The organism is Bacillus sp. MN7755 (assembly GCF_054771475.1).
Map to the genome: position 1 here is coordinate 1 of NZ_BTRL01000009.1, position 56,665 is coordinate 56,665.

The window sequence follows — 56,665 nt, forward strand, 5'->3', positions numbered from 1 at the left end:
GTAAGCTAGTAAGATCCCTGAAAGATGATCAGGTTGATAGGTTCGAGGTGGAAGCATGGTGACATGTGGAGCTGACGAATACTAATAGATCGAGGACTTAACCATATAATATGTAGCAATGTTATCTAGTTTTGAAGGAATATATATTTTCTTCTTGACATTTCGAAAGAAATGTTTACAATAATAAAAGTCTGGTAATGATGGCAGAGAGGTCACACCCGTTCCCATACCGAACACGGAAGTTAAGCTCTCTAGCGCCGATGGTAGTTGGGACCTTGTCCCTGTGAGAGTAGGACGTTGCCAGGCTAATATTGTTCCGCAGTAGCTCAGTGGTAGAGCTATCGGCTGTTAACCGATCGGTCGTAGGTTCGAGTCCTACCTGCGGAGCCATTATGCTTCCATAGCTCAGCTGGTAGAGCACTTCCATGGTAAGGAAGAGGTCACCGGTTCAAGCCCGGTTGGAAGCTTGGGAAGAGTTTTAAAAATTTTGGCCCGTTGGTCAAGTGGTTAAGACACCGCCCTTTCACGGCGGTAACACGGGTTCGAATCCCGTACGGGTCACCACTTTTGGAGGATTAGCTCAGCTGGGAGAGCACCTGCCTTACAAGCAGGGGGTCGGCGGTTCGATCCCGTCATCCTCCACCATATATATTTTAAATGTCGGAGGGGTAGCGAAGTGGCTAAACGCGGCGGACTGTAAATCCGCTCCTTCGGGTTCGGCAGTTCGAATCTGCCCCCCTCCACCATTTTCTTTAAAATAACCTGAGAGGGTTTATTTTTTTGAAAAGATAACCATACTAGTAAATATTAATGGGCTATAGCCAAGCGGTAAGGCAACGGACTTTGACTCCGTCATGCGCTGGTTCGAATCCAGCTAGCCCAGCCATTTACGAGCCATTAGCTCAGTTGGTAGAGCATCTGACTTTTAATCAGAGGGTCGAAGGTTCGAGTCCTTCATGGCTCATCATTTTTGCGGAAGTAGTTCAGTGGTAGAATACAACCTTGCCAAGGTTGGGGTCGCGGGTTCGAATCCCGTCTTCCGCTTAATTACTAAGGGGCCTTAGCTCAGCTGGGAGAGCGCCTGCCTTGCACGCAGGAGGTCAGCGGTTCGATCCCGCTAGGCTCCATCTAAATAAAAAGCTTACATCATATGATGTAAGCTTTTTTTGTGTTTGAAAAGACAACTTTCATATTTTTCATTTAAAATGGAGAAAACGTGAAAATAAAGGATGGGGATAATTGTGAAAGTTGTTATTGCATCTGATTCATATAAAGAAAGCTTAAAAGCTATAGAAGTATGTGAGGCTATTGAAAGAGGTTTTGGAGCAATTTTCCCTAAAGCAGAGTATGTAAAAATACCAATTGGAGATGGAGGTGAAGGAACGGTTGATTCACTTGTCGATGCCACAGGGGGAAGGATTACATCACTTCATGTGACAGGACCGCTTAGAGAACGTGTACAAGCCTTTTACGGTATGTCTAAAGATAAAAAGACAGCGTTTATTGAAATGGCAGCAGCATCAGGGTTACAACATGTTCCAGTTAAAAAGCGAAATCCACTTGTTACAACGACAAAAGGAACAGGAGAACTTATACTACATGCGCTAGATGAAGGAGCTGAGCACATTATTTTAGGACTTGGAGGAAGTGCTACAAATGATGGAGGAGCAGGTATGTTGTCAGCTTTAGGAGTCAGGTTTATAAATGGAAAAGGGGAAGTAATAGATCCATCTGGAGGAACGTTACATTCAATTGTCGCTATTGATTTTGCGCGAATGGACTCACGCTTAACGCATATAAAGATAGAAGCAGCATGTGATGTAGATAATCCGTTAGTTGGAATAAGGGGAGCATCTCTTGTATTTGGGCAGCAAAAGGGTGCGAATGCAGAGATGATGAAAGAGCTGGATGAGAATTTAAAGCATTATGCGCACATCCTTAAACAATACTTATCTTGCGACGTATCTAAAATACCTGGCGCAGGGGCTGCAGGAGGTATGGGAGCAGCTGTTATAGCAGTATTAAAGGGAAACTTGCGGAGAGGAATTGAAATTGTATTAGATTATACAAAATTTGATAAGTATATAGAAGGAGCAGATTTAATTATAACTGGTGAAGGTAGAATAGATGAACAAACAGCATATGGAAAGGCTCCTGTAGGTGTTGCGGAGCGTGCGAAGCATTTTCACATTCCTGTTGTTGCTATTGGAGGATCTGTGTCTCCAAATTACACTGCTGTTCATGAAAAGGGAATTGATGCAGTATTTAGTATTACAGCGAGTCCGATGACTTTAGAAGAGGCATATAAAGTAGCAGCAGAGAATATCGAAATGACAGCAAAAAATATTGCTGCAGTGTGGAAAATAGCATCAGAAAAACACTCCTAAATGTAGAAGTGTTTTTTTATTATTATCTAATAATAATGATGGTAGTTGTTTCATCAAGTTAACTTTATACATAGAATAGTCTTAACATTTAGGTTTCAAGGCCGATATAAGTGAATAATTTGTATATCCATACAAAAAAATGTCGAGTTGAGTCAGACTATATAAAAGATTTAAAATATTTAGTGAAGGCACAAAAGGGGGATACTATCTATGAAAAAAGAAATCTCAGTTATTGGAGTTCCAATGGATTTAGGACAGATGCGTCGTGGAGTTGATATGGGGCCGAGTGCAATCCGTTATGCAGGCGTAGTTGAAAGAATTGAAGAAATTGGATATGACGTTAAAGATATGGGAGATATATGTATAGAGAGAGAAAAAGAAGTAGATATAAATACAAGCTTAAGAAACCTTACACAAGTTGCAACTGTATGTAACGAATTAGCAAGTAAGGTGGATCATATTATAGAAGAGGGACGTTTTCCACTTGTATTAGGTGGTGACCATAGTATCGCTATCGGTACATTAGCTGGTGTTGCGAAACATTATAAAAATTTAGGTGTTATTTGGTATGATGCACATGGCGACTTAAATACAGAAGAAACTTCACCATCTGGAAATATTCACGGTATGTCACTTGCAGCAAGTTTAGGGTATGGACATCCTTCACTTGTAGATTTATACGGGGCATATCCAAAGGTGAAAAAAGAGAATGTTGTAATTATCGGTGCACGAGCATTAGATGAAGGAGAAAAAGACTTCATCCGCAATGAAGGTATTAAAGTATTCTCAATGCACGAGATCGATCGTATGGGTATGACGGCTGTTATGGAAGAAACAATCGCGTATTTATCTCATACTGATGGTGTCCATTTATCATTAGATTTAGATGGTCTTGATCCTCATGATGCACCAGGAGTTGGAACGCCTGTAATTGGTGGCCTATCTTATCGTGAAAGCCATTTAGCAATGGAAATGTTAGCGGAAGCTGATATTGTTACATCTGCTGAGTTTGTTGAGGTAAATACGATTTTAGATGAGCGAAATAGAACAGCAACAACAGCGGTTGCTTTAATGGGTTCTTTATTCGGTGAAAAACTAAAATAAATGTAAGAAAAGCAACTGAGAAGTTGCTTTTTTTATTTGAAAATAGGCGTATAATAATGATTTATATTATACTGTACGATAAGAATGTTTGACATCTTACCAATTTAGACTAAAGGGGGGTTGTTTGTAATTGTTGTTTGTTTCATGTATGGTATAATTAACTAGTTGTTGGAAATACATACAGATAGAGCATAAAATAATATTTCAATATATGGATAGAATTGCTCGTAAGTAGGAGGAAGGGTTAGCATGCCTTTTGAAGATACGACCATTTTGAAATATCTTAGTACGGTATTAGATATTGCCGTTGTATGGTTTATTATATATAAGCTAATTCTCATAATCCGGGGGACGAAAGCTGTTCAACTTTTAAAAGGGATTACAGTTATTATTGTCGTTCGGATGATCAGTATTTTCCTTGAATTGCATACGCTATATTGGCTAACTGAACAAGTATTAACGTGGGGATTTTTAGCCGTTATTATTATTTTCCAGCCAGAATTACGAAGAGCGCTTGAGCAGCTAGGACGCGGGAGCCTGTTTTCTCGTGTTGGGACTCAAGAGGATGATGAACCTGAAATCGTTGCAACAGCGATAGCGAAAGCAACGGAATATATGGGGAAACGTAGAATAGGTGCATTAATTACTTTGTCAAAAGAGACCGGTATGGGTGATTATGTGGAAACGGGTATTCCGCTAAATGCAAACGTATCATCGGAATTACTCATTAATATTTTCATTCCTAATACACCTCTTCACGACGGAGCAGTAATTATGCAAGGAAGTACCATTAAAGCAGCAGCATGTTATCTGCCGTTATCGGAAAGTCCATTTATCTCTAAGGAGTTAGGAACTAGGCATCGCGCTGCAATGGGAGTTAGTGAAGTTACGGATAGTATTACAGTAGTTGTGTCGGAAGAAACAGGCCAAATTTCTTTAACGAAAAATGGTAAGTTGCATCGTGATTTGAAGACAGAACAACTGAAAGATATGTTGTTAGCTGAGTTTAGTGCGAACGAAAAAACGACTTCTTCGTCTTTATGGAATTGGAGGAGAAAGCGTCATGGATAAGTTAATGGAGAATCATTGGTTTTTAAAAGGAATCTCATTACTATTGGCGTGTATGCTTTTTATGTCAGCGACTTTAACTGAAAAAAATACGACATCAGGGATACTACCTTTTGCAAATGATGCGAAAGAAACATTAACTAATTATGATATTAACCTTAAGTATGATGAAGAGAAATATATTGTAAGTGGTATTCCGGCAGAGGGCGTTAAGGTAAAGTTAGAGGGCCCAAAAGCAGCAGTTGCTACAGCAAAAGCAAAAAAACAATTTGATATACCAGTTGATTTGAGAGATAGCGAAACAGGAACTTATGAAGTTTCTTTGAAAACGAACGGGCTTCCAGATGATGTGAAAGGAACAGTTCAGCCATCGACAATTAAAATTACTCTTCATGAAAAAGCGAGAAAATATGTTCATGTAGACTTAAAATTATCAAATGAGGATCAGATGCCAGCGGGTTCTACCCTCGAAAAATCAAACATTAAACCTGATACTGTTGAGGTAGTTGGGACGAAAGAAGAAATTGAAAGTATTTCATCTGCTAAAGCGTATATTGATTTAAAAGGTGTTAATAAAACTGTTACGAAAACAGCCGAAGTTACATTATACAATAAAGAAGGAAAACGTTTAAATGTAAGAACAAGTCCATCTAAAATTAATGTAACGTTGAATGTGACGACGCAAGCAACGGCCAATAATACTGAAAAAACTGTTCCTGTAACGTATACGAAAAAGGGGAGTTTACCAGAAGGATTGGCCGTTACAAATATTAGCGTTGAGCCGAGAGAAATAACGATAGCAGGTCCAAAAGATATATTGGATAATATACAATCGATAGAGGGGGTCGAAGTAGATCTTAGTCAATTGACAGAGTCTACAACATTCGATACCTCTGTTTTATTACCAAAGGGTGTAACAAGTGCAAAACCGAATCAAGTGAAGGTTTCAGTAGGTGTGCAAAAAACAAAACAAACGAAAACAAGAACGATTGATGGTATATCAATTCAAAAAAATGGACTTTCTAAAGATGTTACGGCCCAGCTACTTTCGCCGCAAGATGGGAAGATAAGCGTTGATATTTCAGGAGAAACAAGTATAGTAGATAAAATAACAGCAGCTCAAATAACAGCAGCGATTAATCTGCAAAATGTATCTCCGGGGACGAAGGATGTTTCTATTCAAGTGAGCGGTCCTGGTAATATTTCAATAGAGCCAAAACAAAAAAGTGCTAAAGTCACAATTGTGAAGAAAGAAAATCCAGATAAAGAAGTACAGGGTAACGGTGAAAAACCAGATTCAAATAATAACCAAGATAATCAAACTGAAAAACCAAAAAATCCTGAACCTGAACCTGAGCCTAAACCTGATCCGGAAAAGGAAAAGGAAAAGGAAAAGGAAAAGGAACAAAATAAAGAAAAAGAAACTAGTCAAGAGCCAACAGTAGATAATCAAAAAGAGCCAGACAAAGGAGCGAATCATAATGGGTAAATATTTTGGTACAGATGGAGTACGCGGGGTAGCGAACCAGGAGTTAACGCCTGAATTAGCGTTCAAAATTGGACGTTTCGGTGGTTATGTATTAACAAAAGATACAGATCGTCCAAAAGTAATTATCGGCCGTGATACACGTATATCAGGACATATGCTAGAAGGAGCTTTAGTAGCAGGTCTATTATCAACTGGAGCAGAAGTAATGCGTCTTGGTGTTATTTCTACACCAGGTGTTGCTTATTTAACAAAAGCGTTAGATGCACAAGCAGGTGTTATGATTTCTGCATCTCATAATCCAGTACAGGATAACGGAATTAAATTCTTTGGTTCAGACGGTTTTAAATTAACGGATGAGCAGGAAGCAGAAATCGAAGCTTTATTAGACAAAGAAGTTGATGAATTGCCACGTCCAACAGGTACTAATCTTGGACAAGTGAGTGATTATTTTGAAGGTGGACAAAAATATTTACAATACATTAAACAAACTGTAGAGGAAGATTTCTCTGGTTTACATATCGCCTTAGATTGTGCGCATGGTGCTACGTCTTCTTTAGCTCCATATTTATTTGCGGATTTAGAAGCTGATATTTCAACAATGGGTACTTCACCAAACGGTATGAACATTAATGATGGAGTAGGCTCTACACATCCAGAAGTATTAGCTAAACTAGTAAAAGAAAAAGGTGCTGATATCGGTCTTGCTTTTGATGGTGATGGTGACCGTTTAATCGCTGTAGATGAAAAAGGAAACATCGTTGATGGCGATCAAATTATGTTTATTTGTGCAAAGTACATGAAAGAAACTGGTCAACTAAAGCACAATACAGTTGTTTCAACAGTTATGAGTAACCTAGGTTTCTATAAAGCGCTTGAAGCTAACGGTATTACAAGTGATAAAACAGCAGTTGGTGATCGCTACGTAATGGAAGAAATGAAGCGTGGTGGATATAACCTGGGAGGAGAACAATCAGGTCACATTATCTTACTTGATTACATTACAACTGGTGATGGAATGTTAAGTGCACTTCAACTTGTAAACATCATGAAAATGACGAAAAAACCATTATCTGAGCTTGCAGGAGAAATGACAAAATTCCCGCAATTACTAGTAAACGTTCGTGTAACAGATAAAAAGCTAGCATTAGAAAACGAAAAAATTAAAGAAATTATTCGTGTTGTAGAGGAAGAAATGAATGGTGATGGCCGCATTCTTGTTCGTCCATCTGGAACAGAGCCACTTATTCGTGTAATGGCAGAAGCACCAACACAAGAAGTTTGTGACGCATATGTGCATCGCATTGTAGAAGTTGTGAAAGCGGAAGTTGGCGCTGAATAATTTGATAAATTTATTGAAAAAGGAGCACAAGAAGTGCTCCTTTTTCATATGTTTTATAGACAATGAAAAAAATTTCATTGACGGTTTATCCATGTTTGTTATAAGATGGTCTTGTTCTTTTTCTCAAAGGAAATATTATAATTTATAGAAGCGCCAGAACTACAAGTAGTGTAGTTGACGAGGTGGGGTTTATCGAGATTTCGGCGGATGACTCCCGGTTGTTCATCACAACCGCAAGCTTTTACTTAAATCATTAAGGTGACTTAGTGGACAAAGGTGAAAGTGTGATGAGAGAAAAGGAACGGATGAAAACTAGCTGTATAAGTATATACGGACTTAAACCCAATCGAGAGGAAGGTGAAAGCCGTTACAAGCTTACAGGGCTAGCAATATGTAATCCGTTTTTTAGTATAAATAAAAATGGTATCGGACTATGTCGTTACATGTTCGCAGAGCAGTGTAAGCATTTGTAACGGCGACTAAACATGTGTGGAATCGTAGGATTTATTGGAGAGCAAGATGCAAAGGAAATTTTATTAAAAGGTTTAGAGAAGCTAGAATATCGTGGATATGATTCAGCAGGTATTGCAGTACAAGCAAAGAACGGCGTTGTTGTATACAAAGAAAAAGGTCGTATTGCAAAACTTCGCGAAATCGTAGATGAGAACGTAGCAGCAAGCGTGGGAATCGGTCACACACGCTGGGCTACACATGGTGTTCCAAGCAAAGTAAACGCGCATCCGCATCAAAGTACATCAAAACGCTTTACACTAGTTCATAACGGTGTAATTGAAAACTATGAGCTAGTGAAAAAGGAATATTTACAAGATGTAACGTTCGTAAGTGAAACAGATACAGAGGTTATCGTACAGCTTATGGAACAACAAGTGAGCACAGGACTAAGTGTAGAAGAAGCGTTCCGTAATACGCTATCTCTTTTACATGGCTCTTATGCAATCGGATTACTTGATGCTGAAAATCCAAACATGATTTATGTTGCTAAAAACAAAAGCCCGCTATTAGTAGGTGTTGGTGACAACTTTAATGTTGTGGCGAGCGACGCTATGGCGATGTTACAAGTTACAGATCAATTTATTGAATTAATGGATAAAGAAATCGTAATTGTAACGAAAGAAAGTATTACAATTAAAAACTTACAAGGTGAAACGATTGAACGTGCACCGTTTACAGCGGAATTAGATGCAAGTGATATTGAAAAGGGAACATATCCTCATTTCATGCTTAAAGAAATCGATGAGCAACCACTTGTAATCCGTAATATAATTCAAAAGTACCAAGATGAAAATGGCGAGATTGAATTAGATCAAGACATTCGCAATGCAATTTTAGATAGCGATCGTATTTACATCATTGCATGTGGAACAAGTTATCATGCAGGTCTTGTTGGAAAACAATTTATCGAGAAGTTTGCAAAAATGCCAGTTGAAGTGCATGTAGCAAGTGAATTCTCTTATAACATGCCATTATTAACAGAAAGACCATTCTTCATTTACATTTCACAAAGTGGTGAAACAGCTGATAGCCGTGCAGTACTTGTACAGACAAATGAAATGGGGCATAAAGCATTAACGATTACAAACGTACCTGGTTCTACGCTTTCTCGTGAAGCTGATTATACACTTCCGTTATACGCGGGACCAGAAATCGCAGTTGCATCAACGAAAGCTTATACAGCACAACTTGCAGTACTTTCAATTTTAGCTGCGGACATTGCTAGAGCGAAAGGTGAAGTTCTTGATTTCGATTTAACACACGAATTAGGACTTGTAGCAAATGCAATGATAGAACTTTGTGATCAAAAAGAGGAAATGGACGCATTAGCAAAACAATTTTTAGCAACAACGCGTAATTGTTTCTTCATCGGACGTAGCGTAGACTTCTACGTAGGTTTAGAAGGCGCGTTAAAGCTAAAAGAAATCTCTTACATCCAAGCAGAAGGATTTGCTGGAGGAGAGTTAAAACACGGTACAATCGCTTTAATTGAAAATGGTACACCAGTTATCGCACTTGCTACACAAGAGCACGTAAACCTTGGAATTCGTGGTAACGTGAAAGAAGTAGTAGCACGCGGAGCTAACCCATGTATCATCTCAATGAAGGGCTTAGAAATGGAAGGTGACAGCTTCGTATTACCAGCTGTACACGAAGCGCTAGCACCGCTAGTAGCAGTTATTCCATTACAACTTATCTCATACTACGCAGCACTTCACCGCGAGTGTGACGTTGATAAGCCACGTAACTTAGCTAAGTCTGTTACGGTTGAGTAGGAGATTGGTAGGTTAATAAATATAGTTGTAGTTTAAAAATAAATTTATGAATTTGTATCCCTTTAGATATTTTATCTAAAGGGATATTTTTGTGTTGAAAAAGAACATCTGAAATTGGTAAGTGGATAGAAGAACCCTATAGATTAAAATTTTACTTTATCGGATTCACTTTTATTTATCTGAATTTTCCGTTACTATTTTAAGTATCCGTGAACAATTTCCTTTATTATGACAAAAAGAGACGAGAGATTTATGGACATTACAAGGGGGCATATTGATGAAAGTGAGTGAAAAAACATATTTAAGTATAGAAGAGATTATTTCAGTACCAACCTTATCAAGTACAAATATAAGCGATGATGGCAAAAATGTAGCATTTGTTAAGAGAACAGCTAACTGGAAAGACAATACATATATAAATCATGTATGGATATATGAAAAAGGTAAAGGGCAGAGTTATCCACTAACAACTGGAGATATAGATAGTACACATCCATTATGGTCCCCAGATTCTAAGACTATTGCCTACCTTAGCTCAGGTGGTGATGGGGCTAATAAAAATCAGATCTTTGTTAAGTCACTAGACGACTATAGTGAGGTTAAAATTACTGATGAGAAAGAAGGAGTCAGTAATTTTAAATGGGATCCTACTGGTAAAGGTTTTTATTATATTGCACATTCAAAGGAATGTGAGGAGATAAAGAAACGTAAGGAACTATATGGAGATTTCTATCATGTAGGTAAGGAACATCAAAATAATTGTTTATACTACATTGAAATAGAAAAAGTGAAACAAAATGATAAACAGGAACGGAAGGTTAGTGGTGTTTATGAACTAACGGACGGTAAGGATTTTTATATACATAACTTTGATATTTCAAATGATGGGAAAAAGGTTGTATGTATGGCTACACCAAGCCTAAACGATTATATGAATGGTGATCTATACATATTAGATATTGAATCTAGGGAACTACAAAAGATGAATATAGATAAGTTGTTGGGAGGGAGTGTTTACTTTTCTCCTGAGGGCAGCAAAATATGTTACTCAGCAAGCATAAGAGAGAAGGATTACTATAAAAACCATATACAAGAGAGTACATTAGAGATATATGATATGAATAGTGGAAAGATAATTCAGCCTTTAACAGATTTTGATAGTACGGTTATGCCATTACAGTGGACAGCTAAAGGAATTTTAATTAGATGGCAGGATAAAACGAATTACCTCATTGGATTGCTATGTGAGGATGGTACTGTGGAAATGTTAAGCGAAAGAGTAGATGGCTTTATAATGGATGCTTCCATAACAAGGGATGGAAATCATATAACCTATAATAAGGCTATAACAAATGAAACTTTTGAAATCTATTTGGATGATAAAAAAATAACGAATGAAAATAGCTTTTTCGAAGGAAGGCTTAAAAGTAACAGGGAAATCATCTCATGGCAAAGTAGTGATGGCCTGGAAATAGAGGGTGTTTTATCAACCCCTGTAGAGTTTGACGCAAATAAAAAATATCCCTTATTAGTAGTAATTCATGGTGGTCCGGCTTGGGCATCCTTTCCGATATTTTCAGACTGTTTTAATGAGAAATATCCGATTGAACAGTTTGTTGAAAAAGGCTTTATCGTTTTAGAACCAAACTACAGGGGAAGTTCTGGTTATGGTAATGAATTTTTAAAAGCAAACTATAGAAAACAGGGAATTGCTGACTATGATGATGTTGTATCTGGAGTGGATAAACTAGTTGGAAAAGGGATTGTAGATAAAGATAGAGTAGGAGTTATGGGATGGAGTAATGGGGGATATATATCGGCTTTCTGTTCTACATTTAGTAGTAGATTTAAAGCTATTTCGGTGGGGGGTGGAATTACTAATTGGAGTACCCATTATGTACATACAGATATCCCTTACTTTATTAGAATGTATTTAGGAGATACTCCATGGAATGATCTAGATATATATAAGAAAACATCACCAATGACATATATTAAATCAGCCTGTACGCCTACCTTAATTCAACATGGGGAAAAGGATGTAAGAATTCCAATTACAAATGCATATGAGCTATATGAAGGATTAAGAGATATGGAAGTTGATACAGAATTAATTATATTTAAAGGAATGGCATATAGTTCGGATCAGCCAGGAATTCATGTAGCCATTATGAAGCAGAATTTGATGTGGTTTTCACACTATATTCTTGGAGAAAGTATGAAAGATTTTTAGTACTATATAATGGATATCGGCACAGGTGTTTTTGCTGTGCAACCGAGTCAGCTTGTTGTAAACTGCGTTTAAATCATTACTGAGAAGATTTAAATGATTATAAGATTTGGAGTAAATAAGAAAGAGCCTATAATCAGGCTCTTTTTCTTATTTATATTTTAAAATTAAACTGTTACTACGCAGTTTTACTTAATTTATATGTTTCATGGTTGTTTTTACGGAAAAGTTTAGGGAAAACATAGCCATCTAATCCAATACGTCCAGCATTCTGTCCTGCAACTAAAATGAACATAGTTAAAATAAGCAGGTTTGGATTTATACTAACAGTTCCGCTTAATAAAAATGAAAGGTTCATTATGATTCCGAAAAATGCAGCTGTTTTTGTTAATCCGCCTAAAATCAAACCTAGACCTACTAAAATTTCGCCCCATTGAACTAAAAAGCTAAATAGGTCTGCATTTGGAAGAACAAAGTGTTGAAGGAAATCTGCCCACCAACCTTGCACAGCAGGGTGATCACCTGACGCCTGAGCAATAGCGCCCTTTAGAAAACCACTTGCGTCAAAGGATTGTCCGAAAACTTTACCTATCCCAGCAGCAAGCCATGCATATCCTATGTAAAGCCGTAAAAATAATAATATGAAAGCAGCACGTTTATCAGTTCTTAAAAAATTGATAACCATTGAAATCCCTCCAATATTGTATTTACAAGTTTATTATATATCCATTGTGAGAAGATTCACAATGGATATAATGTGAACAAAAATAGTGTTTTTATAAAAATAAAGAAGGCATATAACAATCATATGTTATATGCCTTTTCTATTATATATTTAGTAATTTATTTAGGTAATGTAAATTTCGCTTTTTTACCTTGTGAAATATCTTTAGCTTCTTTATTTCTCATAGGTCCTAACTCAATCTCAAAGCTTTTGTCTTTCCAAATCTTTTCATACTGCTCTTGATCTAAAATAAATACTTGCAGTAACTCTCCAGATGTTCCCGTTTTGACTGAAGCGTTATAGTCGTAATTTAGTAGCATACCTTCGTTAATTGTATATTGTGTACCATCATTCACTCTTAATGTAGAGCTTATAGGAGATAGTGAAACGTCTTGTGTATCTTTGTTATCAAGTTTGAATTGTACTGTTAATAGAACAATACCATTTTTGAAATTTGCAAAGCGCGGAGCTTCAACTGAATTTGGTGTGAATTGAGTAAATTGGTATCCATCTAATGTAACATTAACAGCGCCTAATTCTTGGCTGTTATTAATACTTGATTTCTCTTTTAACATTTTTTTATCGCCCATGTTATTAGCTGTAGCTTTATCTTGGTAGAAAGTTTTATCTGCTGCAACTTTTTCAGAGCCTTGTTTGTTTAAACTTAATGAAAAGTTTCCAGGGCTTCCGATTGGGGCATCAAATTTCCCTTTATTAGCTTGTGCGGTCGGGACATTGACTGAGACTGTTGAGAGACTAGAAATTTTTTCTAAATCATCTTTTCCGAATGGATAAGCGATATAACCAGAAATAGTTTCTCCTGCTTTTACTAAGTAATCATTCGTTGGAGCAAGCTTAGTTGGCAGTTGATCTTCTTTTGGAATTAAATCTCTATAGTTACTATATACTTTCTGTGCACCAGTAAACGATATGTCTAATGCTGGCATATAATAGATATCTTTAGCTGAACTATTTTTTACGCTATAGTTCACAAGAATAACTCCGCCCTCTGTTTGACGGTTAAATGGAATGTTAAAGTCCGTATGTAATCCATTTAATTCAACTAATGTATAACTATTCATTAATACTGAAACATCTTCAGCTTTATAGACTTGTGGTTCCTTATTTTCAAAAAGAACTTTTGTTTTCCCGCCTGTTTCTTTTTCCATGTAGGAAATCAGTTTAGAATAATCGCTGGAGCTAGTAGCGGTATTTTCCGTCTTTTTATCTTCGGTTTTCTTGTCTTCGGATTTTTTTTCTTCAGTTTTCTTTTCTTTCGTTGTATCCGTTTTTTCTGTTTTGTTTTCTTTTTGTTCTTTATTTGTCGTATCGCTTTGACCACAGCCAGTTATTACAAAAGCTGCTACGATTACTACAGAAAATAAAGAAAGTAATTTTTTTGACATGTTTCTTCCCCCTATTTGTTTAAAACTAAATTCTCACATTAGCCCCATGTTTTATTATAAGAAGGCTAGTCAATATTTACCAGCATTTTTTCTAATTATTTCCATTATTTAAATATTATAATATAGTAAAATTGATAGGAATTTGGCATGAAATAGTGACTTTTATTTTTTTATCATTTGAAGTATTACGTCATATTGGTATGATAGAAATAGAGAGATATGGAAAGGAGACAAGGACTCAATATGTGGATGAATTTGTAATGATTAGAAATTAGATAGATGAATTTTTCTCTCATAAGTGAGGGTTTATTTAGCTATCTATAAATCATGCAAGGACTGCATATTTGGCTTGTACATCCCTTTTGTAAGGATAGATACGTATGTAGGGAAATTTATATCTCTTATATAAAATATGCATCCTTTAAAATTGGAGGAGTATATGATGAATCAATTAAAAAATAAAGTAGTGGTTGTTACAGGTGTAAGTCGTTTAGATGGTATAGGCGCAGCGATTTGTAAAGAATTAGCTGAAGCGGGATACGATATATTTTTTACATATTGGACAGCTTACGATAAAGAGATGCCTTGGGGCGTTGATCAAAGTGAACAAATACAATTAAAAGAAGAGTTGCTAAAAAACGGTGTGAAAGTATCGAGTATGGAGTTAGATTTAACTCAGAATGATGCACCGAAAGAGCTTATAAATAAAGTTACTGAACAACTAGGGTACCCTCATATATTAATTAATAATGCAGCGTATTCTACGAATAATGATTTCTCTAATTTGACTGCTGAAGATTTGGATAAGCATTACATGGTAAATGTTCGTGCTACAACATTGTTAAGTAGTCAATTTGCCCGAGGATTTGATAAGAAATCTGGTGGTAGAATTGTGAATATGACTTCGGGGCAATTTCAAGGGCCTATGGCAGGAGAACTTGCGTATGCAACAACGAAGGGAGCTATTGATGCTCTTACTAGTACGTTATCGGCGGAAGTGGCCCATTTAGGAATAACAGTGAATGCAATTAATCCAGGGCCAACTAACACAGGATGGATGAATGAAGAGATAAAGCAAGGATTAAAACCAATGTTTCCTTTTGGCAGAATTGGTGAGCCAAAGGATGCAGCAAGGCTCATTAAGTTTTTAGTAAGTGAAGAAGCAGAATGGATTACGGGGCAAGTTATTCATTCAGAAGGTGGATTCAAAAGATAAAAAGAAGGTATCTCATTTTGGTGAGATACCTTCTTTTTTAATCTTTCTTCAATCTTCGTGCGACACCATTTCCTAAAGACTGTAATCCTTGAACGAGGATAATTAAAATAAACACGGTTGCATACATTACTTCAGGTTCATAGCGTAAATGTCCGAAGCGATATGCTAAGTCCCCTAGCCCGCCAGCACCTACAAGACCAGCCATTGCTGTTGCGCCAATTAAGCCGATCGTTGCAATTGTTAATCCAAGTACAAGGGAGGGACGCGCTTCTTTCACCATGACATGCCAAATGATTTTTATAGTAGAGACTCCCATTGCTTGATATGCTTCAATAACACCACGGTCTACTTCTAATAAAGCCGTTTCCATTAAACGTGCAATATAAGGAGCTGTAAATACGACAAGTGGTACAATCACACCTTGCACACCAATAGAGGTCCCCATTAGAAACTTTGTAAAAGGTAAAATGAAGAATAATAGAATGATAAATGGAAGAGAACGAATGATGTTAATAATTGTATTTAGAATAGGGTAGATGATTTTATTTTCGCGCTGTCCACCAGGTCTTGTTAAAACAAGTGTGACGCCAAGTGGTAACGCAATAAGGATAGAAATTAACAGCGAAATAGATGTCATTTGAAATGTTTGAACGGTTGCTTCCCATATGACTTTACCCCATTCATCCAAAAAGGACTTGTTTCCCATAGTCTGTTCTACCTCCTTCTACGATGATTCCTTGTTCTTGTAAAAACGATAAAGCACAGTGAATTTCATTTTGTTCACCTTGCATATGAACGACAAGTTTCCCGTATGCCTCGTTTTTTAATTGTGTAATATTACCGGATAAAATATTCGGATATACTTGGAAACGTTTTGTGGCAACAGCTAAAGCAGGTTCCCCTGAAGTAGTGCCAATAAATGAAAGGGTTACGATTTCCCCGGTACTTTGTAGCTCTTTTTGTACCTCTTCTGGAATTTTCGCTGCAAAGGCACTATTTACAAATTTCTTTGTTGTTACATGTTGTGGGTTTGTGAAAATATCCTTCACAGTCCCGCTTTCGACTACAGCCCCTTGTTCCATAACAGCAACCTGGTCGCATATACGCTGGATAACATTCATTTCATGTGTAATGAGTAAAATCGTAATTCCGATTTCTTCGTTGATTTTTAATAACAAATCAAGAATAGAATCAGTTGTTTCTGGATCTAAAGCACTTGTCGCTTCATCACTTAATAACACTTCCGGTTCATGTGATAGTGCACGAGCGATGGCCACACGTTGTTTCTGACCACCAGAAAGCTCACTTGGATAGGCGTCTTTTCGATTAAAAAGATCGACAATACGTAAATACTTTTCCACCCTTTTTTCAATTTCTACTTTTGAAATGCCAGCAAGGCGTAAAGGTAGTGCGATATTTTCATAGACGGTAACGGTTTTAAGTAAATTGAACCCTTGAAAAATCATTCCGATTTTTTGTCGCGCTTTTGCTAGTTTTTTTGTCGACAGTGTTGTTAAGTCTTGCTCGTTTACAATGATGTTTCCTGTCGTTGGTTTTTCTAATAAATTTACACAGCGAATTAATGTGCTTTTACCAGCGCCGCTATATCCAATGATTCCAAATACCTCACCTTTTTTTACTTGAAGGGAAGTAGGTTTAAGAGCTTCCACATTCCCTTTTTTTGTTGTAAATACTTTGGATACATTTTTCAATTCAATCATTATCCTCAGCTCCTACCAAGACGGTAAAACAGAACCATCAAATTTTTTCTCGATAAATTCTTTTACTTCTTTAGATTGATAAGCCTTCTTTAATTTATTTACAATAGCATCATCTTTATTTTCAGTACGAACAACGACCCAGTTCACATATGGTGAATCTTTTCCTTCACGGAAAATAGAATCTTTCGCAGGGCTTAATTTTGCACCTAATGCAAAGTTTGTATTAATTGCAGCTGCTTTCACTTCACTTAGTTGTGTTGGCAATTGAGATGCCTCTAATTCAACGATTTTTAATTTTTTTGGATTTTCAATTACATCTTTTGCAGTCGCTTTTTCTGTAGCTTTTGGATCCACTTTTAAAACCCCTGCTTTTTCAAATAGCTTTAAAGCGCGAAGTTCATTCGTTGGGTCATTTGGTACAGCAATTGCATCGCCCTCTTTTAAGTCTTTTACATCTTTTATATCTTTAGAATATACGCCCATAGGGAATGTTACAGTTGAAAATACTTCAGTTAATTTCATATTGCGTTCAGATTTAAATACGTCTAAATATGATTTCGTTTGATAGCTATTTACATCGAGACTTTTTTCATCTAAAGATACGTTTGGTGCTACATAATCATTAAATACTTTTATATCGATTTCGAGTCCGTCTCTCGCTGCCACTTCTTTTACCTTTTCAAAAATTTGTTCATGCGGTCCACCTGTTACGCCGACAGTAATCTTTTTCTCATCTAACGCTTTTACCTCTTTATCTGAACCCCCGCTACATGCGCCTAATAATAGTACCGCCCCACTTACAATACTCAATAATACCTTTTTCATCTATAATTCCCCCTTAATATACGTTTCAAAATAAAAAGCACCTCTCAAAATAAGAGAGGTGCCGAATAGACAAAATAGGTTCCTCTCTTATCTTCCAAAACGAAAACTCGTTTTGCAGGAATTAGCACCTTAGCTTATACGTCATAAGCTCGGTTGCCGGGCATCATCGGGCCAGTCCCTCCGCCACTCTTGATAAGAGTATGTGTATGTAGTTTTTTAATATGGTACTAATAGTAAATCTTACAAAAAGAATTGTCAACGTTATTTTCTGAATATATTTTATTTTAAGATAATCGAGACATTCCCTTTTTTATGCCCTTTTTCTACATATATATGAGCTTCAGCAATTTCTTCTAATCGGTAAGTTCTATCAATAACGGGTTTTAAATTTTCTGTTTCAGTTAGTTTTTTTAGTAGAAACATATCTTCTTTACTGACCTTTGCCATCATGCCATTAACAGAGACATATACACCAGTAGGCGTTAATGCTTTTTTTCCAAGGGATCTTTTATGTTTTCCAACAGCATCAAATATAATATCATAGTATTCCCCCTGCTTAGTAAAATCTTCTTTTGTATAATCAATTACTTTATCAGCTCCTAAAGATTGCACTAGTTCAAAATTTGAATGACTACAAACAGCTGTAACGATTGCGCCGAAATATTTAGCAAGTTGTACGGCAGCTGTTCCTACTGATCCAGATGCACCATATATTAGCACTTGTTGCCCCCTTTTTATACGGGCCTTTCTTAGGAAGTGTAGTGCCGAAGTTCCGCCAAAGGGAATAACTGCTGCTTCCTCATACGTCACATTGGTAGGCTTTAATGTTATTAATCCACTTTCATGTACACATGTATATTCTGCATAACCACCGACATTAAGCTCTGTTAATGCAAAAATTTGATCTCCTTTTTTAAATTGAGTTACATCTGTTCCTATTTCTTCGATTTCACCGGATAACTCTACACCGAGTATAGGCTTTCTCGGTTTTCTAAGTCCTAATACAAGTCGCATAGGAATCCAAAATAAGAGAGGGCTATTAAATCCGCGTATTCTACAATCTCCAGTCGATACACTTGTTGCGTGAATTTTAACTAATACTTCATTCTTTTTAGGGATAGGTTTCTCTGCATCTTGAAGTTTGAGAACATTGGGTGGTCCATACTTTGTGCAAATTATTGCTTTCATAATGACCTCCTGAAATGAGTTGTTGTTATTTACATCATATTTAGCTAATTCTTTAAAAATGTTGCTATGAGAGGAATAAAGTTAAATAGGGAGATTAAAAATTATATAGATTTCAGAGGGAAACAGATGATATCCTTTTGGAAAGGAGGGGTAATTATGAAAAAACTTATTTTAACTTCTAGTTTAGTCCTTGCAATCAGTCTAGGGGTAGGGTGTAGTAATGAGAAAACAGCAAAGACGGATGAGCTGAAAAAAGAATCAGTTCAAAAAGAAAAGGAATTAACGGCGAAGGATGTTTTCAAGAAAACGAACGAAGCTTTTAAAAATGAAGAACATGTAACGATGACATATGGTGTAGGGGTAAAAGCTGAGGGAACAGAGATGGATATATTAAAGGCTAAGATGCAATTAGAGCCAAAGACAAAGAATTCTCGTTCTGAAATGAATATTTCCGGTACAGATGTTGTAGTGTATACTGTGGATGGTAAAGTTGCTGGTGAGGTAAAAAACCCTAATACAGGAGAAGTTATAACCGTACCAGAGGAGCAATTAAACGCTGGTGGAATGAAAGCGACTCAAGATATTATAGATAAGTTAGAAGTACCGGAAGTAGTTTTAGATAAAATGAAGATGGAGAAAAGCGGAGATAAATATAAACTGAAATTTACATTAAAAGGGCAAGAAACAGAAAGTATGTTAACTAGCATGGATGAAACGCAGAAGAAAATGTTACAAGCACAAAATGCGAAGATAGAAGAAGTGGATGCAGAATATATCATTACAAAAGATTTTAAATATGAATCAGCAAAGATAGACATGATTATGAGTAGTAATGGCAAGGATAAAGCACACATTATTACGAACGCAAAATATACGTCGTACGAAAAGTTTGACCCAATACAATTACCAGCAGCAAAGTAACAGTTTTGATGAGGAGGGACCTAAAATAAGGTCCCTCTTTTTTGTATTCTTTATTCATAGGAAAATAGGTACAATATAAAGAGGAAAAGATGTAGAAGAGGAGAGTGTCATTTGAAAAAAGGAAAGATAGCGGTGGTCATTGTAGCATATACAGTGTTGCTTGCAACGTCTGTACATACATATAAAAAACAACTTAATCATCCTATTATGAGTGATGTAGGCAAATTGCTTCCGACAAAAATAAAACGTGTTGAAAGTGCTACAGATGAGCACTCGTTAATACAATTATTGCGAGATGCAAATGTTTCAGGAGAGAAGATTTCTATTGCTGGTATGCAACATAGTCAAGGCGGTCAGACATATTATGCACATGGTACGATGCTTGATATGAAAGGGTATAATAAAATATTAGAATTTAACCCAGAGAAGAAGGAAATTACAGTTCAAAGCGGTGTCACGTGGAATGATATTCAGAAGAAAGTAAATCCATATGGACTGGCCGTTCAAGTAATGCAGTCTCAAAATATTTTTACAGTTGGCGGTTCATTAAGTGTGAATGTACATGGTCGTGATATTCGTCATGAAGCATTGATTGATACAGTCGAATCATTTCGATTATTAATGGCAGATGGCACCGTACGTAATGTAAGTAGAGAAGAGAATGCGGATTTATTTCCTTATGTCATTGGCGGTTATGGGTTATTTGGTGTTATTTTAGATGTGACTTTAAAGTTAACAGAAGATGAATTATATGAAATGCATACGAAAATGCTAGATTATAAAGAATACACGTCTTATTTCAAAGAGAAAGTGAAAAAAGATGAAAATGTTCGTATGCACTTAGCTCGTATTTCTGTTGCTCCAAACTCATTTTTAAAAGAGATGTATGTAACAGATTATACATTGGCACAAAATCAAAATATGAGGGAAGAGTATAGTGAGTTAAAAGAAGAAACTATTATAGCTGCGCCGAAATTTTTACTTGGATTATCACGCTATAGTGATTGGGGAAAGAATACATTTTGGGATATACAAAGAAGTTATTTTGAGCGTACAGATGGAAAGTATGAGACGCGAAATAATGTTATGAGATCCGATAGTGCCTTTATGGAATATGAAAATCCGAATAGGACAGAGGTGTTACAAGAATACTTTGTGCCTATAGATTCTTTCACGGAATACATAGATGATTTACGTAACGTATTAAATGAGGAAGAGTTTAATTTGCTCAATATTACGATTCGTTATGTGGAAAAGAACGAAAATGCAGTTTTATCTTATGCGAAAGATGATATGTTTGCACTGGTCCTTTTAATTAACCAGGGGCGTTCTGAAAATGAGATAAAGAAAACAGAGGGTGTTATTCAAAAAATGATTGATGTTACGTTAAATCATAACGGTAGTTATTATTTGCCGTATTATCCTTATCCAACGAAAGAGCAGTTAAAGAAAGCATATCCTCGTATAGAAGAATTTCTTGGAAAGAAAAAAGAAACGGATCCAAAAGAGAGATTTGTGAATTTATTTTATAGGGAGTATACGAAATGACATATAGAAGATTTGTAGCATCACAAAGCATTATTATGATGGCGGGAAGTATGGTGTTTCCCTTTTATATACTATTGCTTCGAAACGTTGGGAATAGCTTCTCACAATTTGGCTGGGCATATGGTTTGTTCGCTTTAACTTCAGCACTTGTATACCCGTTAGTAGGAAAGCTGTCTGATAGAGTAGGCGATCAAAAATTATTAATTATATATGCCTGGTCCATGGCAATATTAATGCTTTGTTTTCCTATTGCCACGGAAGTCTGGCATGTGTATATTCTTCAAATTGTAATGGGAGTTTTAGGGGCTGTGCAACGTAATACAGAGAAGACGTCGTTAGCACGAAAGGTTGTGCAGGAAAATGCCGGTTATGAGATTGGGAAATACCATGTATGGACATCGATTGGTGGAGCAGTAGCGATTATCGCAACAGGATATTTAGTAGATTTCTTTACGATTGGTACGATTTTTTACATTGCATCAATCTTATATGTAGCGAGCGGAATTGTATTAAGCAGTAAAAAAATATGACCATTCCCATTTTTACCTGAATAACCTTTATTTGTTATACTAAAGGGGAAGACAAAAGAAAAGGGGACATTGCCTTTGATAAAATTTTTAGTTTTAGCTATTCTCACTTTGTTTTTGATTCCATGGACAAGAAGCGGTAGTAGAATTCGAGCAGTGGATAAGAAAGGGGATGAGAAGGTTGTAAAGGGTAAGAAATCATCAATTTTAGTTATTCCTGTTTTATTTTGGATAGGGATTGCAATCTATGAATATCTTTGGCTAATTGATGATAGAGTAGATTCGATTCTTACTCATTATGCTGTTGCAGTAGCGATATTAATTGGGCTTGTTTTATTTTCACAAGATAAGGTAGGGAAATTGGAAGGCACGTTAAAGGGACTTCTAATGTTTATTTTACTCGCAAGTTACGGCTATTTTGGTTATGTGCATGATATAGTAATCACGCAAAAGAAATATGATTCTGTTGTGAAGGTAGAGAAAGATATTTCAGAACCATTTACTGAAAATGACCAGCCGTTTACAGTGCCGCCAAAGACAGCGGAGAATAAGATGAAAAAAGTATTTGGAGATATTCCGAAAGTAGCTTATTTTGAACTAGGGGAATTAACTCCGCAAATGGTAAATGGCGAAGCTTTATATGTAGCACCGATTGAAGTTTCAGGATTTTTTAAAGCACGTAAAGCTGAGACAATTCCAGGCTACGTAACGATGTCAGGTACAAACCCTGATGCGGAAGCGAAACTGCACCTCGGTTATAAAATGAAATACGTGCCAAGCATGTTTTTCGGAAATAATTTAGAACGTGTTGTACGAAAAGCAGAACCAAATTTAATCTTTAAAGGGAAACCGAAATTCGAAGTTGATGATAAAGGGAAACCGTATTATACAATGACGTATGGTGAATTTATTTCAGGAAGATCTGGATTTGAGGTAGAGGGCGTTGTAGTAGTAGATGCACAAACAGGTGAAGTGAAAAGATACGATAAAGGAAAGGCGCCTAAATTTGTTGATGGCGTATTAAATCACGAGACCGCATCTACATTAAATACGTATTTTGGTAAATATATTCACGGATTTTGGAATACAAAATTCTCGCAAACTGATATGAAGATCCCGACTGAGTGGGGAACGAAAGAAGGAGTTACACCAATCTTCGGTAAGGATGGAACTCTATATTACTTTACTGATTTCACCTCTCCGAAAGAAGGAGTAGATTCTGCGTTAGGTTACTCGCTTATTGATGCGCGTACAGGTAAGTTGTATTACTATAACGGAAAAGAAGTAAAGGGAATTATGGATGGTTCAGCTGCTTCGGAAGTAGTGGATAACTCCTTTAAGAGAGAAAAGTGGCATGGGACAATGCCGGTTATTTATAACGTGTATGGCAAACCTTCTTGGATTGTACCAGTTATTGATGACGGAGGATTAGTACGTGCTCATACGGTTATCTATGCTTCTAATGCGAAAATATTTGCAACAGGTTCGACGCAAAAAGAAGCGCTTGAGAATTATAAAAATGCGCTGAGCGGAAGTGGAGATTCATTTAGACCGACTTCAAGTGGTAAAGAGGCACAAAAAGAAGGCGTTGTACAACGTGTATATAAAGAAAAATCAGGTGAAAATACAATTGTTTATGTACTGTTAGAGAACGAACAAAAAGTATTTATGATACCTGCGAAAAAGTTCCCATATGCTATGTTTACAGAAGTGGGAGATCAAATTCAAATCACATATTTAGATACAGGAGAGGCGATGTCTTCAGTATCTAAATTTACAAATAGTAATTTGAACAAGTAAAGCGATAGAGATTCTATCGCTTTTTTTTTTACAGAATTAAACAGGAAAATGCACTATACTTGACGTATGTTTATGTTGTAACTATAATTGTTACGATTTAGTATGTGTAGGAAAGGGTGAATGGAAAAAGTGAATGAGGTTAATCAGGAAATATATAAGCCTGTAAAGACAAACAGGTTATGGATGATTCTTGTACTAGGGACACTTACGGCAATTGGGCCGTTATCTATTGATATGTATTTGCCTTCGTTACCGAAATTAACGGATGATTTACAAACAGGTGCATCCCTTGCACAGCTTACATTGACAGCTTGTTTGCTGGGGCTTTCAGTAGGACAATTATTTATTGGTTCAATTAGTGATATTTACGGAAGGCGCAAACCTCTTATTATTGCTCTTATTGTTTATGTTGCATCTTCATTACTTTGTGCTGTTGCGCCATCTATTTGGACTTTAGTGTTATTGCGCTTCTTACAAGGAGCTTCAGGATCAGCCGGGATTGTTATATCACGTGCAATGGTACGTGATATGTACTCAGGTTTTGAAATGACGAAGTTCTTCTCACTGCTCATGTTAGTAAATGGAGCAGCACCTATTTTGGCGCCGATTATTGGGGGGCAATTATTGCAGTTCACAACATGGCGCGGTGTATTCATCGTTCTTGGAGCAATTAGTGTATTCATGTTAATATCAGCTACTTTCGTATTACGTGAAACATTACCTCCTGAAGAAAGAGAAACAGGCGGTTTGTCAGGGACATTGGCGACATATGGGAAACTCCTAAAAGATCGTTTGTTTATGGGATATGCATTGTCACAAGGATTAGTAACAGCGGCAATGTTTGCTTACATTTCGGGATCACCATTTGTATTGCAAAATATATACGGAGCATCACCACAGCAATTTAGTTTATTCTTTGCGATTAACGGTATCGGTATTATTATTGCTAGTCAGGTAACGGGTCGTTTAGCGGGGAAAGTGAATGAGAAGACATTATTTGTTGCTGGTATTATTATTGCAGCTGTTGGTGGCTTATCTTTACTACTGACAATCGTACTGGGAATAGGTTTAATTGGTGTTTTATGTTCATTATTCCTTGTTGTATCAAGTGTCGGGGTTGTATCAACAACGGGGTTCTCGTTAGCGATGAGAAATCAGAAACAAGCTGCAGGAACAGCATCAGCTTTATTAGGTTTATTACAGTTCATTTCAGGAGCACTTGTTGCGCCGTTAGTAGGTATTGGTGGAAGCAATACTGCATTACCGATGGGGATTGTGATAGCTCTTTGTGAAATTGGTGCTGTGTTATGTTATCTCTTTATGGCCAGAAGAAGTGAGAAGCAGTTTGAACTGCAACAAAGACAAAATTTAGAGGCTTAACAAAAAAGAACTGATTCAAAGGGAATATTTGAATCAGTTCTTTTTTTCATTTCTTTGAAATACCTCATACATATTATTCATGATCGTATCATATAAAACAGCAAGTTTATCCCACACCCAGCGATTACTATCGACTTCTTTTTCACCGCAGTCGATAATATCGGTGTGATCGGTAATTTTATACGCTTTTTTAACGATAATAGGAGCAATCTTCGGTATGCGTGGGATTTCTTTTAAGATATCTGCAAAGTTTCCAATGTAGATGTGACCGATGATTTCGATTGTTAATGATTTATCCGATATATTTAGCACAGTATAAAATTGATTTGTATGTTGTTGTTTTAAATATTGGGCTAACTTAAATGGAGCATGCTTCTTTTTTAATACGCGGCGAAGGCTCTCTGTATTTTCAATATGAAGTGACTTTTCGCGAATGAGGACACGAATATCTTCTCCCATAAAAGGCATTGTTTTGTACATAGATGATTCTCCTTAAAAACTTACATATGCTTGCTTTATGCATATGTAAGTCTAGCATGGTTTGTTCTTTATGTGTGCTTACAGTTTTGTAAGGTGAGGTAGTAAAGCAGTGCAAAAGTTATTTGTATAAAGTGACGATACTGTGACAAACATGTTGGTATATATATTACGATGTCGTCTTAAGTGTAAAAAGTAGGGTGTTCTCGGTATAATAACAAGTGGAGATAAAAGAAACTATAATGAGTAGTAGCTGTAGATAAAAGGAGAATTCGAGATGAAGAAGGTTTTGGGTATTGCTGTAATGGGAAGTATGATCCTTCTAGCAGGATGTAATGGAAGTAAAGATACGAAAGAACCGAAAGAAAAGGTAGAGCAGTCTACTGAGCAAACGGAAGAGATGAAAGAATACCGTGCAGTACATGAAAAATATGATTTGAAAATGAATAAAGAAATTAATAAAGCACTGCAGTTATTTGAAGTTGCAAAAGAAAAGGGCGGTAAGGAAATAACAAATGCTGCATATAAAGAAGATGTGCAGAAGGTAACAACGAGCATGTTAGAAGATATTGATCATATACGTAAAGAAATTCGTGTTCCGAAGTCGAAAGAGCAAGAACATGAGGTATATATTGGTTTCTTGAATGAATCGGAACAAGCGATGAAAAAATTACAGAAGCTGGCTAAAGAAGAAGATTCATCGTTGATTCGTGATATAGAAATTAATTTTGCAACAGCATCGACATACTATAAACGTTTTCAAGCAGAAACGAAAAAATAACCTTGCCTGTGCAAGGTTATTTTTTCTTCTTACCATCGCCGTCTTCATCCTCGGATACTAATATCTTCTGTTCTTCGTGAAATTCGGAAATAGTTTGCCCGGTAATATTATCGAAAGGGGTATAAAAAAAGGTGATACTTTTCTTTTTGATGAAGAGTTTGTAGAAGCCGATGATGACAAGTATAACGATTGTTAATGGTAATCCTATAGTAGCTAGAAGTAAGGGGTCCATCTTATAACTCCTTTCATATCATTTTTTTTATTATAAGCGAAATAAGACATAGATAAATAAAAGTGTTAAAAACTGATTTTTCTAAATATATCCAATTTGATTGACTTTTCATTTTTTCAGAATTATAATTCGAAATATACAATTTGAACCAAATAATAATATAGTAATTTACTTATCCAGAGAGGTAGAGGGACTGGCCCTATGACACCTCAGCAGCGGGTTCTGTAATAGGAACACCGTGCTAATTCCAGCAAGCAAGTCTTGAAAGATAAGTGATGGGCCTTTGTTTATTAAGCCTTGATCTTATTTTTTAAGATCAAGGCTTTTTGTATTCTAAAAAGAGAAAAGGGAGTAATTGAAAAAGTACGTTCATAAAACAAAGTAAATATATGTGTTTAGGAGGTTATTAGAGTGTATGTAATTAAAAAATTATCGGTTATGGTGTTCACACTATGGGTTATTACGACAGTGACATTTCTAATTATGCATATTATTCCGGGAGATCCATTTTCATCAGATGCAAAAATCTTTCCTGAAGAAGTGATCCAAAACATGAGAGCGAAGTATCATCTTGATGAACCGTTATGGAATCAATATGTTGCTTATTTAGACGGTGTAGTTCATTTTGATTTTGGTGAATCCGTTCAGTCGACAGGACAAGGTGTATCAGAAATTATAACGACAGGATTTGGTCCATCAGCAATTATCGGTCTACAAGCACTTATTATTTCATTGTTAGTCGGAATTGCTGCAGGTACATTTGCTGCCCTGTATCATGGCAAAGTAATTGATTATAGTGTGAGCTTACTTGCAATTCTCGGTATTTCTATTCCAAGTTTTATTTTAGCACCACTATTCATACAAGTATTTGCTATCCAATTTGAATTATTACCAGTGGCTTCTTGGGGAACATTCGAACATACAATATTACCGTCTTTCGCATTGGCACTAGGACCAATTGCAGTGATTACAAGATTTGTTCGTTCTAATATGATTGAAGTTTTGCAGAGTGATTATATTAAGCTGGCGAGAGCGAAAGGTATACCAATTAAAAAAATCATTATAAGGCACGCTCTTCGGAATGCAATTGTTCCGGTACTTACATTTGTTGGACCATTAATGGCTGGACTGTTAACAGGGACTTTCGTTATTGAAAAAATATTTTCCATTCCTGGTTTAGGAAAATATTTCGTAGATAGTATTTTTAATCGAGATTATCCGGTAATTATGGGAACAACCATTTTCTATAGTGCGCTATTGATTGTATGTATTTTTATTACAGATATCATTCATCGTATTGTTGATCCGCGCATTCGTTCTATTACGTAAGGAGGGGGGAATATTTAAATGGGAGCTTATGAAATTAATAAACAGTTATTAACGAATGAAGAGAAAAAAGAATTAACGATAAATAAAGATCAGCAAACGATTAGCCGAAAAAAGGAAGTACTGCGTAAGTTTGTATCGAATCCAATCGCAGTTTTAGGGTCAGTGACGTTATTACTAATTATTGCATTCTCTCTTATTGGTGAAAGTTTAACGCCATTTACTGCGAGTGAGCAAGTAAAAGAGGCAACAAACTTACCGCCTAGTAGTGAACATTGGTTCGGAACAGATGATTTAGGTAGAGACATATGGGCACGTACATGGGCTGGCGGGAAAATTTCGCTAACAGTTGGATTGATAGCAGCAGTTCTTGATATAGGGCTAGGTGTACTGATCGGTGGATTTAGTGGATATGTGAGAGGGCGCAATCGCCTTGGAACGTTAATTGATGAGTGGATTATAAGAGGGATTGAAGTATTATATGGTATCCCATATTTGTTAATTGTTATTTTACTATTAATCGTTATGAAACCAGGTCTTTTTACCATCATTATCGCACTTGCATTAACAGGGTGGATTGGAATGGCTCGTCTCATTCGAGCTCAAGTCTTGTCTTTAAAACAAAGAGAGTTTGTTATTGCAGCGGAGCGACTAGGTACATCGCATATGAAAATTATATATGGACATTTAATTCCGAACTTAACAGGCATTATTATCGTGAATTTGTCATTTACAATTCCAGCAGCTATTTTCTCAGAATCATTTTTAAGTTTTATTGGCCTTGGAGTGCAATCACCAGCAGCGAGTTGGGGAACGATGACGAACGATGCACTTGGGACATTACTAAGCGGGGAATGGTGGCAGCTATTCTTCCCGGCAATCATGATTGCACTCATCATGTTCGCATTTAATGCAATTGGTGATGGTTTGCAAGATGCAATTGATCCGAAAATCGTAAAACGGAATCGAAAGGAGAAAAAACATGGGACAGCTCTTATCTTTAGAAAACGTAACGTTAGCCGTTGAAAAAGAGAACAGTAAGCAAGCAATTGTGAAGCATGTTTCCTTTACTATTAACGAGGGTGAAATAGTTGCACTTGTAGGAGAAAGTGGTTCAGGAAAAAGTGTTACAGCACAATCCATTATCGGCTTAAATCAAGAAGCAATTCACATTGATGATGGAAATGTATCTTTCCAATCAAAGGAATTAACGAATTTAAAGGAATTAGAATGGAATCAAATTCGTGGGAAAGATATTTCTTTTATCTTTCAAGACCCACTTTCATCTTTAAATCCGACGATGAAGGTGGGAAGGCAAATTACAGAGGTGATTTTGCAACACGAAAAGAAATCGAAAAAAGAGGCAAAAAAAATTGCAATTAACTTATTAAATGATTTAGGGATACATGAAGCAGAGAAACGATTTGAACAGTACCCACATCAATTAAGTGGCGGTATGAGGCAGCGTATTTGTTTAGCAATTGCGTTTGCTTGTCATCCAAAGCTTGTTATTGCAGACGAGCCAACAACAGCGTTAGATGTAACGATTCAGAAACAAATTATGGGGCTATTAAAAGAAAGAAAAGAAAAACAAAATACAAGTATTTTATTAATTACACATGATTTGGCACTTGTACGTGAAGTAGCTGACCGAGTAGTTGTCATGTACGGAGGGCGTGTCGTTGAAAAAGGAACGATACGGGAAGTAATAGGTTCTCCTAAACATCCATATACGAAAAGTTTATTACAAGCAATTCCGAATATGGATGATACCGAAAAAGTATTACGTGCAATCGAAGGAACGACACCTTCCATTGAGACGTTAAATAGCTTTGGTTGTCCTTTTGTAAATCGTTGCCCGGTAGCAATAAAAGAATGTATTTATCGTTTTCCAGAGAGAACAACATATTCTGGGGAGCATAGCTCACATTGCTGGCAGCATGTTCTTGAGCATAACGAAGCGAAATCAAAAGAGAAGGTGAATGCCTCATGACGACAGATTTAATTACCGTAAAGCAAGTAACGAAAACATATGGAAGTAAAAATAAAGAAATCGCAGCGTTAAAAGATATATCACTTTCTATTCCGAAAGGAACAACGCTTGGCATTATTGGAGAAAGTGGTTCTGGAAAAACAACACTCGGTAAGCTCATAGCTGGGATTGAGAGACCAACGTCTGGTGAAATTGAATATAACGATCAAGTTGTTCACAAGTTAAAGGCGGCTCATAAGCGTGATTTCTTACAGAAAGTACAGTTCATTTTTCAAGATTCCACAGCTGCATTAAATCCGCGCTGGAAAGTACGCGATAGCGTAACGGAAGGATATATTTCATTCGGACTCGGTGATAAAGGATTGAAAGATAAAGTCGCAGGTGATGCGCTAGAGCGTGTTGGATTAGATAGACGATATATTGATCGCTATCCACACGAATTTAGCGGAGGACAACGTCAACGTATCGCTATTGCAAGAGCGTTATTATGTGAGCCAGAAGTATTAATCCTTGATGAACCAATTTCAGCATTAGATGTTTCACTTCAAATTCAAATTGTACATTTGTTGCAAAAGATTCAAAAGGAACAAGGCTATACATATTTATTTATCGCGCATGATTTGCCGATGGTTCACTATTTATGTGAAAAAGTGGCTGTCTTATATAAAGGAGAACTTGTTGAATTTGGAAATACGGATGAAGTATTCCGTAATCCACAACATTCTTATACAAAAACATTATTAGCATCAACACCAAAAATTTCAGGTTAAAGGGGAATGTAGGATGAAGAAGTTTTTACTGTTTGTCATTATGACTGTTTTAGCAATTACTTCTGTCGCTTGTGGTAAGAAAGAAACGCAAAAGGCAAGTGCTGGTAAGGGAGAAGGCAATCGATTAGTAACGAATATTGGTAGCGATCCATATACGCTTGATTCTGCTATTGCGACAGATAGTACTTCAGGTTATGTAATTGGACATTTATTCTCAAGCTTATATACGCAAGATAGTGATGGGAAATATCAAAATGAATTAGCAGAGAAGGAAGAAGTAAATGCTGATGGAACTGAGTATACAATTCATTTAAAGAAAGATATTAAATGGTCAGATGGTTCTGCTATTACAGCAAATGATTTTGAATTTGCATGGAAGCGATTATTAAATCCGAAAACGGGTTCTATGAATGCGACAGAAATGTATTTTATTAAAGGGGCAGAGGCATACAATACCGGAAAAGGTGAAGAAGGACAAGTTGGCATTCAAGTCATTGATCCTCAAACATTAAAGGTAACACTTGAACACCCAGTGTCTTCCATTAAACAAAAATTAGCAAGCTCATTATTCATTCCATTATCTAAAAAATCAATTGATGATAATAATAAATTAAAAACAGATCCAAAAGAGTTAATTACGAACGGACCATTCACGTTAAAAGAATGGAAGCATAATCAGGCTATTACAGTACAAAAAAATAAAGAATACTATGATAAAAAGGTAACATTAAAAGAAATTGAGTTTCGTATTATTCCAGATTCTAAAACAGCGTACCAATTATACAAATCAAAAGAATTAGATTTACTAAGTGGTTTACCACAAGAAATGATTGAGAAAGAAAAAGGAAATAAAGAATATAAGCGTGTTGCGGGATTCTCATCTTATATTTATTCGTTTAACGTAGAAAAAGAGCCATTCACAAATGCGAAAGTACGTAAAGCATTCTCATTAGCTGTTGATCGTAAGTTTATCGTTGAAAAACTGTATAAAAACAATGCACAAGAAGCAAATGCATTCGTTCCAGAAGGAGCAAAAACACAAAGTGGCCGTGATTTCCGTAAAGAAAAAGGTGGTTACGTTAAATTTGATCCAGCAGAAGCGAAAAAATTACTAGAAGAAGGTATGAAAGAACAAGGCTGGTCTACATTACCTGAAGTAACATTAAAATTCACTACAGATACACAACATAAAAAAGTAGCAGAAGCAATGCAAGAAATGTTTAAGAAAAATCTTGGCGTAGATATTAAATTAGAAAATAAAGAGTGGAAGAGTTACATCGACACATATAAGCAAAGTGATTTCCAATTAGCTTATATGGGATGGGGCGGTTCTCTATTAGATCCAATTACTAAATTAGATTTATATGCAGGTGATGGTCCAAACAACTATGCAAAATGGCATAATAAAGAATTTGATGCTTTAGTGAAAGAAGCAGAAGTTGAACAAGATGAAGATAAGCGCTTTGACTTACTGCATAAAGCAGAAGATATTATGTTTACAGATTCACCATTAATTCCGGTTATATTCCCTTCTGATTCCTATTTACAAAAAGAAACAGTATCTGGACTTCAATATTATGTTGGATCTAAGCCGGATTTAAGATATGCAAAAATAAAGAAGTAGGCAACCGCCTACTTCTTTATTTTATTTCTCTTTTATATTCTTTTTTCGTTCCATCAGAGAAGACAACTTCTAACTCAAATTTTTGATAGTCTTTATCAAGTTTGAACACGTTTAAGACTTGATCGATTACTTCTTGGTCAGGAGTATCTTTATCAAATTTTAATTCTTGTAGAAGTGGGCTTAGTTTTGTGATAGCTTCGTCTCCTGTTAAATTTACATTTGCTTTATGATCTTCAATTTTTGCTTCCATTTTCTTATCAGCTGCTATATTTTTATAATCAGCTTCGTAGTCTTTCTTCGTATCTTGATAGTCTGCATCTAAACTAAATTCATTAAAGTTAAGTTTTAAGTCTACAGGAGTCTCATTTTTTGCTTCTTCAGTCGTTTTCTTATTCGAAGTTGTATCTTCTTTTGCAGGAGCCTTACATCCTGTTAATGCAGGTACTAGCATAAGAGCTAATAAAACTGATAGTAAAATTCTCATTATAAATTCCTCCTTATGTAAATTCGTTCTATACAAGTTTTTCCCAAAAACATGTAATTATGTATGTGTTGAAAATAAATTATTATCCTGTAGTCACAAGACTAATCCGCAATTTAAATCAAAAATAATTTGTATGTATATGGTAAATTGAAGTTGTGAGGGGGGACTAAAATGCATGAAGAATATAAAGAGATAATAAAAGAAGCAATTGAATATATAGAGGATCATTTACATGAGGAGCTTACAACAGAAAGAGTAGCGTCTCACAGTGCAGTATCGATGTATCATTTCCATCGTATTTTTCAAAGATATATCGGGATGAGTGTAACGGATTATATTCGAAAGAGAAGATTAACTCATGCTGCACAGGTTTTAGTGTCAACTGAGAGAGCTGTTATTGATATTGCAATGCAATATGGTTTTTCCTCACAAGAGGCATTTACGAGAGCTTTTAAAAGAATGTTTCAATTGCCACCAAATAAATATCGAAAGTACTTTCAGTCATTTTATATAGAAAGAGAGGGTGTTTCAATGCAAAAAGGTATACCGAAAGGATGGATCTTAAGTGGGAGTCATCCTGCTGAATATGAGATGGGTTTAGATTATGAAGTTGTCCATCAAGGAAAAGTATCTGCATACATAAAAGCAAAAGAGAATGTTACGCACGGAGGATTTTCAACATTAATGCAAATGTTCCGAGCGGATAAGTATGTAGGAAAGAGGTTACGTTTTACAGCATTTGTTAAGAGTGAGAATGTAAAAGATTGGGCAGGATTGTGGATGCGAGTAGACGGAAAAGATACTGAACCACTTGCTATGGATAACATGCAAAATCGCCCCATTAAAAATACGAATAACTGGCAATCATACTCGGTTGTATTAGATATAAAAGAAGAAGCGCTTGGTATCGCATTTGGTGTTTTATTATCAGGAGAAGGTTGTGTGTGGCTAGATAGTATACGATTTGATGAAGTGGATGAAAAAATTCCTTCAACAGATTTGGCTGAAAACTTTTATGAAACACTTTTAGAAGAGCCGGTAAATCTGCAATTTGAAGAGATAGAAAAGTAAGGAGAAAAGATATGTTCAAATATGTAAAATTAATAAGCATTAGTTTAGTAGTGTCGTCTTGTATTATGGGGATTAACTATTTGATTAGCTATCTTTGGTCAGGGCATATACCTTCTTTGACGTGGAGGACATATTTGATGTTTTTGTTTATATTTATGATGAGTTTTAGTTCAATGCAAAAAGAAGGGGAAGAGGATTATTGACAATAGTCTTCTTTGCCTTTCTTTCATTAACACAAATGTTTCTAACTGTGTTTGGAAACGCAGGTATGATTTTTAATATTATCTCGCTATCGTTACAACTTGTAAGTTCAGGAGTAATCGTACCACATGAAATGCTTTCTAAAACATATCAAACAATTGGCGAATTATTTCCCGCAACATATGCAGCGAATGGCTATTATACAATAATATTTGGAGGAGTTAGTTTAGAGAAAAATATTATTGCATTATTAGTTATTATATTAGTTACACAATCGATAGCGGTGATTACTTTATTTATAAAAGGAATGGTGAAGGAGAGAAATCCTGTCGTTAAAGAAGTATAAAGTAAAAAAGGTATCCTTCTTGGGATACCTTTTTTACTTTATGAATTAGCTCATCATACTCTTTATTAGAGTATTTATCGAAGTTATAAGCACTATCTGTTGTAAATAAATCTAAGAATGTAATTGGATCAGCGAAGTCAGGGCCCCAGCCATCAATACCGATTTCATAGTCACCACTTAATAGTAGTTTTAACTGTTGTTTACGTGGTTGTGGTTTTAAATTCACTGTTAATCTATCTAGGTTCTTTTCTAGTTCGCCTTTTAAATATTCACCAGTCTTTTTAGCTAAAGCATTATCACTAGTTAATAGTTCAATTGTTACTTTGTCAGTACCAAGTTCTTGCTTCGCTTTTTTCCAGTTTTCTTTCGCTGTTTTCACATCATCTTTGACTAGATTTCCATTTTCTTTACGGAAGTCATTGCCTTCTGGACTCTTTGCAAATTTCGCAGGAACCATTCCTTCAGCTGGAACAGCGCCGTTATTTAAAATTGTTTCTACGTATGCCTTTTTATTCATTGCGCCGTTAATAGCAAGGCGTGCATGTTGATTTTTTAATGTTTCATTTTTTTGATTGAGTCGTAAAAATTGAATGCCAACTTCAGCGCGTTCTTTGAAGTTTGGATCGCTCTTATATTTATCAACAAACTCCGCAGTCAAAGCAACACGATCAATTTGTCCAGAATCATATAAGTTAACTTCTGTAGATTTATCCTTAACGACATTGAAGTTAATTTCTTCTAATTTTACTGTTTTAGCATCCCGATAGTTAGGGTTTTTCTTTAATTGGAAGCTTTGCTCATGCTTCCAGTTATCTAATGTGAAAGCACCGTTGTAAATTAAATGATTTGTTTCTAAACCGTATTTATTACCTTGAGATTTTAAGTACTCTTCATTAATTGGTAAGAATGTTGAGAATGTCGTTAAGCTTAAGAAGTAGGGAACAGGACGATCTAGTTGTACTTCTAAAGTTTTATCATCAAGAGCTTTAATACCTAATTGATCAACCGGTAATTGTTTTTGGTTTATTTGTTTCGCATTCTTTATATCGAAGAATAAGAATGCATATTCAGCTGCTGTATCAGGATTTACGGCACGTTGCCAAGCGAAGACGAAATCCTTTGCTGTAACAGGAGTACCGTTTGACCATTTTGAATCACGCAGGTGGAATGTATATTTTGTTTTATCGGGACTAACGTCAACCGACTCAGCAACACCAGGAATCGGTTTATTATCTTCTCCCATTGCATATAAACCTTCAAAAACATTGCGCATTACGTTCATGGATTCCCCATCTGTTGCTTTTGCAACATCCATTGTTGGAATTTCTGAAGCGAATGATAAGTTAATTGCCTGTTTATCAGGTGCTTTATCATTTGCTTTCGCTCCGCTTGCGTTATCTTTATTTCCCCCGCAAGCAGTTAGTAATAGACTTGCCCCTAAAACAGATGCAACAACAGGTACAACTTTTTTCTTCATTGTTCGTTCCTCCCTAAATGTGTTGTTCGTAACGTCTTAATGTCCATTTTTTGAAGTGTATCTATAGAAGAAGAGAAAGCCTATTATAAATATGTGCATGTAGGTAATCAGATGTTCTATATGTATATATATGTTGAACTATAATCTGTCGTTATATGTTTCAACGTAGTAGACATTATATTTTGGTGATTAAATATTTCGTTTCTTTGATTATTTAGAATATTAACGCTGGAAAGAACTATATGTCAATAATAAAAGTTGGAGTATTATTTTTTAAAAATACTATATTGAAAAAGCGGATTTTCTCTCATTGAGAAATCCGCTTTTAATACATTTTTCCAATAAAACAATTGGTATGGGTAGAAAAACTTCAATTCAGGTTGCCTTTTATTTTTCAATTTGTGCCCATTTGAAGTTTAATTGACCTGCAAATTCTACTTGTACAATTCCTTTCACATAAGAACGTTCTAAATAAGATTCACCTTTTTGGTAAAGAGGAGCGATAACAGAGTCTTTAAATAATATTTTCTCGGATGCTAGTAATGCTTCCCAGCGAGCTTTTTCATCACCAGCTAAAGTCGTTTTAACTTTTTCAATTGTTTCATCGAACTCCTTATTAGAGTAATGATCTAAGTTGTAAGGGTTATTCGTTGTAAATAGTTCAAGGAATGTAATTGGATCAGCAAAGTCAGGACTCCAGCCGTCAATGCCGATTTCATAGTCACCTTTTAATAAAAGTGAAACTTGTTGTTTACGTGGTTGTGGTTTTACATTTACTGTTAATCCGTCTAAATTCTTTTCTAGTTGTCCTTTTAAGAACTCACCAGTTTTCTTATCAAGGTCAGCATCACTTGTTAATAATTCTAATGTGATTTTTTCAGAACCAAGCTCTTGTTTAGCTTTCTTCCATAACTCTTGTGCAGATTTTGTATCAACTTTGGTTAAATCTCCGTTTATAGTACGGAAGTCCTTTCCATCAGTCCCTTTTGCAAAGTTTTTTGGAACGAGGCCAAAGGTTGGTGTAGAGCCATCATTTAATAACGTATTTACAAAGGATTTTCGATCAATTGTTTGGTCAATTGCTTGGCGTGCAGAAACGTTTTGAAGTACTTTGTTTTGTTGATTCATACGTAAAAATTGTACGCCTACGTTCGGGCGTTCTTTAAAGTTCGCATCCTTTTTATATTTATCAACGAAGTCAGATGTTAATTTTATACGGTCTAATTGTTTTGATTCGAATAAATTTACTTCTGTTGATTTTTCTTTTACTACGTTAAAATTGATTTCTTCTAGTTTGACAGTATCTTTATCCCAATAGGTAGGGTTTTTCTTGAATTTAAAGCTTTGTTCGTGCTTCCAATCGCTTAGTGTAAAAGCTCCATTGTACAAGATTGTATTATCTTCTAAAGCGTACTTATCACCTTGTGCTTTAAAGAATTCCTCGTTAATTGGTAGAAATGTTGGGAACGCTGTTAAACTAATAAAATATGGAACAGGACGCTCTAATTCTACCTCAAACGTATGGTCATCAACTGCTTTTACACCAAGTTGGTCGGCTGGAAGTTCTTTGTTGTTAATTTTTGTTGCGTTTTTAATATCAAAGAATAAAAATGCATATTCAGAGGCTGTTGCTGGATCGACAGCTCTTTGCCAAGCGAAGACAAAATCTTTCGCTGTAACAGGAGTGCCGTTTGACCATTTTGAATCTCGTAAATGGAATGTGTATTTCGTTTTATCGCCACTTACTTCATGAGATTTTGCAACACCAGGGACAGGTTTGTTACCTTCACCAAGATTATACAAACCTTCAAATACGTTTCTCATTACTTGACCAGAATCAGTATCTGTAGCACGAGCTGTATCCATTGTTCGTATTTCAGTAGGTGAAGATAAGTTTAAAACCTGTTTACTAGGTGCCTCGTCTTTTGCATTTGCTCCACTTGCTTCGTTTTTATAACTACCGCAACCAGTTAATAAAATACTTACTCCTACAACTGATGCAATACCGGGTACAAACTTCTTTTTCATTTGATTTTCCTCCTAAATAATTAAGTTTGGATGATGATGAGGGAAATGAAAAATAAAAATCCCTCTTTTCGTATTGAGAAAGAGGGATTTTTACGTACAAGTTATGCACCCGTATATAAACGAAGTCCCTCATTCTATCTTTCAAGCCATAAAGCTTGCAGGAAGTGGCACAGTATTCAAAATGAACCTGTTGCCGAGGTTTCAAAGGGCCAGTCCCTCCACCTCTCTTGATACAATGAGTAAACAAATAAACTTTATTAAATTTTGTGTTTCTTTGATAATTCAAAATCTTACACCTTGGATGATGAAGTGTCAACCGAATGAAATGTAGTTTAAATTTTCAGTTTTCTTTAACGGAAAAACCACTGCATATGGCAGTGGTTTTTCTACTAGAAGTTAAAGTTATCTGGATCTGGACCAACGCGACGATCTTCATTTAAAGCTTGAATTGCTTTCATATCATCAGCACTTAATTCAAAGTCGAAGATGTTTGCATTTTCAATAATGCGATGTTCTTTAATAGATTTAGGGATTGTTACAACTTCGTTTTGTAAATCCCAGCGTAAAATAATTTGCGCAGTTGATTTATTATATTTTGTCGCAATTTCTTGTAAAACTGGGTTATCTAGTAGTTGGCCTTGCATTAATGGTGACCAAGCTTCAAGCTGGATATTATGTTCTTTACAGAAAGCGTGTAACTCTTCTTGTGCTAAACGTGGGTGGTATTCCACTTGGTTGACCGTTGGCTTAATTTCAGCAATTTCAAATACGTCTTGTAAGTGGTGAATGTGGAAATTACTCACACCGATAGCACGAACACGACCATCTTTATAAAGCTTTTCTAATGCTTTCCATGATTCAGTATATTTCCCTTTTACAGGCCAATGTACTAAATATAAATCTAAATATTCTAGACCTAATTTTTCTAATGTAGTTTCAAATGCTTGAAGTGTTGTTTCATATCCTTGATCGCTATTCCATACTTTTGATGTAATAAATAATTCTTCACGTGAAACACCTGATTCACGAATCGCTTGTCCAACGCCTTCTTCATTTTGATAGATTGCTGCAGTATCGATGCTGCGGTAGCCATTTTTAATTGCTGCTTTTACAGAATCAATTACCTCTGAACCATCTTCTACTTTAAAAACACCTAAACCGAACCAAGGCATTTTTACTCCGTTATGTAATGTTGTATAGTCTTTTAAACTTGTTAAACTCATATTATTTCCCCCTAGCTTTTTTGTTTGTTGCTTCTACTGCTTTTTGAATTGCCTCTGAAAAATTATACTCATATAAAGTTTTGAGACCTTCAGCTGTGGAACCACCTGGCGTTGTTACTTGTTCGCGGAGGTTAGCCGGATCTTGCGTTTGTTCAAGCATAGAAGCGGAGCCAGAAATCATTTGAATGACAAGGTGTTTTGCGGTTGCTTCATCGACTCCATAACTTTTTGTTGCTTCAATTAAGCTTTCAGCAAAGTAATAAAGGAAGGCTGGTGCACTTCCAGTAACTGCAGTAAGCTGATGAATTTCTTCCTCAGTGCAGAGTTGCGAAGTACCAATGCCTTTTAAAAGTAGTTGCAGGGTTTCTTGATGCATCTCATTTACTGATTGTCCCATTGTATATAAGGAGATAGACTTTCCAATTTCAGCAGCTGTATTTGGCATAATCCAAGCAACAGGCGTTCCTTGGGGAAGTCTTTCTTCTAAATAAGATGGTCCAATGCCAGCAGCTACCGTTACGACAAGTTGGTTCGATAGTAACGGAGATAACTCTGCTAATAATTCTTCATGTGCAGCAGGCGGCATTGCTAAAACAATCGTATCAACAGATGTAACATGTTGCTTCCAATCTGTTGTAATAGACACATTATATCGCCCTTGTAATTGTTCTAGCTTTTCTACATTGCTTCGGTTAGAAACGATAATTTCTTCGATATATTCTTTGCTTGTTTTAAGTAATCCGGAAAATATAGCTTCTGCCATACGACCAGCACCAATAAATAGAATTCGATGTTTGTTAAGCATATCCTTTATTCCTTTCCAGTAGAGATATGTTATAAAAAACGATACCATCTTTAAGAGAATTTTGTAAAAAGAAAAGACTTATTGTGAAAAGAATGAAATTGGAGGGAGGAGGGGGATGCAAATAAGGTTGTAAAGATTATTATATTTAAAAAATAGTTGTAATAAAAAACCCCTGAAGCAGTTATGCTTCAGGGGTTAATAGATTATAAGTTTATGCTTTTGTTAAACCAAGTAATACAGCGCCGCCGATAATTAAAACACTACCTAGTGCAATAAAGATCAATTGACGTTTTGTTTTCTTTTCACCTAAGAAGACAATCGCACCGAATGTTGAGATAACGATTCCAGTTTGAGATAATGGGAAGCTTGTTGCTACTCCAACACGTGGTAATGAAAGAAGTAAGAATAAGTTTCCTGTTCCCCATAGTAAACCAGATAAAGCATTACGGATTGCATATTTGTTAAATGGCTTATGTTTAGATGTCAGTACAACCGCACCAACAAACATACCAACTGCTTGTGGTAAAATAGCAGACCAACCATCGATATTATACCAACGAATGATAATTACATATACAAGATAGCCGAAAGTAGAAACAATTAAAGTAAGAAGTCCTTTTTTCAATTGTCCTGGTGGTTGTGCATTTTCTTTGTCGTCTAGTGATGTGAATACAACACCGACTACGATTAATAGGATTGCAATCGTTCCCATAATGATTGTTGTAGTAGTAGTCCACTCACGGAAAGCGATAACCCCAAAGATAGAAGTTGCAACAAGTTGCATACCAGTAGAAATCGTTACAGTAGTAGAAACACCTAACTTTTCAACTGTTTTTAATTGGTTTACTTGTCCTAAAGCCCAGAATAAACCTGAAATAAAACCAACAATCAAGATTGTCATTGTTAAAGCCGGTTGAGTAAATACATACATAATTGTTGCGAAGAATAGAGCACCGATTGTCATACCTACCGTTTGGCTATATGCACCACCGCCCATTTTTACGCTTACTAATAAGATGTTTCCCCATGCAATTGCAGGAAGAAGCGCTAATAAAATGTCCATTACAAGACTCCCTTCAGTTTGCTATACCAATATAATTACATATCGTTCTAACGATCGGTAATGCCCCACTAATAGAGTAGAAGATTACCGATCGCTAAAACAGGATGAAGAATTCACGATATAAATGCGTTTTCATTTCTTCAATTTTTGAAACACCTCCATATAATAACAGGAAATTGCCTATTTTAGAAAGTAAATTCAAATAGAATGTATATTTAAATAAAAGGTAAAATTCAGTTATTTCCCGATGGCATATTTTATTTCCTAAGAAATAAAGAAGCAGCTTCGAAAAAAGCTGCTTTAAGATTTAGTAATTCTTTTATTAATAAGTTGAATACATAGCAGAAATACGAGAGACATACTAATAGTGATAACTACAAGTGTCCAGGCGAGTTGCATATTACTTGCATCAATGGCCATGTAAATGGCAGTTGGGATTGTCTGTGTTTTTCCAGGGATGTTCCCAGCAAACATGAGTGTAGCACCAAATTCTCCTAGTGCACGAACAAAGCTCAAAATCATTCCGCTTAGTAAGGCGGGAAATGCAAGAGGAAGTGTAACGTGCAGAAAAACTTGAGATTCACTTGCACCAAGGTCACGAGCACTTTCTTCAATTTGTACATTTGCGATAGAAAATCCTGTCTTTGCTGATTGGTACATAAGCGGAAATGCAACAACTGTGGAAGCGATGACCGCAGCAGTAGATGTGAACATAATAGACTGCTGAAACAATGATTCTACCCATATACCAATGGGACTATTATTTCCAAAAATGATAATGAGAAAAAAGCCGATTACAGTTGGTGGAAGTACCATTGGCAATAAGAAAATAGTTTCTAATATTACTTTGTATCTCCATGAGGAGCGTGCCAATGCCCGTCCGATAATCGTCCCTAAAATTGTAACGAGAATAGTGGCACATGCAGCTACTCGTAAAGATAGAAAAATCGGTGACACAATAGCATCAAAATCAAAGCTCATGGCAATTATGATAGGACTGTAAATCCATATTTCTTAAAGATAGATTGTGCATCTTTTGACTGCAAATATTCATAAAATGAAGTCGCCTCTTTCTTGTGCTTAGATTCTTTTATAACACCTAAAGGATAGTGAATTGGATCATGAGAAGTAGCTGCTGCTGTCTCGCCAATCTTTACTTTGTCTGAAATAAGAGTATCTGTTTTGTATACAATACCAGCATCAACATTACCTGTTTCTACATATGTTAACACTTGGCGAACATCTTTTGTAAATACGATTTTATTTTGAATGTCATTCCAAAGATTTTCATGTGTGAGAGAAGCCTTTGCGTATTTTCCCGCAGGTACAGATTCAGGTGTACCAAGTGCGATTTTCTTAATCTTTTTATCTTTTAAATCTTGAATTTTTGTAAGAGAACTATCTTTTGGGACGACTAGAACGAGCTCATTTCCAAGAAGATTTTTCCCATCTTTTTCATTAATGAATCCTTTTTTAACAAGAGTTTGGAATTTATCTTCTGCTGCTGAGAAGAATAAATCAGCAGGTGCACCTTGTTCAATTTGTTGTTGAAGTGCACCAGAAGCACCAAAGTTAAAAGAAAGTTTAATATTAGGTTCTTTTTCTTTATATTTTGTTTCAATTTCTTTTAGCGCATCTTGTAAGCTTGCAGCTGCTGATATAGTAAGTTCAACTGCCTTTCCTTCTTTAGCAGTTGATTTCTCTTTCTTATCTCCGCTTGTACATGCAACGCTAAATATAAGAAGAAAAGAAAGGATAAGTGCCCCGATGGATCGTAATGTAAACTTATTCATAAAAAAATCCCCTTTCGTTTTGACATAATTAATTATAACTAAATATAACTAATTATAACTAATTATAATTGAATATAATTTGAACGATGTAGTTGTTTTTAAAATATAGGAGAAATATTCTTTTCTTTGTTACAATGAAGAAAGAAAGTGAGGAATCGTCTATGGATCATCATTCCTACACAACGGAAGAAGTAGCAAAGCGATTAAAAGTATCAAAACTAACTGTATACGACTTAATTAAAAAAGGGGAACTTCCTTCTTATAGAGTTGGTAGACAGATGCGCATTGATGCAGCAGATTTAGAACAATATATTAAGCAAATGAAAACAGGTAAGGTACAAGTTACTCCTGTAAAGAATGACAGTAATAGTATCTCGAATACATGTATTATTAGCGGACAAGAACTAACGTTAGACATGTTGGCAAAACATATAGAAAATCGCCTGCCAAGTTCAAATATATTAAGAGCATATCAAGGTAGTTTAACGAGTTTAGTAAAGATGTACCAAGGAGAAGGAAGTATCGTTAGCTTGCATTTGTTTGATGGAGAAACGGATACATATAATGTTCCGTATGTAAAACGTATTTTAGTTGGACAACCATGTATTATGATTAATTTATTAGCAAGGAACGTTGGGTTTTATGTGCAAAAGGGGAATCCAAAAAATATAAAAACATGGGCAGATTTATCTCAGTCATCTATACGATTTGTAAATCGAGAAAAAGGTTCTGGCATTAGGGTGTTAGTGGATGAACAATTGCGAATTCAAAAGTTAAATAAAGAACGTATTAGTGGATATGAATGGGAAGAATCAAATCATCTTGGTGTTGCCACGCAAGTCGCGAATGGAAAAGCTGATGTGGGAGTAGGTTCAGAAAAGTTTTCGCAAATTGTAAATGTAGACTTTATTCCAATTATGAAAGAACAGTATGATTTAGTAATTTTGAAGAATAAAGAAAATGAAGAGTTGATCGAAGTCGTGAAAGACATTCTGCAATCGGAAGAATTTCATAATGAATTAAAGGCAATTGGTGGATATGATATGACGAAAACAGGCCAGATTATATATGAAACAAACTAAAAAGCTGCTTGTCTATAAGACGAGCAGCTTTTTCTATATATAAAGGGGTTTGGGGAAACAAAGTGAAAGTGTTAAACAAGACCTTGAGCAAGTGTGTAAATGAAAGCTGTAAGAAGAGCCGCTCCACTTGCAAGTCCTAAAAAGTCTGATTTGTTGAAAGTAATGTTGTTCATTATAATCTCTCCTTATTTGTTTAATGTAGTTGCAACTGCTTTTGCATCGACAAGTGTGGATAGCACCATGCCCATTGTATTTAAAAATTTGTTTGATTTCATTTTGTTCATCATGCGTATCCGCTCCTTTTCGAATTGTTGTTGCCCTGCTTTATATCTTAATTATAGGAAATATGATCCGTTACAACTATCGAATTAGCTTACGGAAGACTTACACTTTTGTAAGAAAAAAAGACATTCGTGTAAGAATGTCTTTTAAAGCATATTAATGTGGTGGTGCTCTTCAATTGTTTTTAAAAAGCTACGCATTGAATTCGTCATATAGCTATCTTTGCGGCGTATGAAAACCGTTGAAATACTACCATATTTTTCAGGGATTGCATGGCAATGCACTTTACCTGCTTTAGAAAGATGATGGACAGCAGACTGTGGTACGAGTGTAATTCCAAGGCCGAGTGCAACACTGTTTAATATCGTCTCTAATATATTGAATTCCATAATTCTTTTTGGGAGCAAACCTTCGTCTTTCAGCCATCGTTCTAGTTTGGAACGGTATCCACATCCTTGGTTAAAAACGAGTAGAGGCGTTGTTGTAAATTCTTCGATATGAAAAGCTTTATTTTGTGTTATAAGCATTAATTTTTCTGTACTAACATCATATTGTTCAATAAGTGGATGTTTTATTGGTCCTGATATAAAAGCACCATCTAATTGATGATTGAGTACTTCTCTAATTAATTCTTCTGTTAGACCCGCTTGTAATGACAAATCGACGTTCGGATAGCTTTTATAGTAAGAAGATAAAATGGTAGGTAATGTACTTACTGTTTCGACTGTACCGATTTTTAATATGCCAGAGGGTGTTTCACTATCTAAAAATACTTGTTTTAGCTCATCGACATCTTGCAAAATTTTATTAACATAAACGAGCATTTTTCTGCCTTCAGCTGTTAAAGTCATGCCTCGTTTATGACGATAAAAGAGCGGTGTTTTCAGCTCGTTTTCTAACTGTTTAATACGTGCGGTGACATTTGATTGTACGTAATTTAATTCCTTTGCTGCGCTACTTACACTACCTTGGTCAGCAACGCTCTGGAAGATTTGTAAGTCTCTTAATTCCATAATATGACCCTCCTTGATGTTAACTATCATTATAAGTGATAGTTAACATCATTTTGAATCATTTTACGTGATATATTTTTTCTTTTACAATTCTCTTTGTGCAAATAGAAAGAAACGGGGGATTGTGGTGAGAAGAGGTCAAATGATAATAGGGGCTTTAGCATGTTTAATTGCAAGTATGTCATGGGGAGCGATGTTTCCAGTTGCTGATCATGCACTAGAATACATAGATCCATTTTATTTTTCACTTATTCGCTATGGAGCGGTGGCAATAGTGCTGATTGTATTATTGTTAATGAAAGAAGGAAAACAGGCATTTCGTTTAGAGGGAAGAGGAAAGTTACTCGTCTTTTTCGGAACGATGGCGTTTACTGTATATAATGTACTTATATTTTTAGGGCAAATGTTAATGGGAAAGTCAGGTGTGATGGTAGCCTCCATTATGGAAGCACTTATGCCGATGATTTCTATTTGTATTCTATGGGGATATAAGCATGTGAAACCGAAAAAATATATGATAACGAGCATGGTTATCGCTTTTGTAGGAGCTGTATTCGTTATTACGAAAGGTGACATGAGTTTCTTTTTAACATTGAAAGATAACATGTTTTCACTAGCATGTATATTTGTTGGAGTTGTAGGTTGGGTTATTTATACGATGGGTGGTCAAACGTGTAGCGATTGGTCAACATTACGTTATTCTACGTTGACGTGTGTATTTGGTACGGCTGTTACAGGAATTATAACAATAATTATAACGGCACTTGGATATGTATCGGTACCGAATATGGGAACGATTTCTATTGTGAAATATGATTTGTTATTTATGATGACATTACCGGGAATTGTAGCATTACTCTCTTGGAATTACGGTGTGAAAATTCTATCATCTATTAATGGTATTTTATTTATTAATTTTGTACCCATTACGACTTTAATTATTATGATGATGCAAGGATATCAAATAACGATGTTTGATATTATAGGGACTTTACTTGTTATTGCAGCACTTATTCGCAATAACGTTTGTCAGAGAAAAGAAGAAAATATAAACAAGCGAATTTTACAAGAAGAGCAATTACGTCAAGCAGTTTAATAGGCAATTGGAGGATTTCATATGTTAGAAAGTTTATTGTTTTTCTTCGCTGTAGGAGTTGCTTGTGAGCTTGCAGCAATTAATCGAAATGGTCGTAAGAAGATAAAACAACAAGCTGAAATGATAGAGCTTTTAAAAGAGTTAAAAGAAAGAAACATTTAAAAAGACGACCGGGCATAGACGGTCGTCTTTTTCTATATAAAGGGGAAAGGGGACACAAAGTTATACAAGCGTAGCAGCGTAAATCAAAGCAGTAAGAAGAAGGGAGCCGCTAGCTAATCCTAAAAGATCTAATTTGTTAAAAGTGATGTTTTGCATAATGAATTCTCCTTACTTGTTTCTTTCTGACTTAATTGTATGAAATATTGTAAGAAGTAACTATCGAATTAGCTTACAAAAAAATTACACTTTTGTAAGGATTGAAATTTAACAATTAATACTTATTTTTATTACCAACTCCTAAAACTTAGTGTTATAATTGTTGTAAGAAAATGATTATACTTCGGATGTTTAGAAAGGAACGAAACAAATGTATAAACCAATTACATTTTTGTTGAAATATATATTTAAAACAGCTGGGAAAGTAGAAGTACAAGGAAGAGAAAAGTTACCAGAAGGTGGCCCGTATGTTGTTGCGTGTACACATACAAGTTTTATGGATGTATTAATGTTAGCTACAGGGATGTACCCGACCCAAATTCATTACATGGCCAAAAAAGAATTATTTGAAGGGAAATTCAAAAATTGGTTCTTCAAAAACGTAAATGCATTCCCTGTAGATCGTGCGAATCCAGGACCGAGTACACTCAAAATTCCATCACGCCTATTAAAAGAAGGGAAAGTAGTAGGGATTTTTCCAAGTGGAACGAGATCAACAGAAGACGTTTCATTAAAAGCTGGAGCTGTTACGATTGCGCTGCGTTCTAACGTTCCATTAGTACCGGCAGCTTATGTTGGTCCATCAAGTATAAAAGAATTAATAAAAGGAAAAAGGGCACAATTGATTTTTGGAGATCCAATTCAAATTGATGCGGAAGAACAAATAGATCGAAAAACAGCTATGAAAATGATGACAGATCAATTAAATGAGAAGTTTGAGGAGCTAAAGGAAGCTTTGGAATCAAATCAAAAATAAGAAAAGACGACCTAGACGGTCGTCTTTTTCTATATAAAGGGGACACGAAATTTATACAAGCGTAGCGGCGTAAATCAAAGTAGTAAGAAGAACTGATCCGCTAGCTAGTCCTAAAAAATCTAATTTGTTAAAAGTGATGTTATTCATAATGAATTCTCCTTACTTGTTTAATGTAGAAGCAACAGCTTTTGCATCGAAAAGAGCGGATAATACCATGCCCATTGTATTGAAGAAATTATTTATTTTCATTTTGTTCATCATATGAATCCGCTCCTTTTCGAGTAGTTGTTGCCCTGTTTCTGACTTAATGGTATGAAATATTGTGGAGATTCACTATCGAATTAGCTTACAGGAAAATTACACTTTTGTAAGAAAAACGAATGAAGTTGTAATGATAAGAAGATTTGACATATGTTCATGGGATTCATTAAGTTAAAAGTAGAGGTGAGTGTATGGCTAACATTAAAGATATTGCAAAGATGGCGGGAGTTTCCGTTACGACTGTGTCAAGGGTGCTAAATGATCATCCGTACGTAAGTGAAGAAAAAAGGAAAGTGGTTTTAGAGATAGTTGAGAAGTTGAATTACTCACAAAACGCAAATGCTGTTCATTTATCAAAAGGAAAGACGAATATTGTTGGTGTAATTCTACCTTATATTAATCATCCGAGCTTCGATGCAATGGTAGGGGGAATGATGGAGAGAGCGTTAACTCATAATTACAGGGTGCTACTTTGCCAAACAAATTATAATAAAAAAGAAGAAATGAAAAGTCTACATATGTTAAAAACGAAACAATTAGATGGTCTTATTATTTGTTCACGTGCAAATGATTGGGAAATGATAGAACCGTATGCTTCTTACGGCACAATCATTGCTTGTGAAGATAATGATATTGCAAACATCTCAAGTGTATATACAAATCATTCGGCAGCTTTCCAACTAGGAATGAATCACCTTATTGAAAAAGGTTATAAAAAAATTGGTTATTGTACGGGAAGAAAGCTAGGACCGAGTAGTCAAAAGCGTTTTGATGTTTATAAACAGCAATTGCAATCTATAGATGAAGAAGTTAATGAAGAATGGATTTTCACAGAATGCTTTACATTAGAAGATGGTGTGAGAGTGGCTCATAAGTTAAAAGGGATGCAGAATCTTCCTGAAGCGTTAATAGTAGCAGGAGATGAAGTTGCAATTGGGGTTATGACGGAAGTTGGGAAATTGGGTATTCGAGTTCCTGGGGATTTAGCGATTATTGGTTTGGATAACCAACCTATTTCGCAAGTGTTGCAGTTGACAACTATTGATCAAAATTTGAAGGAGATAGGGAAAACGGCTTTTGAAATGTTTTACAGGAAAATAAGTGATGAGAGCTCTAAACAAGAAAAGGTGGAAATTTCATATGAACTTGTGGAGCGATCTACAGTGTAGTTTTAATCCGTTATGTGCATAAGTGCATAACGGATTGTTTTTTTGAAATATCTTTGACAGGAAACGCGTTTCATACTTTATAAAGGAGTTAAGCCGGTTTGTAACAATCCATGGATTCTTTTCAAGAATAGTATTTGGAGGGATATGCATGAATGAACTTTTATTAAGTATGAAAAAGTATATAGAAGATGACGAAAAGATTTTAGCCTTTATGGTAGGGATCTTTGAGAAGGATAATTTCACGTTATGTTATCAACATGGAATTTTTGTTGCCACTACTAGACGTCTCCTGTTTTACGGGAAATTTCCGTACTATCCTTCAACATTTAAAGAGTACTCATATTTGCATATAGATAGCATAGATTTTTATCCGTACTTTGAGTTTACTTGTAATCAAGAAACGGTTAGAGCTAAGCATATTCAGAAAGGGAATGTGGAGCGATTTGTTCGTGCAGTTAGAGCAAATGTGAATAATTAATCACCCCTTTGTTTAAACATAATATCTCGATCTTTAAGAGGAAAAATGAGGAATAAAAACCACTTCTAAACCTCTAGGAGATAGTGATACAATGTCAAATGGGGGGAGGGGATGAACTATGGTTAATCAACGTATAAAGGAAATAACACTAATTACAATTGGTTCATTATTATTCGCAATTGGTATTAATTACTTTGCAATTCCAAACCGTTTATCGGAAGGTGGAATTATTGGTTTAACGGTTGTTACGTACTACTTATTTGATTGGTCACCAGGGATTGTGAACTTTGCTATAAATGCAGTTTTACTAGCTATTGGTTATAAGTTTTTTGATAAAAAAACGATGGTTTATACAATTTTAGGGATTGTAGAAACATCCTTGTTTTTATATGTTACAGAACATATTGAGTATCATGTAAATAGTGATACACTATTAGCAGCTTTATTTGCTGGTTTGTTTGTAGGTATCGGATTAGGCTGTATGTTCAAAGCTGGAGGTACATCAGGAGGATCGGCAATTTTAGCACAGTTAGCAAATCAATATTTAGGGTGGAGTGTTGGTAAAGGCGTACTTATTATTGATATCGTTGTAATTGCTGGTTCTGTATTTATAATAGGACAAGAAAAAGCGATGTACACACTTGTTGCAGTATTCATCGGAGCGAAAGTGATTGATTTTATTGTAGAAGGAATGGATACAAAAACAGCTGTTACAATTATTTCGAATCAACCAGACCTAATACGTGAGGCTATTACGAAAAACATGACACGCGGTGTCACTGTACTAGAAGGACGCGGCGGATATACTGGTAAAAATAAAGAAGTTTTATATGTTGTTATTAATAAACAAGAGCTTGTTAAGTTAAAGCAAGTTATTAGTCGAGTAGATGAAGATGCTTTCGTTGTTATTCACGATGTGCGTGATGTACTTGGTGGTGGCTTTAAAGCGAGCTAAAAGGTGAACGAGTAAATTCGTTCACCTTTTTTTATTCTTACAAAAATGTAAGTGTAATGTAATGAGATTCAATAGTAGATTTTATTCCTTCTTTTTAAAATGGATGTATATAGATCCTGCAGAGGAGGAATGTTTATTATGAAGAAAAAAATGATCACTACTATAATAGCGATGCTAGTGATAGTAGTAATGTTACTGCCTACGAAACTTGGACCAGTTATCGATAAATATAATCCGCTTTATAAGACGAAAGAATACTATACGGTTGTGAATACAATTGGTCAGCATGTTGGTGATGAGTGGTATGAATATGAATTTATTGCATTTGACGAACGTGGAAGAGAACAAAAAATAAAGAAGACTGTTAAGCATATGTTAAAGAGAGATGAAGCATTAAAGGTGTACGCAAAAGGACGCTACGGCGAGTCAATTGAAGAAATTGAAGCTGTAAATATTCCTATTAATGCAAAGAGTAAACTTTTAGCGATGAGATAGCAAAATATACCCCTGCCTATTTTTTGTCGAAAACGAAAATACTAGGTAGGGGTATATTTAGGTGCGTAAAAAAGCCTTAGTCCATATGGGCTAAGGCTTTTTTATTATATAAAGGGGAAGGGGGTACATTGTAGTAGCATGAGTGAAAGGTATAAGAAGAGTAGCTACTAGCAATGTGATTTGGTTATGCGAGTGTTCTTCTTATTTGGCTTACTTTCTAAATTTATTGTACGAAATATAGATAAGGGAAACTATCGAATTACATTACACATAGCTTACAAACATGTAAGTCTTCTGTAATGTAATTCGATGGTTAAAAGCTAGTGAATTTTATATAGTGTAATTAGAAAGTCTCACTGTATTACTTTCTGTTTGTAATGTAATGAAGAATGAAAAACCAACTACTTTTTAATAGCCCTCATCTGTATGTAGATGGGGCCCTTTTTATAAACCTTACAACATTGTAAGGTTTACGTAAGTTAATTCGATAGTAAATTTGTCATATTTTTTGCATAATAGATACAAATAGATAAAAATAATTAGGGATATAGTAAGAAGGGAGAAGAATGGGATGTTTAAAGAAGAAGTAGTGAAGTTTCCAATTAAAGATTTCTGTAGCTACTTTACTGTTGCCGTAGTATGTATTGGATTATTTGATATCATAACAAACTTAATTGTTAAATAATATAGATGATAAAACAAGAAGGGAGATCCTTTCTTGTTTTTTTTATGGAGGAATAAAGATGAAATGGATGGATAGTCATATACATGTTGACCAATATAAGGATGAAGAGAGAAGTAGATTACTGAAAGATGTGGAAAATAGTAAAGAGATAAAGGGGCTTATTGCGGTATCTATGAATTATCAATCATGTAAAGAAACTTTATCTTTAGCAAAGCGATATCCTTTTGTACATCCAGCAATAGGTTTTCATCCAGAGCAACCGCTTCATAAAGAAGAATGTAAGCAAATCTATAAATTAATTGAAGATCATGTAGAGGATATAGTAGCGATTGGTGAAGTAGGCTTACCGTATTATTTAAGGAAAGAAGATGAAAGGATTACTCTAGATCCATACATAGCTGTATTGAAAAGATTTATAGGGCTAGCTAGTGAGTATGATTTACCAATTGTATTGCACGCAGTTTATGAAGATGCTGACATTGTATGTGATTTACTTGAAGAATATAAAGTTTCACGTGCGCACTTCCATTGGTTTAAAGGAAGTGAGGAGACAATGAAACGGATGATGACGAATGGTTATCATATTTCTATTACACCGGATGTTTTACATAAGGAGAAAATTAGAAAAATCGTTTCATATTATCCGCTTGAATATATGATGGTAGAAACAGATGGGCCGTGGGAATTTCAAAAGGACGTTATGACGCACCCAAGAATGATTAGAGAAGTATTAAATGAAATTAGTATCATAAAAAACATATCTATTGATAAGGTTACAGAAACATTATATGGAAATACCATTCGGTTTTATTTGAAAAGATAGGAGTGTTACTCTTATCTTTTTTTATGGATATTTTTTCTATTTTTCCATATAATTCATGATGTGTTTAATTTTGTGAAGGAAGTGGGTAGGAGAATGGGGAAAGTATATAAAAAAATAGCTATTACAATTATGACTGGGATGCTTTCACTTGCAATGTTTGGGTGTGAATCGGAAAAAAAGGTGACAAATACAAACGTAGCACAAGAAAAATTGGAAGAACAAATTGATCCAGTAGTTGAAAAACAGATGAAAGAAACTGAGAAAAACGGGAATTCGGTTGGAAACAGTTCTAATAAAGGGAAGATGGTAGAGAGTAAGGGATGGGTTTACTATGCGGTAAATGGTGATAAAAATACAGGAGGCATCTATCGTACGAAAGATCAATTTCAGACTTCGGAATGTGTAGTAGAAGGTGTAAATGCTTCTTACATAAATATAAAAAACAAAGCTTTATATTTTATTCATACGGATGAAGAGAAGAATGCGGGATTATCTTCTTTAATGAAGTATGATATATCTAGCAAAAAGTTAGACACGTTAAAAGAGGATACAAACTATGTTTATATTAAAGATCAAACTTTATTTTATCCGAAAAAATATTCTGAGCATGGTGGTTTTGACATTGTAGGGATCGCAAAAATGGATTTGAAGAAGGGACAGGAAGAAGAAGCTGCATTTCAAAACTCCGGTTGGTCTCGAACGATAGATGATAGTATTCTACATTGGAATAAAAATCGTGGAACACAAGTGACAAAAGATAATAAAACTTGGTCAAAAGAAAATTATGCAACAATATCTAGTGCTACGTATAATAATGAAAAATTATATGCTGTTGTTGATTTTTCGTTACCTTTTGAAACAAATGAAGCTGAGCACGGTATATATGAGATAGACCTTCAACAAAATAATGAAAAGTTATTGGTAAAGGATGCCTTGCAGATGAATGTGAAAGGGGATACTTTTTATTATTTAAAAAAGGACGGAGTATATAAGAAGAAAATGAATGGTGGAAATGAAAAAGTAATTTATAATAAAGCGGTTGAACCAACTAAATCCTATTTATATTTTGTAGCAGGAGATATGTATCTCTATACGGATAATGGAACTATCATGAATCTGGATACAAAGAAATCAAATGAAGTAAAAGATAAGAAGCTAGCAGATAACGTTATGTTACAGAAAGTATGGAATGCACAGAAGGAACTGACTAATGTTCAAATGGCTGCACTAACAGGAAACCCAAAACGAGTAGGGGATTTTTCATACGGGGAATTAGTGAATCCTATTTATAATAAGAAAGATAATTTAGAGACTACGCTATCTACGTACTTCTCAAAATCATTTATAGCAGAGTATATGAAGAGTAAGTATATTAAAGAGTTAAATGGAAAAATGCACTATGTTATTGGAGATCCAGGGTCAAAAGCAGCAACTAAATTTACAAAAATTATTTCTGCCGAGTTAAAGGATGAGAAAATAAAAGCACAGGTAGAAACGTATAATGACTATGATAATGTAACTGAAAAAGTAGAAGTTGAATTTATTTATGAAAATAATCAATGGGTTATTAATAATATGCCACGTTTTGGTTTAAGTTAAAAAAACCACCAAGCATTCTGCTTGGTGGTTTTGTATTAGGATTCTAATTTTTTCGCACGTCTTAATAATAAAAGAAAGACAATGACGAAGAAACCAAGTAGAAGGAAGAATCCATATTGTTTTATATAATCCATTACGTCACTTGCGCTTGTTGGTTTTTCAACGTGAATCCCGTCTTTATTAGTAGTGATATGAATATCTTTCATTTTCACTTCATTTGTTTCTTTTTGTAAATCAATCCATTCTATGTTTGGAATGCTTTCTAGGTCCTTTAACACTTCTTTTAATGGTTTCACACCTAAGTAAGGATGATAGAATGCACCAATAACCCCGTCAGATAATTTAGCAACAGATACTGCATTTGCTTTCATCTTTGCAATAGCTTGTGGCTTATCTTCTTCAATAAAGCCAACTGTTTCAGGCATTAATTTCATTCCATGTAAGAATGATGGTGTACTTCTGTATGCTGGAGAGTGCATGGACTTCCAAGTTGTATCACTTAACTGTAGTTGTCCTACATAAGTTGAAAAATACCTTGATAATATTTCATATCCTTTTTGAGACATCGTGTAATGAGGTGCTTCAAATGCGATAGGATATAGTTTAGCATCTACAAGTTCTTGAATCCCTTTTTCAATATGATCAGTCGTATATTTTTCTTCAAATTCTTCCCCTTTTTTTATGTATGTATTATATGCCTCTATATTAGGGAAATCATCTTTTGTTTTTGGTTTTTCATGCTTCGGTTGACGAATTGGTTGGTCTGTTTTTACGTCCCAAAATTCAAAACCTTCACCAGTTTCACTATCATAAAATTGGTGAGTATAACCATGCATAATAATTGCTGCACCATCATCTTGCATAGAGCGTAAAAGATCGACTAGTTCGGGTTTATCTTTTAAATGTAGTGTTTTACCTGTCTCTGGATCCGTATATACAGGAATAACAGTGATCATGTATGGCATCTTTTTCTCTTTTAGTAATTCAGCAATTTCTGTTAATTGATTTATATCTGCGGCTGGATGAACGTCCTCAAGACGTAAATAAGCTTCCACTTTATTTGTCGTTGGCTTTTGTTCAAAGTAAGAAAATAGGCTTTCGCCAATATAATAAGATATCCAATCAAAGAGGTTAGAAGTTGCAACATAATAAGAATTATTTTGTTGTACAATTAATGGATAAGTAGTATTTCCTTTTAAAGCATTGGCAAGAATTGTTCCATTTGTATCAAGGTTTTTAATGGATCGTTCGTCCTCTAATGTATTCTTTAGTTTACGTGTTGGATATTCAATTGTATCAGAGTTTATATCTTCATTTTTAAGTGTGATAAATGAAAAACGATTGGATAATTGTTCTATATTTTGACCTAAAACTAGTATTGGCCCTGAGAAATTTTCTAGAAATTCTTTTGTTTCAGTGGAAAGTTCTTCTTGTTTTTCACCTATGTAAATAACATGTGTATATGAAGATTTATCAGTTATTTCAGCTAACTGTTTTATGTTTTTTATTGTTATGTTATTAGTAAAATGTCCTACTTGTGTATTAAGTATTTGGGTATCATTTGTAATTTGATCATCGATCGAACTGTATAAAATAAGGACTTTTGGATTTTCGTTTTTTTGTGCGGAAATAGGGACAGGAATTAATAGTAGTAAACAAAATAAGAGTAGCAACCATTTTTTCATATTAGTATTCTCCTAGTTTATATTTAGAATTCAGTTTACAATTATATACAAAAAAAGCGTTTCAGTCTATGAAAGTTACATTTTTGCACGTATTTACCAGCTGTTTTTTCACAAAATCGGTCTAAAGCATGATGATAATATGTATAGTTATTTGCTATGATAAAAGGGTAAGAGAATGATAGAATGTGGGTAATTGTAAGGGAAGAAGGCTGAAAGGGGACAAATTTCAGCGGAGAAAGAGGTAGAAGTAGTGAAGAAATTCTTTGTAGGATTTTTAGTTGTTCTTGGGGTGTACTTATATTTCCAAGGAAAGTCTGAAGGAATGGGCAAGTTAGTGAATGAGACAAGCTATGTTGACTCAGAAGAAGCAAAACAGATGAAACAAATTATTATAGAGGAAGCAAAGAAAGTTAATCTTCCAGAATGGATACCTCTTACAATTGCCGAACATGAAAGTCGGTTAAATCCAAGAAGTGTTGGAGATAACGGAACTTCATTCGGATTGTTTCAATTGCATCGTGGTGGTGGGCTTGCACCAGATCATTTAACTGATGATGAGCTGAAAGATCCACGTATAAATGCGCAAATTGCAATGCCGCATTTAATGAAAGGATATAAGCGTGGGGTGCAAAAAGGCTTGACGGATTTTGCATTACTAAAATATATAGCAAATACATCTGGATGGCCAGGGAACTTAGGGCCAGAGTGGACGGATAATAACATGAAGTACAACGTCGGATTAGAGAATGTGTACTATCGAAATAAAGGTGTGATTAAAGAGTAGGTTTTCTATACCTACTCTGTTTTTTTATGAATAATTTTATCTTCTTCTCTCGTGAAGTACTGCGCGAGTTGTATTTTCACCTCTTCTAGCTTTGTAGAAACTTGTGGTATTTTATATCCTACATATAAGGGTGAGACGACAAACCTAGGAACAACTTTACAAATGATTTTTCCGTTTAAATGATAGAAAAATAAGTTATAACTACTACATCCTTTATGGAAATCTGTCAGTATGTAACGTACAGTTTGTTGAATATAATTTGCCAATT

55 protein-coding genes, 9 tRNA genes, 2 rRNA genes, 1 pseudogene and 3 riboswitches (1 of these 70 cut by a window edge) are annotated in these 56,665 nt (G+C 35.3%); of the genes and pseudogenes, 45 read left to right on the forward strand and 22 right to left on the reverse strand.

Annotated features, from left to right (window positions below):
- The 19 genes from ACYVEC_RS11040 to ACYVEC_RS11130 form a co-directional block, all read left to right on the forward strand.
- Positions 1-105, forward strand: a 23S ribosomal RNA gene (locus ACYVEC_RS11040); the annotation flags it as partial.
- An 85-nt stretch (positions 106-190) separates the two neighbouring features.
- A 5S ribosomal RNA gene (gene rrf, locus ACYVEC_RS11045) occupies positions 191-306 on the forward strand.
- A gap of 9 nt (positions 307-315) precedes the next feature.
- A tRNA-Asn gene (locus ACYVEC_RS11050) sits at positions 316-390 on the forward strand.
- Positions 391-394: 4 nt separating this feature from the next.
- Positions 395-467: transfer RNA gene (locus tag ACYVEC_RS11055), tRNA-Thr, on the forward strand.
- 22 nt (positions 468-489) lie between these two features.
- A tRNA-Glu gene (locus ACYVEC_RS11060) sits at positions 490-564 on the forward strand.
- Positions 565-569: 5 nt separating this feature from the next.
- Positions 570-645, forward strand: a tRNA-Val gene (locus ACYVEC_RS11065).
- 17 nt (positions 646-662) lie between these two features.
- Positions 663-746, forward strand: a tRNA-Tyr gene (locus ACYVEC_RS11070).
- Between the two features lie 65 nt (positions 747-811).
- Positions 812-886 (forward strand) — tRNA-Gln (locus tag ACYVEC_RS11075).
- A gap of 5 nt (positions 887-891) precedes the next feature.
- A tRNA-Lys gene (locus tag ACYVEC_RS11080) sits at positions 892-964 on the forward strand.
- An 8-nt stretch (positions 965-972) separates the two neighbouring features.
- Positions 973-1,044 (forward strand) — tRNA-Gly (locus tag ACYVEC_RS11085).
- Between the two features lie 10 nt (positions 1,045-1,054).
- Positions 1,055-1,127, forward strand: a tRNA-Ala gene (locus tag ACYVEC_RS11090).
- A 114-nt stretch (positions 1,128-1,241) separates the two neighbouring features.
- Positions 1,242-2,387 (forward strand): glycerate kinase, encoded by a 1,146-nt coding sequence (locus ACYVEC_RS11095; protein WP_142332695.1) that lies wholly within the window; start codon positions 1,242-1,244, stop codon positions 2,385-2,387.
- A 210-nt stretch (positions 2,388-2,597) separates the two neighbouring features.
- The gene (gene rocF, locus ACYVEC_RS11100; RefSeq protein ID WP_063223535.1) at positions 2,598-3,491 is read left to right on the forward strand and encodes an arginase; all 894 of its coding nucleotides are present in this window, start codon (positions 2,598-2,600) and stop codon (positions 3,489-3,491) included.
- 249 nt (positions 3,492-3,740) lie between these two features.
- Positions 3,741-4,562, forward strand: a complete 822-nt coding sequence (gene cdaA / locus ACYVEC_RS11105) for a diadenylate cyclase CdaA (protein WP_063223536.1) — start codon at positions 3,741-3,743, stop codon at positions 4,560-4,562.
- Positions 4,555-6,048: a CdaR family protein gene (locus ACYVEC_RS11110; RefSeq protein WP_275718679.1), complete on the forward strand. Its 1,494-nt coding sequence runs from the start codon at positions 4,555-4,557 to the stop codon at positions 6,046-6,048. Before cdaA ends, ACYVEC_RS11110 begins: the two co-directional genes overlap by 8 nt.
- Entirely contained in the window at positions 6,041-7,387 is a 1,347-nt protein-coding gene (gene glmM / locus ACYVEC_RS11115) for a phosphoglucosamine mutase (RefSeq protein ID WP_060629225.1), read from the forward strand. The genes ACYVEC_RS11110 and glmM overlap by 8 nt, the downstream gene beginning before the upstream one ends.
- Before the next feature lie 287 nt (positions 7,388-7,674).
- Positions 7,675-7,860: a hypothetical protein gene (locus tag ACYVEC_RS11120; RefSeq protein WP_033659100.1), complete on the forward strand. Its 186-nt coding sequence runs from the start codon at positions 7,675-7,677 to the stop codon at positions 7,858-7,860.
- 12 nt (positions 7,861-7,872) lie between these two features.
- On the forward strand, positions 7,873-9,675 hold the full coding sequence (glmS, locus tag ACYVEC_RS11125) for a glutamine--fructose-6-phosphate transaminase (isomerizing) (protein ID WP_063223538.1): 1,803 nt from the start codon (positions 7,873-7,875) through the stop codon (positions 9,673-9,675).
- 277 nt (positions 9,676-9,952) lie between these two features.
- The gene (locus ACYVEC_RS11130; RefSeq protein WP_063223539.1) at positions 9,953-11,908 is read left to right on the forward strand and encodes a S9 family peptidase; all 1,956 of its coding nucleotides are present in this window, start codon (positions 9,953-9,955) and stop codon (positions 11,906-11,908) included.
- Between the two features lie 175 nt (positions 11,909-12,083).
- Here the strand turns inward: ACYVEC_RS11130 and ACYVEC_RS11135 are convergent, their stop codons facing one another.
- Positions 12,084-12,590 (reverse strand): DoxX family membrane protein, encoded by a 507-nt coding sequence (locus ACYVEC_RS11135; RefSeq protein WP_063223540.1) that lies wholly within the window; start codon positions 12,588-12,590, stop codon positions 12,084-12,086.
- 158 nt (positions 12,591-12,748) lie between these two features.
- Positions 12,749-14,035, reverse strand: coding sequence for a DUF5068 domain-containing protein (locus tag ACYVEC_RS11140; protein WP_098555334.1), 1,287 nt, complete (start codon positions 14,033-14,035; stop codon positions 12,749-12,751).
- 439 nt (positions 14,036-14,474) lie between these two features.
- Here ACYVEC_RS11140 and ACYVEC_RS11145 point away from each other — a divergent pair, with 439 nt between their 5' ends.
- A complete protein-coding gene (locus ACYVEC_RS11145; protein WP_063223542.1) occupies positions 14,475-15,251 on the forward strand; it encodes an SDR family oxidoreductase in 777 nt (258 codons plus the stop codon).
- Positions 15,252-15,288: 37 nt separating this feature from the next.
- Here the strand turns inward: ACYVEC_RS11145 and ACYVEC_RS11150 are convergent, their stop codons facing one another.
- The 4 genes from ACYVEC_RS11150 to ACYVEC_RS11165 form a co-directional block, all read right to left on the reverse strand.
- A complete protein-coding gene (locus ACYVEC_RS11150) occupies positions 15,289-15,957 on the reverse strand; it encodes a methionine ABC transporter permease (RefSeq protein WP_460506439.1) in 669 nt (222 codons plus the stop codon).
- On the reverse strand, positions 15,932-16,972 hold the full coding sequence (locus ACYVEC_RS11155; RefSeq protein WP_063223543.1) for a methionine ABC transporter ATP-binding protein: 1,041 nt from the start codon (positions 16,970-16,972) through the stop codon (positions 15,932-15,934). Before ACYVEC_RS11155 ends, ACYVEC_RS11150 begins: the two co-directional genes overlap by 26 nt.
- Positions 16,973-16,984: 12 nt before the next feature.
- The gene (locus ACYVEC_RS11160) at positions 16,985-17,797 is read right to left on the reverse strand and encodes a MetQ/NlpA family ABC transporter substrate-binding protein (protein ID WP_063223544.1); all 813 of its coding nucleotides are present in this window, start codon (positions 17,795-17,797) and stop codon (positions 16,985-16,987) included.
- Between the two features lie 84 nt (positions 17,798-17,881).
- A riboswitch (SAM riboswitch) is annotated at positions 17,882-17,996 on the reverse strand.
- An 80-nt stretch (positions 17,997-18,076) separates the two neighbouring features.
- Positions 18,077-18,985, reverse strand: coding sequence for an NAD(P)-dependent alcohol dehydrogenase (locus ACYVEC_RS11165; protein WP_063223545.1), 909 nt, complete (start codon positions 18,983-18,985; stop codon positions 18,077-18,079).
- A 156-nt stretch (positions 18,986-19,141) separates the two neighbouring features.
- Between ACYVEC_RS11165 and ACYVEC_RS11170 the strand changes: the two genes are divergently transcribed.
- From ACYVEC_RS11170 to ACYVEC_RS11190, 5 genes are all read left to right on the forward strand, one after another.
- Complete coding sequence (locus tag ACYVEC_RS11170) at positions 19,142-19,906, forward strand: DUF6612 family protein (RefSeq protein WP_063223546.1); 765 nt, start codon at positions 19,142-19,144, stop codon at positions 19,904-19,906.
- A gap of 111 nt (positions 19,907-20,017) precedes the next feature.
- Positions 20,018-21,454 carry an FAD-binding oxidoreductase gene (locus ACYVEC_RS11175; protein ID WP_063223547.1) on the forward strand — a complete coding sequence of 479 codons (1,437 nt, stop codon included), beginning with the start codon at positions 20,018-20,020 and terminating at the stop codon, positions 21,452-21,454.
- Positions 21,451-21,984, forward strand: a complete 534-nt coding sequence (locus ACYVEC_RS11180; protein WP_063223548.1) for an MFS transporter — start codon at positions 21,451-21,453, stop codon at positions 21,982-21,984. Before ACYVEC_RS11175 ends, ACYVEC_RS11180 begins: the two co-directional genes overlap by 4 nt.
- Positions 21,985-22,062: 78 nt before the next feature.
- Positions 22,063-23,781 (forward strand): DUF3981 domain-containing protein, encoded by a 1,719-nt coding sequence (locus ACYVEC_RS11185; RefSeq protein WP_063223584.1) that lies wholly within the window; start codon positions 22,063-22,065, stop codon positions 23,779-23,781.
- Positions 23,782-23,901: 120 nt separating this feature from the next.
- The gene (locus tag ACYVEC_RS11190; protein ID WP_275718678.1) at positions 23,902-25,161 is read left to right on the forward strand and encodes a multidrug effflux MFS transporter; all 1,260 of its coding nucleotides are present in this window, start codon (positions 23,902-23,904) and stop codon (positions 25,159-25,161) included.
- Positions 25,162-25,194: 33 nt separating this feature from the next.
- Here ACYVEC_RS11190 and ACYVEC_RS11195 read toward each other — a convergent pair whose 3' ends face one another.
- Positions 25,195-25,641, reverse strand: coding sequence for a hypothetical protein (locus ACYVEC_RS11195; RefSeq protein ID WP_063223549.1), 447 nt, complete (start codon positions 25,639-25,641; stop codon positions 25,195-25,197).
- Between the two features lie 274 nt (positions 25,642-25,915).
- Between ACYVEC_RS11195 and ACYVEC_RS11200 the strand changes: the two genes are divergently transcribed.
- A complete protein-coding gene (locus ACYVEC_RS11200) occupies positions 25,916-26,419 on the forward strand; it encodes a hypothetical protein (RefSeq protein ID WP_063223550.1) in 504 nt (167 codons plus the stop codon).
- A 16-nt stretch (positions 26,420-26,435) separates the two neighbouring features.
- Here ACYVEC_RS11200 and ACYVEC_RS11205 read toward each other — a convergent pair whose 3' ends face one another.
- Complete coding sequence (locus ACYVEC_RS11205; RefSeq protein WP_063223551.1) at positions 26,436-26,651, reverse strand: DUF3951 domain-containing protein; 216 nt, start codon at positions 26,649-26,651, stop codon at positions 26,436-26,438.
- 169 nt (positions 26,652-26,820) lie between these two features.
- Positions 26,821-26,926, forward strand: a riboswitch (SAM riboswitch).
- Positions 26,927-27,062: 136 nt separating this feature from the next.
- On the opposite strand from ACYVEC_RS11205, the gene ACYVEC_RS11210 reads away from it, so the two are divergent.
- From ACYVEC_RS11210 to ACYVEC_RS11230, 5 genes are read left to right on the forward strand one after another with little or no spacing between them, the layout of a single operon-like run.
- Positions 27,063-27,980 (forward strand): ABC transporter permease, encoded by a 918-nt coding sequence (locus ACYVEC_RS11210; protein ID WP_063223552.1) that lies wholly within the window; start codon positions 27,063-27,065, stop codon positions 27,978-27,980.
- A gap of 18 nt (positions 27,981-27,998) precedes the next feature.
- On the forward strand, positions 27,999-29,003 hold the full coding sequence (locus tag ACYVEC_RS11215; RefSeq protein WP_063223553.1) for an ABC transporter permease: 1,005 nt from the start codon (positions 27,999-28,001) through the stop codon (positions 29,001-29,003).
- A complete protein-coding gene (locus tag ACYVEC_RS11220; protein ID WP_063223554.1) occupies positions 28,960-29,970 on the forward strand; it encodes an ABC transporter ATP-binding protein in 1,011 nt (336 codons plus the stop codon). Before ACYVEC_RS11215 ends, ACYVEC_RS11220 begins: the two co-directional genes overlap by 44 nt.
- Complete coding sequence (locus tag ACYVEC_RS11225; protein ID WP_063223555.1) at positions 29,967-30,740, forward strand: ABC transporter ATP-binding protein; 774 nt, start codon at positions 29,967-29,969, stop codon at positions 30,738-30,740. The genes ACYVEC_RS11220 and ACYVEC_RS11225 overlap by 4 nt, the downstream gene beginning before the upstream one ends.
- Before the next feature lie 13 nt (positions 30,741-30,753).
- On the forward strand, positions 30,754-32,364 hold the full coding sequence (locus ACYVEC_RS11230) for a peptide ABC transporter substrate-binding protein (protein ID WP_063223556.1): 1,611 nt from the start codon (positions 30,754-30,756) through the stop codon (positions 32,362-32,364).
- Between the two features lie 16 nt (positions 32,365-32,380).
- Here ACYVEC_RS11230 and ACYVEC_RS11235 read toward each other — a convergent pair whose 3' ends face one another.
- On the reverse strand, positions 32,381-32,848 hold the full coding sequence (locus ACYVEC_RS11235) for a YusW family protein (RefSeq protein WP_199677998.1): 468 nt from the start codon (positions 32,846-32,848) through the stop codon (positions 32,381-32,383).
- 171 nt (positions 32,849-33,019) lie between these two features.
- Here ACYVEC_RS11235 and ACYVEC_RS11240 point away from each other — a divergent pair, with 171 nt between their 5' ends.
- The 3 genes from ACYVEC_RS11240 to ACYVEC_RS11250 are packed head-to-tail and all read left to right on the forward strand — an operon-like array spanning position 33,020 to position 34,466.
- Entirely contained in the window at positions 33,020-33,919 is a 900-nt protein-coding gene (locus ACYVEC_RS11240; protein ID WP_063223558.1) for a helix-turn-helix transcriptional regulator, read from the forward strand.
- An 11-nt stretch (positions 33,920-33,930) separates the two neighbouring features.
- A complete protein-coding gene (locus ACYVEC_RS11245) occupies positions 33,931-34,122 on the forward strand; it encodes a hypothetical protein (RefSeq protein WP_063223559.1) in 192 nt (63 codons plus the stop codon).
- Positions 34,119-34,466, forward strand: a complete 348-nt coding sequence (locus tag ACYVEC_RS11250) for an ABC-2 transporter permease (RefSeq protein ID WP_063223560.1) — start codon at positions 34,119-34,121, stop codon at positions 34,464-34,466. The genes ACYVEC_RS11245 and ACYVEC_RS11250 overlap by 4 nt, the downstream gene beginning before the upstream one ends.
- A 31-nt stretch (positions 34,467-34,497) precedes the next feature.
- Here the strand turns inward: ACYVEC_RS11250 and ACYVEC_RS11255 are convergent.
- From ACYVEC_RS11255 to modA, 7 genes and pseudogenes are all read right to left on the reverse strand, one after another.
- A pseudogene (locus ACYVEC_RS11255) lies at positions 34,498-35,943 on the reverse strand (peptide ABC transporter substrate-binding protein); the annotation flags it as partial.
- A gap of 387 nt (positions 35,944-36,330) precedes the next feature.
- A complete protein-coding gene (locus ACYVEC_RS11260; protein WP_063223562.1) occupies positions 36,331-37,971 on the reverse strand; it encodes a peptide ABC transporter substrate-binding protein in 1,641 nt (546 codons plus the stop codon).
- A gap of 131 nt (positions 37,972-38,102) precedes the next feature.
- A riboswitch (SAM riboswitch) is annotated at positions 38,103-38,208 on the reverse strand.
- Between the two features lie 152 nt (positions 38,209-38,360).
- On the reverse strand, positions 38,361-39,194 hold the full coding sequence (locus ACYVEC_RS11265) for an aldo/keto reductase (protein WP_063223563.1): 834 nt from the start codon (positions 39,192-39,194) through the stop codon (positions 38,361-38,363).
- 1 nt (position 39,195) lies between these two features.
- Positions 39,196-39,999, reverse strand: coding sequence for a pyrroline-5-carboxylate reductase (proC, locus tag ACYVEC_RS11270; RefSeq protein ID WP_063223564.1), 804 nt, complete (start codon positions 39,997-39,999; stop codon positions 39,196-39,198).
- 211 nt (positions 40,000-40,210) lie between these two features.
- On the reverse strand, positions 40,211-41,062 hold the full coding sequence (locus ACYVEC_RS11275; RefSeq protein ID WP_063223565.1) for a GRP family sugar transporter: 852 nt from the start codon (positions 41,060-41,062) through the stop codon (positions 40,211-40,213).
- Between the two features lie 300 nt (positions 41,063-41,362).
- Positions 41,363-42,043, reverse strand: coding sequence for a molybdate ABC transporter permease subunit (gene modB, locus ACYVEC_RS11280; RefSeq protein WP_275718676.1), 681 nt, complete (start codon positions 42,041-42,043; stop codon positions 41,363-41,365).
- A gap of 5 nt (positions 42,044-42,048) precedes the next feature.
- Positions 42,049-42,855: a molybdate ABC transporter substrate-binding protein gene (modA, locus tag ACYVEC_RS11285; RefSeq protein ID WP_063223567.1), complete on the reverse strand. Its 807-nt coding sequence runs from the start codon at positions 42,853-42,855 to the stop codon at positions 42,049-42,051.
- 134 nt (positions 42,856-42,989) lie between these two features.
- Here modA and ACYVEC_RS11290 point away from each other — a divergent pair, with 134 nt between their 5' ends.
- A complete protein-coding gene (locus ACYVEC_RS11290; RefSeq protein WP_080468560.1) occupies positions 42,990-43,937 on the forward strand; it encodes a substrate-binding domain-containing protein in 948 nt (315 codons plus the stop codon).
- Positions 43,938-44,008: 71 nt separating this feature from the next.
- On the opposite strand, the gene ACYVEC_RS11295 is transcribed toward ACYVEC_RS11290, so the two are convergent.
- The gene (locus tag ACYVEC_RS11295) at positions 44,009-44,110 is read right to left on the reverse strand and encodes a DUF3948 family protein (RefSeq protein ID WP_064774809.1); all 102 of its coding nucleotides are present in this window, start codon (positions 44,108-44,110) and stop codon (positions 44,009-44,011) included.
- A 255-nt stretch (positions 44,111-44,365) separates the two neighbouring features.
- Positions 44,366-45,232 (reverse strand): LysR family transcriptional regulator, encoded by an 867-nt coding sequence (locus ACYVEC_RS11300; protein WP_063223568.1) that lies wholly within the window; start codon positions 45,230-45,232, stop codon positions 44,366-44,368.
- 127 nt (positions 45,233-45,359) lie between these two features.
- On the opposite strand from ACYVEC_RS11300, the gene ACYVEC_RS11305 reads away from it, so the two are divergent.
- The gene (locus ACYVEC_RS11305) at positions 45,360-46,328 is read left to right on the forward strand and encodes a DMT family transporter (protein ID WP_063223569.1); all 969 of its coding nucleotides are present in this window, start codon (positions 45,360-45,362) and stop codon (positions 46,326-46,328) included.
- A gap of 21 nt (positions 46,329-46,349) precedes the next feature.
- On the forward strand, positions 46,350-46,490 hold the full coding sequence (locus tag ACYVEC_RS11310; protein ID WP_000894066.1) for a YrzO family protein: 141 nt from the start codon (positions 46,350-46,352) through the stop codon (positions 46,488-46,490).
- 60 nt (positions 46,491-46,550) lie between these two features.
- Here ACYVEC_RS11310 and ACYVEC_RS11315 read toward each other — a convergent pair whose 3' ends face one another.
- Positions 46,551-46,646, reverse strand: a complete 96-nt coding sequence (locus tag ACYVEC_RS11315) for a DUF3948 family protein (protein WP_001179705.1) — start codon at positions 46,644-46,646, stop codon at positions 46,551-46,553.
- Positions 46,647-46,857: 211 nt separating this feature from the next.
- Here ACYVEC_RS11315 and ACYVEC_RS11320 point away from each other — a divergent pair, with 211 nt between their 5' ends.
- Complete coding sequence (locus ACYVEC_RS11320; protein ID WP_063223570.1) at positions 46,858-47,463, forward strand: lysophospholipid acyltransferase family protein; 606 nt, start codon at positions 46,858-46,860, stop codon at positions 47,461-47,463.
- A 51-nt stretch (positions 47,464-47,514) separates the two neighbouring features.
- On the opposite strand, the gene ACYVEC_RS11325 is transcribed toward ACYVEC_RS11320, so the two are convergent.
- Entirely contained in the window at positions 47,515-47,610 is a 96-nt protein-coding gene (locus ACYVEC_RS11325) for a DUF3948 family protein (RefSeq protein WP_064774810.1), read from the reverse strand.
- 305 nt (positions 47,611-47,915) lie between these two features.
- Between ACYVEC_RS11325 and ACYVEC_RS11330 the strand changes: the two genes are divergently transcribed.
- The 6 genes from ACYVEC_RS11330 to ACYVEC_RS11355 all read left to right on the forward strand — a co-directional run bounded on the left by ACYVEC_RS11330 (position 47,916) and on the right by ACYVEC_RS11355 (position 53,928).
- Entirely contained in the window at positions 47,916-48,893 is a 978-nt protein-coding gene (locus ACYVEC_RS11330; protein WP_063223571.1) for a LacI family DNA-binding transcriptional regulator, read from the forward strand.
- Between the two features lie 148 nt (positions 48,894-49,041).
- Complete coding sequence (locus ACYVEC_RS11335) at positions 49,042-49,371, forward strand: PH domain-containing protein (RefSeq protein WP_063223572.1); 330 nt, start codon at positions 49,042-49,044, stop codon at positions 49,369-49,371.
- Between the two features lie 118 nt (positions 49,372-49,489).
- The gene (locus ACYVEC_RS11340; protein WP_000248049.1) at positions 49,490-50,326 is read left to right on the forward strand and encodes a YitT family protein; all 837 of its coding nucleotides are present in this window, start codon (positions 49,490-49,492) and stop codon (positions 50,324-50,326) included.
- Positions 50,327-50,464: 138 nt separating this feature from the next.
- Positions 50,465-50,821, forward strand: coding sequence for a YxeA family protein (locus ACYVEC_RS11345; protein WP_000728436.1), 357 nt, complete (start codon positions 50,465-50,467; stop codon positions 50,819-50,821).
- 743 nt (positions 50,822-51,564) lie between these two features.
- A complete protein-coding gene (locus ACYVEC_RS11350; protein WP_063223573.1) occupies positions 51,565-52,329 on the forward strand; it encodes a TatD family hydrolase in 765 nt (254 codons plus the stop codon).
- Between the two features lie 93 nt (positions 52,330-52,422).
- Positions 52,423-53,928 (forward strand): DL-endopeptidase inhibitor IseA family protein, encoded by a 1,506-nt coding sequence (locus ACYVEC_RS11355; RefSeq protein WP_063223574.1) that lies wholly within the window; start codon positions 52,423-52,425, stop codon positions 53,926-53,928.
- A 35-nt stretch (positions 53,929-53,963) separates the two neighbouring features.
- Here ACYVEC_RS11355 and ACYVEC_RS11360 read toward each other — a convergent pair whose 3' ends face one another.
- Positions 53,964-55,613, reverse strand: coding sequence for a DUF2334 domain-containing protein (locus tag ACYVEC_RS11360; RefSeq protein WP_199677999.1), 1,650 nt, complete (start codon positions 55,611-55,613; stop codon positions 53,964-53,966).
- 250 nt (positions 55,614-55,863) lie between these two features.
- Between ACYVEC_RS11360 and ACYVEC_RS11365 the strand changes: the two genes are divergently transcribed.
- Complete coding sequence (locus ACYVEC_RS11365; RefSeq protein ID WP_060633079.1) at positions 55,864-56,397, forward strand: transglycosylase SLT domain-containing protein; 534 nt, start codon at positions 55,864-55,866, stop codon at positions 56,395-56,397.
- A gap of 11 nt (positions 56,398-56,408) precedes the next feature.
- Here the strand turns inward: ACYVEC_RS11365 and ACYVEC_RS11370 are convergent, their stop codons facing one another.
- A protein-coding gene (locus ACYVEC_RS11370; RefSeq protein ID WP_063223576.1) for a DUF4931 domain-containing protein crosses the window boundary here: on the reverse strand, positions 56,409-56,665 show its 3' end. It continues 538 nt past the right edge of the window; 257 of the gene's 795 nt are visible here — the last part of the coding sequence; the start codon falls outside the window, past its right edge; its stop codon occupies positions 56,409-56,411.

What these genes read in the sequence shown, in the direction of transcription:
- ACYVEC_RS11310 (WP_000894066.1), top strand. Translation starts at nt 46,350, where the DNA reads ATGTTAGAAAGTTTATTGTTTTTCTTCGCTGTAGGAGTTGCTTGTGAG.
- ACYVEC_RS11320 (WP_063223570.1), top strand. Translation starts at nt 46,858, where the DNA reads ATGTATAAACCAATTACATTTTTGTTGAAATATATATTTAAAACAGCT.
- ACYVEC_RS11360 (WP_199677999.1), bottom strand. Translation starts at nt 55,613, where the DNA reads ATGAAAAAATGGTTGCTACTCTTATTTTGTTTACTACTATTAATTCCT.
- modA (WP_063223567.1), bottom strand. Translation starts at nt 42,855, where the DNA reads ATGAATAAGTTTACATTACGATCCATCGGGGCACTTATCCTTTCTTTT.
- glmS (WP_063223538.1), top strand. Translation starts at nt 7,873, where the DNA reads ATGTGTGGAATCGTAGGATTTATTGGAGAGCAAGATGCAAAGGAAATT.
- ACYVEC_RS11315 (WP_001179705.1), bottom strand. Translation starts at nt 46,646, where the DNA reads ATGCAAAACATCACTTTTAACAAATTAGATCTTTTAGGATTAGCTAGC.
- ACYVEC_RS11295 (WP_064774809.1), bottom strand. Translation starts at nt 44,110, where the DNA reads ATGAACAACATTACTTTCAACAAATCAGACTTTTTAGGACTTGCAAGT.
- ACYVEC_RS11150 (WP_460506439.1), bottom strand. Translation starts at nt 15,957, where the DNA reads ATGGGAAACAAGTCCTTTTTGGATGAATGGGGTAAAGTCATATGGGAA.
- ACYVEC_RS11260 (WP_063223562.1), bottom strand. Translation starts at nt 37,971, where the DNA reads ATGAAAAAGAAGTTTGTACCCGGTATTGCATCAGTTGTAGGAGTAAGT.
- ACYVEC_RS11130 (WP_063223539.1), top strand. Translation starts at nt 9,953, where the DNA reads ATGAAAGTGAGTGAAAAAACATATTTAAGTATAGAAGAGATTATTTCA.
- ACYVEC_RS11195 (WP_063223549.1), bottom strand. Translation starts at nt 25,641, where the DNA reads ATGTACAAAACAATGCCTTTTATGGGAGAAGATATTCGTGTCCTCATT.
- ACYVEC_RS11265 (WP_063223563.1), bottom strand. Translation starts at nt 39,194, where the DNA reads ATGAGTTTAACAAGTTTAAAAGACTATACAACATTACATAACGGAGTA.
- ACYVEC_RS11345 (WP_000728436.1), top strand. Translation starts at nt 50,465, where the DNA reads ATGAAGAAAAAAATGATCACTACTATAATAGCGATGCTAGTGATAGTA.
- ACYVEC_RS11110 (WP_275718679.1), top strand. Translation starts at nt 4,555, where the DNA reads ATGGATAAGTTAATGGAGAATCATTGGTTTTTAAAAGGAATCTCATTA.
- ACYVEC_RS11355 (WP_063223574.1), top strand. Translation starts at nt 52,423, where the DNA reads ATGGGGAAAGTATATAAAAAAATAGCTATTACAATTATGACTGGGATG.
- ACYVEC_RS11330 (WP_063223571.1), top strand. Translation starts at nt 47,916, where the DNA reads ATGGCTAACATTAAAGATATTGCAAAGATGGCGGGAGTTTCCGTTACG.
- ACYVEC_RS11225 (WP_063223555.1), top strand. Translation starts at nt 29,967, where the DNA reads ATGACGACAGATTTAATTACCGTAAAGCAAGTAACGAAAACATATGGA.
- ACYVEC_RS11205 (WP_063223551.1), bottom strand. Translation starts at nt 26,651, where the DNA reads ATGGACCCCTTACTTCTAGCTACTATAGGATTACCATTAACAATCGTT.
- ACYVEC_RS11235 (WP_199677998.1), bottom strand. Translation starts at nt 32,848, where the DNA reads ATGAGAATTTTACTATCAGTTTTATTAGCTCTTATGCTAGTACCTGCA.
- ACYVEC_RS11170 (WP_063223546.1), top strand. Translation starts at nt 19,142, where the DNA reads ATGAAAAAACTTATTTTAACTTCTAGTTTAGTCCTTGCAATCAGTCTA.
- cdaA (WP_063223536.1), top strand. Translation starts at nt 3,741, where the DNA reads ATGCCTTTTGAAGATACGACCATTTTGAAATATCTTAGTACGGTATTA.
- ACYVEC_RS11230 (WP_063223556.1), top strand. Translation starts at nt 30,754, where the DNA reads ATGAAGAAGTTTTTACTGTTTGTCATTATGACTGTTTTAGCAATTACT.
- ACYVEC_RS11275 (WP_063223565.1), bottom strand. Translation starts at nt 41,062, where the DNA reads ATGGACATTTTATTAGCGCTTCTTCCTGCAATTGCATGGGGAAACATC.
- ACYVEC_RS11140 (WP_098555334.1), bottom strand. Translation starts at nt 14,035, where the DNA reads ATGTCAAAAAAATTACTTTCTTTATTTTCTGTAGTAATCGTAGCAGCT.
- modB (WP_275718676.1), bottom strand. Translation starts at nt 42,043, where the DNA reads ATGAGCTTTGATTTTGATGCTATTGTGTCACCGATTTTTCTATCTTTA.
- ACYVEC_RS11245 (WP_063223559.1), top strand. Translation starts at nt 33,931, where the DNA reads ATGTTCAAATATGTAAAATTAATAAGCATTAGTTTAGTAGTGTCGTCT.
- ACYVEC_RS11350 (WP_063223573.1), top strand. Translation starts at nt 51,565, where the DNA reads ATGAAATGGATGGATAGTCATATACATGTTGACCAATATAAGGATGAA.
- ACYVEC_RS11200 (WP_063223550.1), top strand. Translation starts at nt 25,916, where the DNA reads ATGAAGAAGGTTTTGGGTATTGCTGTAATGGGAAGTATGATCCTTCTA.
- ACYVEC_RS11215 (WP_063223553.1), top strand. Translation starts at nt 27,999, where the DNA reads ATGGGAGCTTATGAAATTAATAAACAGTTATTAACGAATGAAGAGAAA.
- ACYVEC_RS11165 (WP_063223545.1), bottom strand. Translation starts at nt 18,985, where the DNA reads ATGAAAGCAATAATTTGCACAAAGTATGGACCACCCAATGTTCTCAAA.
- ACYVEC_RS11240 (WP_063223558.1), top strand. Translation starts at nt 33,020, where the DNA reads ATGCATGAAGAATATAAAGAGATAATAAAAGAAGCAATTGAATATATA.
- ACYVEC_RS11160 (WP_063223544.1), bottom strand. Translation starts at nt 17,797, where the DNA reads ATGAAAAAGGTATTATTGAGTATTGTAAGTGGGGCGGTACTATTATTA.
- ACYVEC_RS11290 (WP_080468560.1), top strand. Translation starts at nt 42,990, where the DNA reads ATGAAGAAAGAAAGTGAGGAATCGTCTATGGATCATCATTCCTACACA.
- ACYVEC_RS11220 (WP_063223554.1), top strand. Translation starts at nt 28,960, where the DNA reads ATGGGACAGCTCTTATCTTTAGAAAACGTAACGTTAGCCGTTGAAAAA.
- ACYVEC_RS11335 (WP_063223572.1), top strand. Translation starts at nt 49,042, where the DNA reads ATGAATGAACTTTTATTAAGTATGAAAAAGTATATAGAAGATGACGAA.
- ACYVEC_RS11190 (WP_275718678.1), top strand. Translation starts at nt 23,902, where the DNA reads ATGGAAAAAGTGAATGAGGTTAATCAGGAAATATATAAGCCTGTAAAG.
- ACYVEC_RS11180 (WP_063223548.1), top strand. Translation starts at nt 21,451, where the DNA reads ATGACATATAGAAGATTTGTAGCATCACAAAGCATTATTATGATGGCG.
- ACYVEC_RS11325 (WP_064774810.1), bottom strand. Translation starts at nt 47,610, where the DNA reads ATGAATAACATCACTTTTAACAAATTAGATTTTTTAGGACTAGCTAGC.
- rocF (WP_063223535.1), top strand. Translation starts at nt 2,598, where the DNA reads ATGAAAAAAGAAATCTCAGTTATTGGAGTTCCAATGGATTTAGGACAG.
- ACYVEC_RS11135 (WP_063223540.1), bottom strand. Translation starts at nt 12,590, where the DNA reads ATGGTTATCAATTTTTTAAGAACTGATAAACGTGCTGCTTTCATATTA.
- ACYVEC_RS11155 (WP_063223543.1), bottom strand. Translation starts at nt 16,972, where the DNA reads ATGATTGAATTGAAAAATGTATCCAAAGTATTTACAACAAAAAAAGGG.
- ACYVEC_RS11300 (WP_063223568.1), bottom strand. Translation starts at nt 45,232, where the DNA reads ATGGAATTAAGAGACTTACAAATCTTCCAGAGCGTTGCTGACCAAGGT.
- glmM (WP_060629225.1), top strand. Translation starts at nt 6,041, where the DNA reads ATGGGTAAATATTTTGGTACAGATGGAGTACGCGGGGTAGCGAACCAG.
- proC (WP_063223564.1), bottom strand. Translation starts at nt 39,999, where the DNA reads ATGCTTAACAAACATCGAATTCTATTTATTGGTGCTGGTCGTATGGCA.
- ACYVEC_RS11120 (WP_033659100.1), top strand. Translation starts at nt 7,675, where the DNA reads ATGAGAGAAAAGGAACGGATGAAAACTAGCTGTATAAGTATATACGGA.
- ACYVEC_RS11340 (WP_000248049.1), top strand. Translation starts at nt 49,490, where the DNA reads ATGGTTAATCAACGTATAAAGGAAATAACACTAATTACAATTGGTTCA.
- ACYVEC_RS11145 (WP_063223542.1), top strand. Translation starts at nt 14,475, where the DNA reads ATGATGAATCAATTAAAAAATAAAGTAGTGGTTGTTACAGGTGTAAGT.